Here is a 57671-nt window from a genome sequence, read left to right on the forward strand (position 1 = left end):
GATGGTCAGACCATCGAGCTCGTCAGCGGTCAGGGTGACGGTGCCGTCCGGGTTAACCGTTCCCGCCGAGAGGGTTGCGCCTTCAGGAATATTGGAAATGGTTACCGACAGCACTTCCCCAGCATCAGTGAGGCCTGCATCGATATCAATCGCAATGGCGCTGTCTTCGGCGCCGGATGTAGATGCTGATACTGACAGGGTAGGAGTATCGGCTTGGGTTTCTGAAATAGATGAGGTTGAAGAACCTTCGGCACTGCTTGATGCACTGCCACCGCCGCCGCCAATTGAGCGGTTGGGGGCGGAAGAGCCAGCAGGATTGAAGTTGTTGTTTCCGGTCGCAGATGGGGACTCAGGAGAAAAAAACTGTTCTGCGTTTGGAGCACCTTCATTCACGGGCTGACCTGCCGCTTCAGAAGTCGTAGATCCATTGCTGCCCGGATTAGCCGAAAATGAGGTGGAATCGGTGTCGCCTTCATATGAACCAGGAAAGTTGTTTCCTGATCCAAGCTGGTTCTGAAAATCGTTCGAGGTCAGCTCGATATCAGAAAAGGGCTGGTTCGAGCCGGATTGATCAATGTTTGGGCTAAATGGATCATAGGGATCACGATCGCCGGTATGGACGCTGGCCAAGGCAGATTGCTGTCGCATCAGCGCAAGGGAAAAAGGACTATTTCCAGTTGAAAGTTTGGGAACCAGAAACTGTACTTGTTCGGGGGTATAGGCCATAGCGACGCGTCCCTGTCCTGATCAAAAAAAATTATATCCTGCTCCTGAATATAGGAAGCACAATGATCATTACGTAGTAAGAAGATAAAACATATGCTGCTATGGTTGTGAAATGTTATTGTTTTGTTGGCTGAGCGGTTATCCTGTCGGAGGCATTTTTGCAGCAAGCGCGCCGTATCCTGATTGTTGATGATGATCCAGATATCACCAAACTCCTGGAAGTGTACCTGCTTGATGAGGGGTACGACGTTGAAGTCGCATTTACAGAACAAGAAATGTGGGCCTGCTTATCGGGTAAAAATTTTGATCTGATATTGCTTGATATCTTGCTTCCCGATGGAGATGGATTTGACATTACGCGCCGACTTCGCGAAGTATCAGATACCGCGATTATCCTGATTTCCCGAAAAAATACAGATATAGACCAGATTGTCGGGTTGGAACTTGGCGCAGATGATTATGTGCCCAAGCCATTGGAACCACGTGCACTTTTGGCGCGTATTAAGAGCGTTTTACGGCGTTACAAAAAGGTAACGGTAGAAGTTCCCCATGAGCCAACAGAAACAGACACATCAACGTTAAAAATTGATGGGTGGCAACTCGATACGACGACATATCGGCTTACTCATCATAACGGGACGCAGCACGTACTGTCGGCCAATGAAGCAAATCTTCTTGCTCATCTTGTGCGGAATGAAGGACGTGTTTTGACGCGAAATGATCTTATGGTCGCAATTTCAGGTCGTGAGTGGGAGTATATGGACCGGAGTATCGACATCATGATTGTCAAGTTGCGGAGAAACATTGAAACGGACCCCGGAAATCCATGTCTGATTCAGACAGTAAGAGGTGCGGGGTATATTTTTAAGGCATCGCAGAAAGATAATAATAGTGTCTTGGGTGCGGTAACGGATGACTGATTAAGGGCAAGTGGCATGAGCCCAACAAAGAGACAACAATATTCTAACACCATATAGGCTGTATGGATTAGCTCTTTGATGCACTATTCAGACTAATCATAAAGTTGCTTGTGCTGACGACGCCTGCACATCAAACGGGAGCTTAGAATGGCCAAATATTCGTCCGACGTTGCCCCGATACCAGTTCGTGCACATCGGATTGATGCGCCAAAAATAAGAGTACGGTTTGCTGAGGCCGGGGCAATTATTACCTCATCGGTGATGATTAACCTTTTGGCTCTTGCTCTGCCTCTTGGTATTTTGATGATCTATGATCGGATTATTCCAAATAAATCATTTCCCACACTTGCTGTATTGATCTTTGGAATCTCGGTGATTGTGGGCATCGATCTTGTGCTTCGTCTTGTGCGTTTGTCACTTGAATCGCGTGTGACGGCCAGGCTGGATCACGTTGCGCGAACAAGATATATCGAAGCACTTTTGTCTCAACGTCATCCGACACGTACCAACATGTCGCTGAATGATTTGTTGGGAAAACTTGCGCAAAGCTTGCCTAGGCGCGAACGAAAACTTTTGATGATTAAGAGTGTTGCAGACATCCCGTTTGCATTCGCTTTCCTATGTGTGATTGGCTTGATCACCGGGGAGTTGGTTCTGCTGCCGATTGGTATTTGTCTGATTTTCGGGTTTTGGTCTTTTCTTCTTGCTGTGCAGCATCGTCGGGCGTCAGAGAGGTTGCGGTCTGGAAATACCGACAAGCAGGATTTCGTAGACCGGACCTTTGATAGTTTGGCTCAGATAAAAACATTGGCAGTAGAGACCCCGATTCTGCATCGCCTGTCCCGACTATATGAAAGACAGGCGTTTCGTTTCCGTAAGCAAAAACAGTACTCGATGACGATTGGGAATGTTTACAGTCTTTTTTCCCAATTGATGATTGGTAGTGTAGTCGTCGCAGGGAGTTTCGCCGTTCTGGAAGGCAACTTGTCTCATGGGGGACTTGCCGCCTTTACCCTTTTGGCCGGGCGAGCATTGGAACCCATGCGCAGCGTTTATGAAATTATTGTGGGCGGCAGTAGTGCTGGTGACAGGGCAAAAAGAAAGGCGCTCTTAAACGCGGCGAACAATCAATTTGATGTACTGACAGGGGCGGGGGAAAAACGTTTGTTCAAGAAACCGCCCGCCATTACGGCCTCATGTACGGTTCAAAGCGAAGAAACCGGTGTGGTTCTTGCCGTCAATTTGTCCGTAGCATCAGGAGAAACTGTCGCAATCAGAAGCAATACAAGCAGCGGGAAGTCTGTTCTAGCTTACAGTTTGCTTGGTCTTGTTCCGTATAAAGGGACAGTAAAATTCGATCAGACTCTTCTTGATGCCAGCAATGCAGAAGCAATCCGTAACGAGATTACACTTCTGGGACGTTTGCCGCAGTTACCTCGTGGACAGATGATGAATGTTTTGAGTTGTGGGCAGGAAGATCGGTATGCGGATGTTCGGTACCTATGTCATTTGATCGGGCTTGATGTGCCAGTCAAACGGTTGCCTGATGGGTACAGCACGGTGCTTGGCGACGATCCTACCAAGCTGCCAAATGGGCTATTGCAGCAAATTGCAATTGTCCGGGGGCTGGCTGCGAATAACAAAGTCATCATTGTTGATGATGCGACGTTGTCGCTTGATGCCAGCAGTGAATTGCGGTTCGCCAAAGTTCTCAAAATGCTGCGTAAAACAGCGACAATTATTATCCTGACGGACCGTCCATCCCTGACGTCAATCTGCGACCGTCAACTGGTTCTCGAAGATAAACAGCTTATCGATGCACAACCGGCGAAGGAGGCCTGATATGGCAGTTCAGATGATGCCCCCAGGCCTTACGCCGAGTATCGATAGCTTGGGGAACTTGTTGAACAATGTGCGTTATGACGGGGTCCGCAAGCTGTTTTATCTTGCCGGGGCAAGCATTACGCCAATTGACATGGCAAGCCTGCGGGAGATGGATGGTGATTTCAGGTTCGATGAAATTGCGGAAATCGCCCTAACCTTGTCAATTTCGCCTAAAATTCAGCGGCATCGACTTGAAGACTTGCTGTTGAATGAAAACCTGTTTGCCTTTGAAACGTCAGATGGGGAATTGTATATCTTTATACCTGGCGTGCACGGAGAGATTCAATGTCTTTCCCCGGAGACCGGCCTCGAACATGCGATGCCCGATTTGGGTGCGCGGGGGCGTGCAGTTATCCTGCAGGAAAGTAATGATCCGGGGCGCGCTGATAAGAAGGCTAACCAGACCAAGTTCAATTGGTTGAAAACAGCATTGTCGGGTTCAAAAAATTCCGTTTTTCAGCTTGCGATGATTACATTTGTTGCCAGCTTGCTTGCTCTTGCCATGCCCATGTTTACGCTGGCGGTGTATTCTCAGGTTCTGCCAACGCAAAGCGTTGACGCATTGCTGTATCTGACTGTCGGGCTTGTGATTGCAACTTTTGCCGAGTTCTGCTTGCGCATGTTGCGTAGTCGTATTCTTGCTAACGCGGCGGCACTTCTTGATCTTAAAGTCAGTGTGGCAAGAAATTCCAGATTGATGCGGATGTCAGTTGCCTTGGCGCGACGGTTTAACAGTCGGGATGCGTCGGCAATTATCAAGGATCACGAACGGCTTAGTAATATTGTTACAGGCCCGATCGGGACGGCTATTCTTGAGCTTCCGATCTTTGTTGCGTATTTGGCCGTACTCGGTCTTCTGGGGGGATGGCTTGCGCTTATTCCTGTTGTGCTGCTGGGGGTTGGCAGCATTTTCATCCTGCGTCTTTTGTCATATGCAAATGAACGGACCAAATCGGCCCTGAGAAGGGCTGAGGAGTACGGGGTGATCTGTGATGAATTATCACGCCGGTTATTTGCAATGAAAAGAGAAGGTAGCGGTGCACGTTGGCATCACCGGTTTACCAATGCTTCTGCACGTCTTGCCGAAGCGGAAATGCAACGGCAAAAAACCTTCTCCTATGCCAGGATTGCGACAAGCACGCTGACATCGTTAATTGTTGCAATCTCGCTGGCATTTGGCGCGGTTATGGCAATGAACGAAATCATCGGACCGGGCGAACTTATCGCGGTTGTTGCCGTGGTATGGCGCATGATGTCTCCTGTCCCATCGATTCTTGAGGCTGTGCTGCGTCGTGAAGAAATTACCAATCTGATTGAAAATGCTACCTATCGGGCAGACGATAGCCCTGAGTCAGTGCGCAGTCATGCATTGGGTGGACAGGGTGCAGGGATTGATGGCCGAGTAAGCTTCTCATCCGTGCTGTTTAACTATCAAAGCGGGCAGGCTCCTGCTTTGCGCAACCTGAATTTTGAAATCCAGTCGCGCGAAATGGTCGTTGTTACCGGGGCAAATGGCTCTGGAAAGTCGACTGTCCTTGATCTAATTGCCGGATTGAATTCGCCTCAGCTTGGTACTGTAACCATTGATGGAGTCTTTCCGGCACAGGTTCCTCAGTCTGTGTTGCTTCAGTCTGTTGGATATCTATCGCGTGACACCAATATGTTACCAGTGACCATTCGTGAATTCTTAGCAATGGGGCGTGAACAGTTTTCTGATGCGGAAATTGTTGAGGGCTGCGAACAACATGCTATCCACAACGATATTTGCCGATTGCCAGCAGGTTATGAAACTCGGATTTGTGATATGGCACAGGATAGTTCTTTGCTGCGCCGTATTGGCCTTGCTCGGGTCTTGATGACGCGATCCCGACTGATCCTTATCGATGAGCCGGACGCATCATCGCTTGAGGCCAGAACAGCGTTTTTGTCGGCAATTCGGCAGATACGTGACGACACAACCATCGTCATTGTGACGCATGAACCGGACTATATTTCGGTTGCGGATCGAATTTTGGTGATGAACCAAGGAACGATTGTGCGTGATTGTGCTCCAAAAGACATCGTCCGCCAGAAAGAGGCTACCTCGTCATGACCGAACAGACGTATAAAAAAGCTGTGACTGCGCAGAGCAAAGGCTCCTGGAGCAATAATGCGATTACGGCGAGTCAGTTGTTTGATCGTAAAACGTCGAGCAAGTTGTCTTTGCTGACAACGTTTTCTCTTTTTGCTGTCATGGCAGGTGTGATTACTTGGTCGGCATTTATGCCGATCACGGAAATTTCAGCAAGCTCTGGCGAAGTTGTCCCATCCGGCTCCTTGCAAAATGTTCAGCATCTTGAGGGGGGGATTGTCTCGTCAATTGATGTCCGCGAAGGCCAATATGTGAAACAGGGGGACATTCTTGTTGAGCTCTCTCCGCATATTGCACAATCGGAACTTGATCAGTTGCAAACCCGTTTGGTCGGATTGCAGTTTCGGATCCAGTTTTTGACCGCCGCACGTGGTGACAACATCCCCGATATCGATGATTTTGATAAGGAATATTCCGATATTGCACAGGCTGTCCAATACGAACTCTCAACCAAGCGCGAAACAATTTCTTCGCAGATTGAGGTTCTCAGGCAGCAGGAAAAAGAACGCGAGGCAGAACGCGCAACGCTGAAAAGTCAAGCGGCAGGTGTTGCCGAGCAGATCCGTTTGAAGAATGAGCAGGTAAAAGGCCGCCGGATTTTGGCTGAAAAAGGTTTGTTCCCTCGCATGGATTTGATTGAGGACGAAAGGGAACTGGCCGGCCTTGTCGATAATCGTTCAGTACTTGTGCTTGAAGCATCACGTGTGGGTGAACGTATTGGCGAAGTTCGCCAAAGAATTATCGAGACACGTGCCCGTTATCAGTCCGAAATTGCAACGGAATTAAGCCAGTTGGCATCCGAAGCGGCAGAGACCAGGGTGGCAATTGTCCGTGCACAAGACCGAGTGGACCGCTTGTTGGTGCGTGCACCAGTTTCAGGTCGAGTCAAAGGTTTGGGAATCAAGACAATTGGGGGCGTGGTTGATCCCGGAGCAACCATGATGGAAATTGTTCCCGATGACACCCAGCTTAAGGTTGAGGCCCGTATTTCGACGCAGGATATCGGGCATGTTCATGTCGGGCAGGAAGCAAACATCAAGGTGCTAACCTACGACTATTCTCGTTTTGGCACGATTCCGGGGGAAATTTCCCAAATTTCTCCAACTACTTTCATTGATGAACAAGGGGTTCCTTTCTACAAGGCTGATATTCTTCTTGAAAGTTCTTATGTTGGTGAGAATGCTGACTTGACGATATCGCCGGGGATGACGGTTATTGCCGACATCCTGACCGGTGAGAAAATGCTTCTTGAGGCAATCATGTCGCCTGTTATCAAAAGCTTTGACAGCGCCTTTCGAGAGAGATGATCGTTTAACGGAAGATGGGCAATGTTGCGACGCGCCTATCTTCTTAATGAATTGTATTTCTTGTTTGAGTTTCGGTTTGAACGGTCTTTCTATGCATTCTGCGGGCTGCTCTTAATGGGATAAATGCAATACAGAGTTCCAAGCATCAGGTGACTTCATGGGACGCTTTCGGGAAAAAATCTGATAGTGATCTGACTACCCGTAAGTCATTTAATAGGGGATGGATGTTGTTCCGGAAATATTGGTCAAATCTTGCTTTGTCCCGAAAATTCGCACTGGGCAGTGTCGTGATGATGACATGCCTTACGGTCATTGCAGGTGTAAGTGTAACGTTATTTGTTCACAACCAGATTTTGCGGGAAGTAGAACAAGAGTTGGACCGTGAAGCTTATGCGGGGGCAAGCCGCATGGCCTTGTATCTGGAGACGGTTCACTACAACCTAAAAAACCTTGCAACATCCAGTCTGGTTCTTAATGGGATTGTGAACCCTTATGAAAAGAGCAAGCATCTGATTCCCTTTTTGCAAGGGTTTCGGGCTTCGGATAGCCTGTATACAGATGTTGGTCTTTTTGATTTGAATGGTCATGTTCTTGCGCAATCCAATATTGACCCACAATCGAGCATCTCTGGCGAACCAGGTTTTGCAGATGCAATTGCCGGTGACGTTCGTGCTGTCTATCATGAAGCTGCGGATAATTGGAAATCGTACATAGCGATAAGCTATCCGGTGTTTGATGATAGAACCCAAAGCATCGAAGGTGTTTTGCGGGGACGTATCCATCTTGGCAATTTATCGGATGTTTTGGCGCCAAACGAGGAAACGCCATTCTTTTTCAAATTGTCTAATGCAACAGGAAAAAAAATTGGTGAGTGGTCGTGGCCGACGGATATGGGGCTCCTGACCCGAAGTTCCATTGTTGAATTAAAATCGCCATTAAACCAACTCGTGTTGACGTTCGATGTTGGACGTGTCGAGACAGAGGCTCTTGCTCCGGTTCAAAGACTGGTTGCAAATATTGTGGGGTTTGCGGTTACTTTCATTTTGATTACCGCATTGTTGGCTGTTTTTGTCGGACGAAAACTTAGTAGCCCTTTGCGGATGCTTGAAAGAACCGCGTCGCGGATTGCCACCGAAGGATATTTTGATGTTGAGTTACCCGATTTGGGTAATGATGAAGTAGGACGCCTTTCAAGTAGTTTTCGTGAAATGCTGGGACATATCAATGTTTCCTATAGCGTGCTTGAAGCCCGTGTAACGTCGCGAACGAGAGAACTTGAAGAAGCCCGGTTGCGTTTGCGAGATAGTGCGAACCAGCTTCAGTCCATTCTTGATAATGTGGTTGATACGATTATCACGGTGGATGTCTACGGCAGAATACAATCATGCAATAATGCTGGCGGGGAATTGTTTAAGTGCCCCGTGGAACGGCTGATTGGCAAAAACATTGTCGACTTTATCGATATTCGTGACCTTGAAGTATTTCTGATTCCGACATCGGATCGTTTCAATCATGATCAGCAGCGGATCATGAAAGAAGCCGTTCTTTATCCTGTCTATGGTGCGGATGTACCGATTGAGTACGCCATCGGCGAGTATATGGAAATTGAAGATAAACGGCTTGTGACTTTGCTGATCAGAAACATCACGAAACGCAAAGAGGTGGAAAAGCTCAAAGAAGAGTTTATTTCTTCGGTTAGCCATGAATTGAGAACACCTTTGACCTCAATCACGGGGGCTTTATCCCTTGCGAAGCGCGATGCCGTTGTGCCTCAGTCGGATCGGCTTCAAAAACTTCTTGATGTGGCTTTGGATAACTCCAAAAGGCTCGGAGATTTGGTGAATGATATTCTCGATCTTGAGAAACTTGAGAATGGTAAAATCAGCTTCACTCTTGAAGACCTTGATATTGGAGAACTTGTCCAAAGTTCAATCGATGCATTTACTCCCTATGTGCGAAAGCATGGCAAGAAAGTTAGGATTATTCCGTCAACGCAGTTTTTTGAGGTTCTTGGAGATGAAGGGCGCTTAATGCAGGTGATGAATAACCTGTTGTCCAATGCTGCGAAATATAGCGGTGACAATACGACAATCGATGTCATCGTTGCAGCCGTCGGAAGCGACGTCAGGGTGTCCGTGATTGATCAGGGGTCGGGAATTCCACCGTCTTTACGTGCACACATGTTTAGCCGGTTTTGGCAGGCAGATGGTTCAAATACAAAGAAAGCAAACGGGACAGGTTTGGGACTGGCGATCACCAAATCTTTGATGGAAGGCAACGGAGGGCGGATTGGTTACCGTTCTCGTGCAGGTGTCGGATCAGTTTTTTATATTGATTTGCCAGTTAAGAAAACGGCTGTTCTCAAGAAGGAAGCTGAAAAAGGAGTGGTTGCTGTTGGTCCGAGTAATAACGGAATGATACAGCCCATACTAAAAGGCAAATCAGCAAACTTTGAGCACATCGAACTTATCGAAATATCTCGCCGGGCACAGGCCGTACTTTATCTTGAAAGCGGTGCCTTTATCAGAAAGGTTCAAACTGTTCCCGCTGAGGAAGATGAGGAAAGTTTGGCTACTCGGGTGGAAGAGATATTGATAAATATAAGTAATGGGTCGTTGAAATACGATCTTCACTGGTTGAGTACGAGCAATGAACGAAAATAAGGAATTAAACAAAATTTTTGTCGTTGAAGATGATGTAGATATACAGTTCATCATTGAAATGGCTTTGGTAGAGTTTGGCGGGTTCGAGGTTATTATCTGCCCGGATGGCAAAGCCCTGTTCAATGAATTGGAAAACAGCCAGCCTGATCTGATTCTTCTAGATGTGATGCTTCCCGATGATGATGGGCCTACAATTATTACAAAATTAAAGGCGGATCTAGCCTACGTAGATATACCGGTTATTTTTGCAACTGCCAGAGTTCGTGGCAAAGATGTGCAGTCTTACATGGATTTGGGGGCGATTGGCGTATTATCAAAACCATATGAAATTGAAGAATTATGCTACCAAATACGGGATATGTTCCATCGGTCGTGAACGATGGCTGCGTGATATTGAAATTTATTGTCGGCAGATGAGAAGGCTATTCCTTATCGTTTCAGTCCAGTCGTTGGCGGAGGAGGAATTCGAGCATTTCCTTTGAGGCCGATCAGATAGAACTATTTTGCTATTGATCCTTGCCGAGACGCGTTTCTACCCGTTTTGGTGAAGGGAATAGATGAAAATGCGGACTTTGGCTGACAGGTTCTGTTGCTCCGGATAAATCGCATAAATATCTACGTTCACAAGGTTACATTGCGGGAGAACAAGTCGAAATCGGTCTTCTTTGACACGTCAGGCAAATATTCCATTCGGAACGCATCATGATGCCATGGCCCTTTAGAACCTAGGTTGAATCGACATTTACATCCATAGGATAGCAGCGGCGAGATATACGAAAGACAGATAATAGCAGGCCTTAGGATCATAACGTGTGGCCAGTCTTCGCCAGTGCTTGAGCTTGTTGAACGTCCGCTCGACAACGTTTCTGCGTTTATAGATTTCCTTGTCGTAGTCGCGCTGCTGCTTTCGATTGGATCTTGGTGGAATAACCGCAACAGCCTCCATGGCGGCGATGGCGTCAAGTATTTCCTGACTGTCATACCCTTTATCTGCCAGCACATGCGATGGACGAAAACCATCAATCAGTTCAAGGCCCTTTGTGCAATCATTGCGCTGCCCACCGGTCAGGAGCAAACGCAAAGGACGTCCCAGAGCATCGACACACATGTGGATTTTGCTGCTTAGTCCTCCTCTGGAACGCCCCAAAGCCTCATTTTGTGCCCCCCTTTTCCTGTCGCAGCCTGCTGATGGGCCCGAACAATCGTTGAGTCGATCATGAGATATTCGTTATCCGGCGCCTCGATGAGAGCATTGAAAACCTCTTCCCACACCCCGGCCTTGGCCCAGCGCGTGAAACGCTTATGGACTGTTTTCCATTTGCCATACCGCTCCGGCAAGTCATGCCAGTGCGCACCACTACGCAAAACCCAAAGCACGCCATTTACGAACTGAAGGTTGTTCTTCCCGCTGCGTCCCCGGTCTCCCTGCTTACCGGGAACAATGGCTTCAATTCTGCTCCATTGTTCGGAGCTCAGTTCGTAGCGTTTCATCATCTTCTCCACTGACCGTTAAAACGGTGGGAGTGAATCAAAATTGGTCCGCTTTGGGAATCCCAGCAATTAAATGTCGATTGGCCCTAGGTGTTTAGTCCCGGCATTTGATGGTGTATTTTTATCATCAGAATGGAAGGGTTCATTATGGGACAAATTCTACATGGATGCGCCCGCACGACAGAGGCGGTGCGTCGAGCGATACAAAATAGTCAAGAGAGCCTGAAAACCCTTGCCATGCGTTATGGGATCAATCCCAAGACGGTCGCCAAATGGAAGAAGCGAACCACGGTATCTGACCGTCGGACCGGACCGCATACTCCCAAATCGACCGTCCTGACGCTTGAGGAGGAAGCCATTGTTGTGGCGCTTCGCAAACACACCTTGTTGCCGCTCGATGACTGTCTGTACGCCCTGCAGCCAACGATCCCGCATTTGACCCGCTCGTCTTTACATCGCTGTTTCCAACGCCACGGCATTAGCCGCTTACCCGATGTGGAAGGAGACAAACCGGTAAAGAAAAAGTTCAAATCCTACCCGATCGGTTACTTCCACATCGACATCGCCGAAGTGAGAACAGCCGAGGGAAAGCTGTATCTGACCGTCGCCATAGACCGCACCAGCAAGTTCGTCTTCGTCAAAGTAACGAAGAAAACCAGCCGGGTAACAGCATCGGCATTTCTAGAGGCTCTGATCGAAGTGGTGCCCTACAAAATCCACACCGTGCTGACCGACAACGGCATCCAGTTCACCTTCCCGCCCCGTTATGCTGACGGGCCAACAGCACGGTATACGACCCATATGTTTGATATGCGATGCCAGGAAAATGGCATTGAGCATCGCCTTACCAAGATCAAGCATCCTTGGACCAATGGCCAGGTTGAACGCATAAATCGGACAATCAAAGAAGCGACTGTCAAACGTTATCACTATGACAGTCACGCCCGGTTCGAGGCCCATCTGACCCACTTCGTCAACGCTTACAACTTCGCCCGAAGACTCAAGACGCTCGGTGGCCTGACGCCATATGAACACATCTGCAAAATATGGACAAAAGAACCAGAACGCTTCAAACTCAATCCGATCCATCAAATGCCGGGACTAAACACCTAGGCTTAGAATCAGCAGCTAACATTGCGATTATGGCAAACTAGAAGAGTAACGTCGGCAACGCCAATCTTCCTTCTTTTCCAAGCTAGTTACGGATCTGTCGGTCACCAGTTCCGTGGTGTTTCATCCTACCAGCAAATTTACGATTAGAGAGACTTTTTCAAGGTATTTCGTGAAATGTCGGCTTTTCTGTCAATTTCGCAGTTTTTTGTCACCTTTTGTGACAATCCCTGCCAACTTCTATGGCAATCAGGAATGCTAAGTATTTGATTTAGCAATAACTCGAATGTCAGCTTTTCTGGCATGTGACACGTATGATATTATTATATGATGAATAGCAATCCGCTCGATAACGTGCGGGTTTCTTTCGTGCATTTGCCCTAATTTTTTAGGATGCATACTCGCGGTTCATCATCTCGGTCCTTGTAAATTTTCAGCGGTGTCAATTTCTGTAGGCAGAATGCGTTCCGCCAAGGCCGGTGTGTCCGAATTTTCTTATGCTAAACAACCTGTTACAGTTTCGTTGTTAACAAACAACCGAATAGGTTGTAATTGTTCAAATCTAGCCGGGGAACGCGAACCGGTATAGCGGCGCTGCCGAAGGCGCGTGGTGATCGCGCATCTGGTTGAGGGCGGGCTTCTTGGCATGGGACATGACAAACATTATGTACTGAAGTTCGGTGAATTCGAGCTTGAGATGCCGCACAAGAATCTCAGCCGCGACGGTACACGGTTAAAGCTTGGTGGCCGGGCTGTAAGCTTGCTTGCTGTTCTGGCCGAAGCAGATGGGGCACTGGTTTCACGCGATATGCTGTTAGCACAGGTTTGGCCCGGTCAAACCATTGATGACAGCGCTATTCGCGTTCATTTGTCGGCACTGAGAAAGGCTCTGGGGCCTGTGGATGACGGCAATCATGTGATCGTTAATGAAGCCGGGCGGGGATATCGTCTTGCATTGATAGTCAGCCGAAGTGAGCGGCCAAATTCAAGTCATTTCCCCGAAGATGATCATGTAAATATTAACCTGCCAGCACGAATTGGCGCGATTATCGGGCAGGATTTGACGATTGCGTCTCTGTCAGACGAGTTGATTGCCCGGCGTCTTATTACGGTTGCAGGGCCGGGTGGAATTGGCAAAACCACCATCGGTATTGCTGCGGGACGATCTGCGGCGCAAAAAACGGGTGCCGCAGCATTCTTTGTTGATTTTTCGCCAATCGGTAACGATGGACTTGTCGCGCCCACGATTGCTGTTTCCCTTGGCTTGACGTCATCAACTTCGGACCTGTTCGGGGCATTGATCAAAGAGTTCCGTGGCAAGACGACATTGCTGGTTTTTGATAATTGCGAGCATGTTTTGGAAGAAGTATCGCGGATTGCTGAAAACCTTTTGGTATCATTACCCGATTTGATGATCCTGTGTACAAGTCGCGAACCGCTTGGTGCGCAGGGTGAATGGATACACCGCCTTGCCCCCTTGGAATTGCCGCCTGTTTATGAGGAAACAATATCCGACGACATCGGGCGGTTCCCGTCGGTCCAACTGTTTTGTGAACGCGCAAAATCGGTTCGTAATGATTTCGTCCTTGGCCCCAAAAACTGGACAGCCGTTGTTGATATTTGCCGTCGGCTTGACGGTATGCCGCTTGCAATCGAGTTTGCTGCGGCGCGGATGAATGTCTTGACGGCGGCAGTCATTGCAGAGGGGCTGAAGGAACGGTTCGATCTTTTGTCAAAAGGGCGGCGCACTGCAATACCGCGCCATAAAACCCTGCGTGCGACGCTGGATTGGAGCTACGACCTTTTGGGGGAAAGTGCTCGTCTGGTACTGAACAGATTGTCTGTTTTTCGTAATGCATTTGATGTTGAAGATGCCGGGGCAGTTGCGGTTGGCGGGAAGATCAGTGACGTCGATGTTTTCGATGAACTGGTCGATCTGGTTGAAAAATCAATGCTGATCCCGCAGTCGCGAAACGGGGAAATGTATTACCGCTTGTTGGAAACAACCCGCCAGTATGCAATGGAAAAACTGGTTACCTCGGGCGAGGCAAATGCAGTTCGAAAGAAACATGCCACATATGTCACATCGTTGTTTTCAGACACGAAAGACGTTTGGGAAGGTAAGGCATCTCGTGCGAGCATTGACGTCAAAAGCCATTATATTGATGACATTCTTTCGGCGATTGATTGGGCTATTGGCGAAGATGGCGATATCGAGCTGGGCCAAGGGGTGCTTGCCGCAAGTTCGTCGCTTTGGTTCCATCTATCCCTTCCTGGTGAATTCCTTGCGCATACTCGTCGTTTTCTTTCGGCGATCGAATATGATGGCGGGGATGATCGATCTTTTGAGCTGTTGGCGGCCTATGGTCATGCTCTTTGGCATAAAGAAGGCCCCGGTGATGAAATGCGCGATGCCTTTGAAAAGGCGTTGGCAATAGCACAGCGTCGTCGTGATGAACCCCTTGTTTTACGCGCTATCTGGGGGATCTGGGCGCAACAGATTCTGTCTGGTAATTATGACCAAAGTCTTTTGACCGCGAATGATTTTTTTGGACGTCTTCGTCCAGATGACGGTGTGGCCAATCGGGCGACCGGGCTGCATATGAAGGCGCTTTCAACACATTTTTGCGGCGACCATGAAACCGCATTAATCCTTCTTGTGCAGGTAATCGAGGCAGATAAAGCCCCCATTCGTGTCGATCACGCAAATCATGCACAGGTTGATGGCAAGGTCGCCGTGATGAGTTTGCTGATGCGGATCAAATGGCTGACAGGTGCACTTGAAGAAGCCATGAAAATTGCAGTTGATTGCGCCGAGGATGCCTTTGGTCTCGACCATACCCTTTCCATTTGTTACGGCCTTGGTGTCGGATGTATTCCGGTTGCAATTGCCAACAAGGAATATGATCTGGCCCGGAAATGGATTATTGCCCTTCGAGCGCAGACAAATTCCAAGGGACTTGATCATTGGGGAAACTTTGCCGATGGCTATGAGGCCGCAATCGAAGGCCGGTGTGATTTTCCGGTAACGTCGAGTAAAATGCAGAGTGAAATGTTTAAAATTGCATGCAGTTCTTGTCAGGTTAATCCTGATCAAGTGTCTGATGTGAAATGGTTTTGTTCTTCCGTTATGGCGTCTTAACAACTCTTAACAACGCATAACTCACACTTCCCAATCGGTACAGGCAATCTGTCTTCATCAAAACGCGAACGGCGAAAGATGGAGATACACAAAATGGTGCCTGATCATATAGCTGCACAGATTGGCAAATCCCAATTCACGTTGCCTGTGCCTTTCCGTACAAGCGATATACGCGTCAGCGGTGACGTTACAGATCGTTATGGTGCTGACTGGAAAGAATTTGCGGCTCGTTATCGCGGGAATGAAAAAAAGTTTAATGCCGGGCCGGATCTGTCAGGCTGGCGACTGCGGAAAATAAAGACCTACATCGAAGAAAATCTTGAAGAGCGGATATCAACGCAGACCATGGCAGGTCTGGTTAATCTGAGTCCGGGATATTTCTGTCCGGCATTCAAGAACACCATTGGCCTGACACCGCAGGCATACATCATGCAAAGGCGCCTGATGCGGGCGCGAAAATTGCTGTCGTCTGATCTGCGAATGGCGATCAACGAGATTGCATTTTCGTGTGGATTTACCGATCAGGCCCATCTGAATAACCGGTTCAAGACTGCGTTTGGTGTTTCGCCGGGGATGTGGCGCAAGTTGCGCGGTCACGCAAATGACCAACTTCAGGTTGAGAACCACCATAGCATGGCGAGCGCGTCATGATCCCCACAGATGATTATCCGGCCAAGCCGATGCATATGATGGCTGCAAGCAAGCATCGTCAGCTTGATCCGACAATCAGGTCATTTTTGGATCGAGTCGAGGAAAGCAGCAACGATATCCGTGCAATTGATCTTGAGAAATTTGTCCTTTGTGTTCCAAGCGCGGAAAGTTACCGCCAAATCGAAACGCAAGAGACCCCTTGTGTGAACTGGCGTGTCATTCATCCGGCAGGTTTGGTTGAGGCGCGAAACGCGTTCATTTTCTATCTGTGCCGGAATCAGCAAGATGGCGTTGATGGCTGGGCAACGCACGGTATGGCCGCATTGAAAATGGCACAAGCCAGCCAATTTAGTCTGGTATTTGCCGAAATCCGTCAGGGTGCGGATAAGAAGGAAACCCTTCGTGCCGTTCGTGGGGTTCTCGAAACTCTGCATCGTCAGGCGGCAGGGTTTGGGCTTGATACCGAAAGTTGGGCAATGATTGCTGATGGCGACAGTAGCCTTGCGGCGATCGAGTGTCTTGTTGTCTCGGCAAATGATCCGTTTCCCCGGCCGCTCAGTCTTGTCCTGCTAACGCCAGTCGTTGGAGCGGCGATTAAAGACGAAATGTCCTATTGCCTGACATGTCCGACTTTGACGAGGTTTTCAGCCGACTTTAATCCGTCATTGGAGCAATTAAGGCTGTTGCCACCGTCACTGATTGTGCTGGCCGGTGTCGACCCCTTTCGGGCAGCAGGCGAGGCATTTGCGCAGCGATTGGTTACCGCGGATGTCGAAACGGTTGCGGTCTGCGTGCTGGGCGCCATTCATGATTTTTGCTGGGTTGCTCCCTTGTTTGGTAGCCCGGTCACGGCAACGGCACACAGCCTTGTCACCAATGTGCTTTCTGCGGCCTTCGCAATGGTCAGGCCGACCTGACCAAGCATAGATATCGTCAAGGAACTGCTGAAACCACCCCTGCTTTCAATCGGTACTCAAGGGCGGGGTGCACATATCCACCGATCTTATTTGCCCAAATCAAGACGATCATTTTTCACCAGGAGAAAAATAATGACCCGTTCCAATTTTATCGAAACCACCGACGGTACCCGGATCTTTTTCAAAGATTGGGGCCCCAAGGATGCCCAACCGATCGTGTTCAGCCACGGTTGGCCGCTAAATGGTGATGCCTTTGAAGATCAGATGCTGTTTCTAGCCCAAAAGGGTTATCGGGTTATTGCCCATGACCGACGTGGCCATGGTCGTTCATCACAGCCGGGTTTTGGGAATGATATGGATCATTATTCGGATGATCTTGCGGCTGTGACCAAGGCATTGGACTTGAAAAATGCCGTTCATGTTGGTCATTCGACCGGTGGCGGCGAAGTTGCTCGTTATATCGGGCGGCATGGCACCCAACGCGTTGCCAAAGCCGTCTTGATTGGCGCGGTAACACCAATCATGGTCAAAACAGATTGGAATCCGAACGGTGTTCCAATGGAAGTTTTTGACGGTATTCGCGAAGGTGTTCAAAAGAACCGCGCACAGCTTTACAAGGATTTTCCGGCGGCTTTCTATGGCTTTAATCGCCCGGAAACAGAAGAATCCGAGGGGCTTGCCGATACATTTTGGTTGCAGGGTATGCAGGGCAGTATTTTGACCCAGTATGAATGCATTAAGGCATTCTCGGAAACAGATCTTCGCGAAGATCTGAAAAAAATGACCATCCCTACCCTGGTTATTCACGGAGATGACGATCAGATTGTCCCGCTTGAAACCACGGGAAAGGCCGCGATGAAATTGCTGCCGAAAGGTGAACTGAAAGTCATTGCGGGGGCGCCGCACGGACTTTGTTCCACGCACAAGGATGACATCAATGAATTGCTTTTGGCCTTTATCAAGGGCTGATATCTGAAAGCATGATTATGGGGCCGGTACTTTTAAGTATCGGCCTTTTTTTATGGTCGTTTGTCGGTGGGGTTTGAGATGCTTAATGTGAGTTAACCTATTAAAATAAAACATTTTTTCAGATATTGAACTCGTTATAGAAACATGAAAATCATACAATTTACGATGTGAGGCTCATACAATACCGGGGGCAAGATTCAGGGCAATGTTGATTTGCAACAACCGAGAGGCCAGCGCCTTTCGCCAGATAAAATCAACAGGAGACTTTAAAATGAACCGCCCGGAACTTCTTACCAAAGACAACTGCCAGATTATTTTCATCGATCATCAGCCGCAGATGGCTTTTGGTGTTCAGTCGATTGACCGTCAGGTTTTGAAGAACAACACTGTGGCGCTGGCAAAAGCTGCCAAAGCCTTCAATATTCCGACCACGATCACCACAGTCGAAACCGAAAGCTTTTCTGGTCATACCTATCCGGAGTTGCTGGCTGTTTTCCCTGAAAACCCGATCCTTGAACGCACATCGATGAATTCATGGGATGACCTTAAAGTTCGCGAAGCACTTGCCAAAAATGGCAAAAAGAAAGTCATTGTTTCCGGTCTCTGGACCGAGGTTTGCAATAATGGTTTTGCTTTTGCCGCCATGGCCGAAGGCGATTATGAAATTTACATGGTGGCGGATGCATCTGGTGGCACCTCGAAAGAGGCGCATGACTATTCGATGCAGCGCATGGTGCAGGCCGGTGTCGTTCCGATGACCTGGCAGCAGGTGATGCTTGAATGGCAGCGCGACTGGGCACATCGCGATACCTATGACGCGGTCATGGCTATCGTCAAGGAACACTCCGGAGCTTATGGCATGGGTGTCGATTATGCTTACACCATGGTTCATAAAGCACCGGAACGGGTTGAGCATGGCGAAACACTGGCGCCGAAACCTGCAAACTGATTGCTGATAACCGGGCGTCTGTGTTTAAGCCGGCGCCCCGTTTCAGTGTCCTTCGCCCGCATTCCTTCGCGATACTCTATTTCCCCGCCCGGACGGGAAAGGACGGATTTGCCACCGTTCCTGCCCCTCTGTGGATTTGATTGGAGCCCGGTCATGACAGGCACTTCATCCCCCGACATCATTTTCCATAATGCCAAAGTCTCGACACTTGATCCCGATGTTGGCGAGGTCGAAGCCATTGCGATTACCGATGGCGTCATTGCTGCGGTTGGCCGCAATGACGAGATCATGCCGTTGGCAGACAGCGGCACAAAGATCATCGATCTAGGTGGTAAGCGCGTAATTCCCGGACTGAATGACAGTCACACGCATTTGATCCGTGGTGGCCTTAATTACAATATGGAATTACGTTGGGAAAACGTGCCTTCGGTCGCAGATGCGCTCGCGATGCTCAAGGATCAGGCCGACCGAACACCGGCACCGCAATGGGTGCGAGTTGTCGGCGGCTGGTCGGAATTTCAGTTTGCCGAGCGCCGCATGCCGACCCTTGATGAAATCAACAAGGCAGCACCCGATACCCCGGTTTTCATCCTGCATCTTTATGGCCGTGCGCTTTTGAACCGGGCGGCAATCAATGTGCTGGGCATTAATCGCCGGACGCCCAACCCCCTGGGTGGCGAGATCGAGCATGACAGCAACGGTGACCCGACTGGTTTGTTGATCGCAAAGCCGTCGGCCTTGATCCTTTATTCCACGTTGGCCCAAGGGCCGAAATTACCGTTAGAAGATCAGATTAATTCAACTCGTCATTTCATGCGTGAAATGAACCGTCTTGGGGTCACCAGCGTAATTGATGCCGGTGGCGGTGGGCAGAATTACCCCGAAGATTATGACGTTATCCGTAAATTGCATGACGAAGATCAACTGACCATTCGTATCGCCTATAATTTGTTTGCCCAGAAGGCAGGTCAGGAACTGTCCGATTACGAACACTGGATGACCATTACGAAACCGGATGCCGGTGACAGTTGGCTTAAAATGAACGGGGCGGGGGAAAACCTTGCGTGGTCGGCAGCCGACTTTGAGAACTTCCTTGAACCGCGCCCGGATCTGGCGCCGGTTATGGAAAAGGAATTGGAACCGGTTGTCGAACTTCTGGCGACCAATCGTTGGCCGTTCCGAATTCATGCGACATATGATGAAACGATTGATCGTTTCCTTGGCGTGTTTGAGCGCGTCAATGGACGCCAGCCGTTTGAAACCCGTTTTATCATTGATCATGCCGAAACCATCAGTGCGCGTAATATCGACCGTATCAAGGCACTTGGGGGCGGTATCGCCATTCAACATCGCATGGCTTATCAGGGCGAATATTTTGTCAATCGCTATGGCCGCGAGGCAGCAAAAGACACCCCACCAATCAAGAAAATGCTTGAAGCCGGAGTGCCGGTTGGTGCCGGAACCGATGCGACCCGTGTTGCGTCCTATGATCCATGGGTTGCGCTTTACTGGCTGACCACGGGGAAAACCACCGGTGGACTTGCCCTTTATGACGAAGACAAACTTGTTAGCCGTGAACAGGCCTTGCGTCTTTGGACTGAGGGTTCTGCCTGGTTCTCGGGCGAGCAGGGGAGCAAGGGTACGCTGGCTGTTGGTAAATATGCCGATCTGGCGGTCCTTTCAGCTGATTTTATGACCGTTCCGGCTGAGGATATCCGTCAAATCCAGTCTGTTATGACCGTGGTTGGCGGCAAGATCGTGTTTGCTCAGGGTAAATTCCAGGACCTTTCGCCCGCCTTGCCGCCTGCAAGCCCGTCCTGGAGCCCGGTAAATCACGAGGCAAGTCCGGCCATGCGTCAGAATGCACCGATCCAGACGCATGAACGTGCCTGCCATGATGCATGTGGCAACCATTGCGGTATGCATGGGCATGATCATCAGATCGCCTGGGCGCGCCCGATCCCTACCGCCGACAAGAAAGCCTTTTGGGGCGCTCTTGGTTGCTCCTGCTTTGCGGTATAAGGCTATGAAAAATATGGTAGATTCAAAACAGACAGAAGGCATGCTCATCACGCCTTCTTCCCCGTGGGAACCCTTCCGGTCTCGTGCTTTTGCAATCCTATGGGTTGTGACGGTTATTTCCAATATCGGAACCTGGATGAATGATGTTGGTGCGGGCTGGCTGATGGCATCGCTTGATCCGTCTCCGGTTGCGGTATCACTTGTTCAGGCGGCAACGACATTGCCTGTGTTCCTGTTCGCACTGTTGGCTGGTGCGCTGGCAGATATGTTTGACCGGCGGAAGCTATTGATTGTTGTGAATGTGGTCATGGCGGCGACGGCCACTGCATTTGCATTGCTTGTTTATCTGGATGCTGCAACGCCGACTGTTCTAATTGGCGTGACATTCATTCTGGGTACCTGTGCGGCCTTTGTTGCCCCGGCATGGCAGGCAATTGTGCCATCGCTTGTTCCCAGGCACGCATTGCAGTCTGCTATTGCACTGAATTCAACGGGCATCAATGTTAGTCGCGCAATAGGTCCGGCGCTTGCCGGGGTGTTGATTTTTTCGGTCGGGATTTATGCGCCGTTTGCGCTTAATGCCATCAGCTTTATTGGCATTATCCTGGCGCTTTTTTTGTGGAAAATGACGCCGGAAAGTGGTTCGGCCTTGCCACGCGAACATGTTATCCCGGCAATCGTCGCTGGGGTACGTTATGCCCTTCATAGCGCACCGCTTAAGGCGACCCTTATCCGGGCGGTGTCTTTTTTCCTGTTTGCCTCAGCTTATTGGGCATTGTTGCCGCTAATTGCCAAAACCTCGCTTGGTGGAGATGCCAGAAGTTATGGGATTTTGGTCGGTGCGGTTGGTGTTGGTGCTGTTTTGGGGGCGCTTCTATTACCCAAACTTCGTCGTCGTTTCGGACCAGACATCATTGCGATGGCGGGAACGTTTGGCACGGCATGTGTGTTGGTCGTGTTTGCAATTGTCCCTAATCTTATGGCGGCGGCGGCGGGATCTCTGCTGGCTGGTGCGTCATGGATAGGGGTTCTTTCGACTTTGAATTCTTCGGTGCAAACCGCGTTGCCATCGTGGGTGCGTGCGCGGGGGTTGTCTGTCTTCATCACCGTATTCTTCGGGGCAATGTCACTGGGCAGTATCGTTTGGGGGCAGGTTGCACAAACTGTTGGAATTCCCGCAGCATTGATCATTGCCGCTGTCGGGGCGCTTATCCTGATCCCGATCACATGGCGGATGAAACTGGGTCAGGGCGAGAAGCTTGATCTTGCGCCTTCTGCCCACTGGCCGTCACCGGTTGTGGTTCATGAGAACGCGCATGAACGCAGCCCGGTCATGACCATGATCGCTTATCAGGTGCCATTGGAAAACCATCAGCGGTTTCTTGAACTGACCAAGGTTCTGTCACATGCAAGAAAGCGGTCCGGCGCCTATAGCTGGGGCATCATGCAGGATGCAGAGCATCCGGACCGGTTCAGCGAGTATTTCCTTGAGACATCGTGGCTTAATCATTTGCGGCATCACGAACGTGTCTCGGGGGCGGACCGCATCATTCAGGATGAAATTCGTGGATTGCTTGCGCCCGATATCACGCCGGTCGTAACCCATCTGCTTGGGGTGAAAATGCCGCCAAAGTCCAAAGCCGGTTTATGGAAAGGGTCGGATAAATGAAGGCGCTTCTTGGAGTCCTGATTGCATTTTCCATCGGGGTTGTGTGTCGTCTGGCGGCATTGCCGCTTCCGGCGCCGCCGGTGATTGTCGGGGCACTTTTGGTGGTGGCGATGACGACAGGATACATCTTGATTGATCGCTTTTGTGCGCATCGTGAATGCAAGACGCGGGCAATGTGTGGTGGTCCGACGGGCCGTTCATCCGGGGTAGGAGAAAAGCAATGATTTCCGATATTTTTCTTGGTTTGGGCATGGGGCTTTTCATTGGTGCAGGGTGCAGATGGTTTGACGTTCCCTTGCCTGCTCCGCCCAAACTTGTCGGGGCACTTTTGGTGGTGGCTATGACCACGGGATTTCTTGTGACGGATTATGTCCTTGGCACGGATATGCTCGCGATGGCCGAGATCGTAAAATGACGCAAACCTATAATCATGGAACTTTCTTGCTCGCCCGGATTTTGCTTGTTGCGGTGTTTATTTTTAGCGGCGCGACAAAGCTGATGGACTGGTCCGGCGGGATTGGCGAAATGGAGGCCCTTGGCCTTCCGTTCCCGGCTCTATGCCTTGCGTCAACGATCGCGGTTCAAATTCTGGCAAGTCTTTCCCTGATCGCGGGCGTGTTCGTGCGGGTTTCGGCTGTTTTTCTGGCCGGGTTCACAATTCTGGCAACCCTGATTGCGCATGATTTCTGGAACTTCTCGGGGATCGATCAGCTACTTCAGGCCACGACAGTTCTTGAACATGCCTCAATCATTGCGGGTTTCTTGCTTGTTGTTTTGTTGCATAAGAACTTATGCCGGGATTAGGGGAAGAGGTGCCGACAGCTTCGAAAAATGCCTTTTTTACAATTTCAAAACCGCGAATTTTGTCCTGAGTTTAGGAGTGCTTATGCCCAGCCAAAGCGGCTTTTAATTCTTGGGGCGCCGTTTCCCGGATGAGTTCATTCGGGAAACGGTGCCGATACGTGATATTTTTCATGCCGGAAGGCTTGTCATTTTTCCAGATAGTTACCCGTTAATGTGAGAATGTCAGATTAGGTAACTCATTTCAGAAATTGGTCAGATTTTGCCAGTTCACGAAGGATTTCCTTCCATTGCTCAAGCATCTTGCGGGCTGCATTTTGTTCGCTGTCGAAGCTTTTATGGACGGCCAGACCACGTAGCATACATAGATTAATCTGGATGAAAGTACGCGTACGTTCACTGTCCTGAGCGACGCCAAGAATCTCGGCAATGATATTGTCGCGCTTGGTCGTCCATCGAGACATTGCATTACGCAGGTTTCGACCAAGATCATCATCAAGTCGTGCCGCAAGCATCAGTTCAAGTGATGCCATATATTTGTCTGGTGCGAACAATTTGTCCCATAGGACATCAATCAGCTCATCTGCCTTCAAGCTGGGGTGACCCTGCGTGATATCAAATGGCCATTCATATTCCCAAGAATTGATCAGATATTCAAATGCAGCAACAATCAGTTCGTTGCGCGTTGGGAACTGATGGGTGATGGCGCCGCGTGAGACATTCGCCCGATTGGCGATATCCTGAGTCGAAATTCTCTCATACCCTATTTCAGTAAGGGCCTGCAGCGTTGCCTGACATACGCGTTTACGCGTATCGCTGGAGCGCTCAGCCTGTGTTCTGCGCTTTCGGGCCAGTTGCATTTCTGCTGTTGCTTGGGGCGGCCCTGAATCCTTGTTTTTCAATGCCATTAAGACGTAACTCTCCTGCGCTCGGTGTTTGTGACAACTTATTTCAACCGGCATAAATCCCACAAGCTCATTTATAGTGGTTGACATTTACAAGCAGGACAGTCTGTATGTTTTTTGAAAATAACAACTGGATAACGGTGATCCGTTAAACCGGTGAGGAAATTTGTCAGACCAGGATGGCTATCTCACGATCTGAATCAGGAGACTTCAATGCTCAATAAAAAAACAATCACCCCGTTCATAGCAGCCCTAATGGCTGCCGGGAGTGCTTTGCCTTTGCATGCAGAAACCAATTTTATTGCTAATTCTTTCTATGATGCAGAGCACCCGCTGAGTAAATTTGGTTATGTTGAATGGGCCGACACCGTACGCGAAATTTCGGGTGGGGACCTTAATCCCGAAGTTTATACCGGTACGGTGCTTCTTGCACCACGGGCCAGCCTTCAGGGGGCACGCGATAATATTGCCAATGTTGCAAATATTGCTGCAGTTTATACGCCGTCAGAATTGCCGGTTGCGAATGCTGTGCAGGAGTTGGGATTTAACTATTCGGATCCTTTGACTGCGATATTCGCTGTCGCTGATTTCAGCATTCATAACGAGGTTCAGCAAAAGGAATGGGCGGATAACGGGATCGTTTATCTTGGGGCCTATGCTACTCCTCCATATATTCTGTTCTGCAGCAAGCCGGTGCGTACGCTTGAGGAAATCAAAGGGAAACGTATCAGAACAGCAGGATCGAGCGTTTCTAAATGGGTCGAAGAAGTCGGTGGAATTCCAGTTAACGTTCCGTCGAGCGAAATGTATACCGGACTTGAACGCGGCACTCTTGATTGTGCAACAAATGCTGCGAATGACCTGATTGACCGCTCCCTGTGGGAGGTCGCGCCTTACACTACCGAGCTTTCAACGGGCATGTATTGGTCCGGTCCTGAATGGGGCTTTAATGCCGGGTTCTGGTCTGGTCTGACCACAACCCAGCGCAAGCAACTGATGGATGCGACGGCACATGCCATGTCGAGCATGGTCGTAAACTATCTTGCCCGTTCTAACGCTGCTCTTGACGAAGCAAAAGCAAAGGGCAACGAAATCTATCAGCCGTCTGCGGAATTGATGGCCTCGGTTGAAGCTTTCCGCGAAAAAGTGCTCGGTGATATCTACACGGTCGCCGAAGACAAATATGGCGTAGCCGATGGTATGTCCCTGATTGATGATTTCCGGTTCACCTATGCCAAGTGGGAAGGCCTGCTTGAAAATGTGGATCGTACCGATATTGATGCCCTGGATGCTATTGCGCGTAAGGAAATTTACGGAACCCTTGATCCCGCAACCTACGGCGTCAATTAAGGCAGAAGTGCCGTGTCCTTTTGGATGCGGCACTTGCCTTGGCAGACCAATGATCCCGATGTCCCGTTCAGGGGGCTATGGCATTGGCTGATTTCGAATTTCAATCTCGGCATGAAGCGGAGCGGTCCCGATGCCCCTCAATCCCAATCATGATTTGGACGATGCCACATTGGCAGAGCCAAACCTGATGTATCGATTTGTAACCTGGTTGAATACGGCGTTTCTTGTGATATCGGCGATTTTTGTCGTGCTGATGATGCTTCATGTGACAGCCGATGTGCTGCTGCGATCTGTATCAAATGCCGGGATCATCGGGACGCTTGAGGTCGTTTCCTATTACTACATGGTTTGCGCTATTTTTCTGGCATTTGGGTATGTCGAAATGCACAACGAGCACATCCGTGTGGATCTGTTCGTTCAGCAAATGCCGCGTTCTGCGCAAGTCGTACTTTACATTTTGGCTTGCCTTGCGGGGTTTGTGTTTTTCGGCCTTTTGGCTTGGCAGAGCATGATTGACGCCCTGCGGGCGACGGCCTCCCAAGAAACCATTATGTCTAATTTTTTGTTTTATGTCTGGCCAAGCCGCTGGGCGTTGCCGATCGGTTTTATCGGATGCCTTTTGGCGATCCTGTGCAATCTGTTGAAATCGGTGACCCGCTGGCGGGCGCTGTAAGAGGGCGAAATGAGTAATCTTGATATTGGTATCGTTGGTACTCTTGTTGCGCTCGGTCTGATTGCGCTGCGTGTCCCGATCGGGGTCAGCCTTGGTCTTGTGTCGATTGGCGGGATTGCTGCGATGTTCAACGTGAATGTTGCATTTGGCATGATTTCAGCCACTCCGTTTGAATATGTCGGCCAATGGGAACTGACTGCGGCTCCGATGTTCCTTTTGATGGGGTTCATTTGTTCCTCGACGAATATGACCAAAGGACTGTTTGAAGCGCTCAGGTTATATCTGGCGCGTCTGCCTGGTGGTCTTGCGATTGCAAGTGTGGGGGCCTGTGCCTTTTTTGCTGCAGCCGCGGGTTCAAGTGTTGCCACTGCATCGGCAATGTCGCGCATCGCCGTGCCAGAAATGTTGCGCAATAACTATGACAAGGGACTTGCGACCGGGACGATTGCGGCGTCAGGAACATTGGGGTCTTTGATCCCGCCAAGTGTTCTTTTGATCCTGTATGGCGTGTATGCGAAGGTTTCAGTTGGTCAGCTTTTCATGGCTGGATTTATTCCCGGTGTGCTTTCTGCGCTTGTTTACATGGCTATGATCATGACCCGTGTGAAGCTGAAACCGTCACTGGCGGGGACTGTGACAGAGTACCCGACGAAGGAAGAAAAGCGTGCGGCACTCAAGACGATCTGGCCGTTGCCTGTTCTAATCTTTTCTGTATTGGGCGGGATTTTCTCGGGCGTGTTTTCGCCGACCGAGGCCGGGGCGATTGGTGCTTTCGTTGCTGCTGTGATTGCTGCTTTACGCGGTTCTTTGACCTGGATTGCAATCAAGTCTGCCTTGCGTGATACCATTGTTGCGGCAACGGGAATTTTTGTCATTTTAATCGGGTCGGTCTTCTTTACCCGGTTCTTGGCTCTTAGTGGCCTTCCAGCCGCATTTTCCGACGCAATCCTTGGTATCAGTTCTGAGCCATGGTGGATTTTCCTTGCGGTGACAGTGATCTATGTCGTGCTGGGGATGCTGATCGATTCAATTGGTCTTTTACTGCTGACCTTGCCTCTGATCCTGCCGCTGGTACATGGGGCAGGACTGGATCCGGTCTGGTTCGGGATTATTCTGATCAAGCTTCTTGAAATCGGACTTGTGACGCCGCCGGTTGGCTTAAACGTTTATATGATCAAGGGTGCCTTGGGGAACCTCGTCACGTTGCCGGAAGTTTTCCGGGGCGTTGGATGGTTTATCGCCATGGATTTCCTCACACTTATTATCCTTATGCTGATACCGGGCTTGTCGCTTTGGCTGCCAACGCTGGCCTATCGGTGATCCCATTCCCTAGAGAACTCAAAAGTTCCCCGGGGGATGGGTGAAACCAGTATTTGAGGAGCCAATCATTTCATCGATCATGAAAACCCGACCGAAACAGGATTGTCCGGTGACCGTTCGTATTGTTCGCAAGCAAGTTGAAAAAAGTGCCGAAACCCGCCGCCGCATTATGGAAGCGACAGTGCGTCTGCTGTTGCGGCAGGGCTATTCACGCCTGACGACCTCTGCAATTTCAAAAGAGGCTGAAGTCTCGCGCGGGGCCATGACCCATCATTATGACAGCAAGGAAGATGTCGTCATTGCGGCCATCGAATATCAACTGAAACAGTCAATCGAAACCACCCGAAAATATGTTGATCAGAATGCGGACAGGGATTTATCGGTTGACGATATTATAGATTATCTGTGGCGATTGATGGCGGATGGTCTGTTTTATATGACGCTTGAATACCTGCCGGAAATGCGCCACAACGCCCCTTTTAAAACTCGCCTTGTGCCTGTCATTCAGGGTTTCCACAGTTCCCTGAATGAGATTTGGGCGGTGATCTCTCGTCGCTACAATGCTGATCCCAAACATGCAGAAGTCGTTTTGAACGCAACCATGTGTCTGTTCCGCGGGATGGTGGCACAGACGATTGTACGTTCTGATCCCGAATATTTCGATGAACTCCTGTCTTTGTGGCGTCAACTGCTCCGTCAGATGTTCGCAACTGGATTGGAGGTTGGTAATTCTCCCCGCGTCACCAAAAAGAAGAAAGCTCATGTCTCTTAAACTGATTAAAAATGCCCGTATCGTTGATGGATCGCTGGCCGAGCCAACCGAACCGCAAAATATCCTGATTGAAGATGAGCGCGTCTGTGAAGTGTCTGCAGATGCGATGTCGCCAGATGCCGATGTCATTGATCTGCGTGGCAAGACCATTATGCCGGGTTTGATTGATTGCCATGTGCATGTCATCGCAACGACGACCAACCTTGGCAAAAATGCCGATCTTCCAAATTCTCTGGTTGCATTGCGTTCGGCAAAGATCATGGAACGGATGTTGATGCGTGGTTTCACGACCGTGCGTGATCTGGGGGGTGCCGATTACGGTCTGGTCGAAGCGATTGAAGAAGACTTCTTACCGGCGCCACGTCTTGTAATCTGTGGCAAGGCGCTGTCGCAAACCGGTGGTCATACGGACTACCGTGGGCGTCATAGTCTGCGTTCGGTCGACTATTATCAGAACCAGATCGGGGCGCTTGGCGTTGTTGTGAACGGCATCGACGAAGTGCGCCGCGCGGCACGTGATCAGATCAAGGGCGGTGCCGATTTTATCAAAGTGATGGCAAATGGCGGGGTTTCTTCGCCGACAGATCCGATTGCCGTGCTGGCCTTTTCAAATGAAGAGCTTAAGGCCGCAGTTGAAGAAGCCAAAAACGCACAGCTTTATGTTTCAGGGCATTTATACACTGACGAAGCCATTCGACGTGCACTTGAGTGCGGTGTTGAATCGATCGAGCACGCAAACCTGATGAAACCTGAAACAGCCAAGCTTATTTACGAAGCTGGTGCTGTCGTTATTCCGACCAATGTCACGTATGACCTGCTTGCACGCGAAGGTGCGCGTTTTGGCCTGCCTGCGGAATCCGTTGCCAAAATTGAAGATGTCCGTGGTGCCGGGCTGGCATGTCTTACGCACCTTCACAAAGCAGGTGTTGTCATGGGCTATGGTTCGGACCTGCTAGGCGAAATGCATGATCACCAATCCGAAGAATTCCTGCTGCGCGGGCGTTACCTGCCAGCCAAGGATGTTATTCGTTCTGCCACCATTGATGCAGCAAAAGTTCTGCGCAAGGAAGGCCAAATCGGTGTTATCGCGCCGGGCGCCTTTGCCGATATGATTGTTGTTGATGGCAACCCGCTTGAAGATTTGTCGTTGTTGACCCGTCAGGGCGCGCATATGCCGCTCATCATGAAGGGCGGCAGGGTATTCAAAAATATCGGCTCTTTGTAAGGCCGGTTACGTGATCGCTTAACTTAACCATAAAGGAAAGTGCTATGAAGAATATTACCCTGCCGGTCCTTGCTGTCGTATTTGGGATCGGTGCCACCAGTGCCCGGGCGGACGTTAACCTGGATATGTCGAGTGAATATCCCGTTACCTCCATTCATGGGCAGACCGCTGATTTTTTTGTAAAAACGCTTAAGGAAGAGACTGGCGGCGAGGTGAATGTCACAGTTCATCACGGTGGCGCGCTGGGCTATAAGTCGGTCGATCATTATGATGCCGTTGGGGATGGCGCGGTGCAGCTTGCATCTTCCTTCTCCGGCGCATGGTCTGGCATTAATCCTATTTTTCTGGTCTCTTCATTGCCTTTCCTTGCGACATCTATCGAAGATACGAAAAAACTTTATGAAGCAACCCGTCCGTATTACGAGCAGGTGCTTGAAGACGACAATCAGCTCTTTCTCTATGCGGCACCTTGGCCTGCATCGGGCTTTTGGGCCCATAAGCCGATTGATAGTGCCGAGGCTCTTAAAGGGCTGAAAATCCGTACATTCGATGCGCCGGGCACTAAAACCCTGCAGAATGCAGGGGCGTCTCCGGTTCAACTGAGCTGGGGCGACATTATCCCGCAGCTGACGACAAACGGCATCGATGGTGTTCTGACCTCTGCTGATGGGGGTGTCGGGTCGCAGTTTTGGGAATATCTGTCGAACTTCACGGAAGTAAATTATGCATTGCCGTTGCAGGTTACGCATATGAACCGTGATGCGTTTGACGATCTTAGTGATTCAGAACAAAAGGCGGTTCTTGATGCCGCGAAAAAGGCCGAAGCCTATGGCTGGGAGGCGTTGGAAGATCGGGTCAAGGGCAACTATGCGAAATTGGCTGAGAATGACGTAACCGTCACAACGAATATATCCCCGGGTCTGCTCTCTGTCTTGAAAACGTCTTCTGCACCAGAAGTCGAAAAGTGGAAAGAGCGGGTTGGTGATGATGCACTTACACTGCTCGATACGTATCAAAAGTTGCTTGAACAGTAAGTCTGAAAGCGCAGGGACCTTGTGTCAGGCATGGTTCGACCATGTCTGACATTTTGAACGTGGATGATATGATGTCCTTCTTCGTTAAGTTTGTTGAGAGATTGTCTTGGTTAGGCGCATACCTTGCGGCGATTACGTTGGTCGGGATGGTGTCTTTCATTCTGCTTGAAATCGTATTGCGCACTGTCTTTGACAGTTCGACCTTCGTCATGGACGAAATGGTCGGCTACGGTGTTGCCGCGACCACTTTTCTTGCATTGCCTTATGCGCTGGGCGAGGGAAATATCATTCGTGTTGAATTGTTATTCAGCCATGTATCGGCCAGAAAGCGCAAACTGCTTGAAATGTTCAGTTGTTTGGTCGGGCTTGTTGTTACCTGTGTCCTGATTTCATTTGTCTGGATACGGGTGGCGCGAGCATGGTCACGAAATTCAGTAAGCAGCAGCATTGCAGAAATTCCGATGTGGATTCCCCAGGGGATTATCCTAGCTGGATTATGTCTGCTGTTTCTTCAGTTGATTGCATTGCTGATCCGGCAATTTACCAAGGAACCAAAGCCGGATGTCGAAGTGCGATAGTTCTTTATCGTTTCGGCATTGAACAGGTTACCGGAGAATAAATTTTACCATGGACGCACTTCTTTCTGCGGGACTTGTCCTTGCTCTGATTTTTCTGTTTCTTGGAATGGGAGTTTGGATATTCGTCGGGCTGCTGTTTGTCAGCGGTGCCTCGCTCGCGCTTGTTGCAGGCATGGATATTCAGCGAATTGGCACGATTGCGGCCAATATCGTTTATCGGTATTCGTCAACTTGGGAACTTGCCGCCATTCCGATGTTCATCTGGATGGGAGAGATCATTTTTCGGACAGACATTTCCGATCGTATCTTCCGCGGTTTGACGCCCTTTGTGAACTGGTTGCCCGGGCGCTTGCTTCATACCAACGTTCTGGGCTGTACAATGTTTGCGGCTGTTAGTGGATCGAGTGCGGCGACAGCGGCCACAGTGGGCAAAATCACAACGAGCGAACTTTCAAGGCGAGGATACGACCAAGCGCTGTCATTGGGATCGCTTGCCGGTGCGGGCAGTTTCGGTCTTTTAATCCCGCCATCGATTGTCATGATTGTTTACGGGATTCTGGCTGAAGTTTCGATCAGCCGTCTCTTTGCTGCCGGTGTGCTGCCGGGCATTATGATTGCTTTTTTGTTCTCGGCTTACATTGTGTTCCGGGCTGTCATGAAGCCGGAGATTGCGCCAAAGGCGGATACGCAATTTGATTTGCGCCAGTTTGGTGCCGCATTTGTCGATTTACTTCCTATCATTTCACTGATGGTGATTGTGTTAGGGGCCATTTATTCCGGTATTGCAACCCCGTCTGAGGCTGCTGCTGTTGGTGTCTTTGGTGCGATTGTCATCACTGTGTTTTTGCGTCAGTTCTCATTTTCGATGCTTGTGCGGACATTGCTTGGTGCCGTGGTCAGCAGTGCAATGATTTGCTCGATCCTGGTTGCTGCGGCCTTTCTGTCGACGGCGATGGGGTATCTGCATATTCCAACCGAAATAGCTCATGCGATTGGTGAACTGCAACTTTCACCTGAAATGCTCATTGTTGTTCTGACCTTATTCTATCTTGTGCTGGGGCTTTTCCTTGATGGTGTTTCGATCATCGTCATGAGCCTGCCAATCACTTTGCCGCTTGCGCTTCAGGCGGGGATTGATCCGGTGTGGTTTGGCATCTTCCTGATTGTTACCGTTGAACTTGGTCAGATCACGCCACCGGTCGGTTTCAATCTTTTTATCCTGCAAAGTCTGACGGGGCAGCCCGTCGGACGCGTGGCACTTTATGCTCTACCATTTTTCATCCTGATGCTTGGTGCGATAGCACTACTTGTCTGGTTTCCTGAAATTGCTCTTTGGTTGCCCGGGGTTCTTTATGACTGATATTGTTTTTGGCCGATTGGCCGCTGCCTATGCGTCCTCGGCGCAGCCTCAATCTTCGTATGATTTTGTTGCCGAACTTTTGACCGATAGGTTCGGTCCACGCCTGATGACATTCTTTGCCTGGAGTCAGGGCAATGATCTTTGTGAACGGGTCTGGTCAAACAATCCGGAAAAATATCCAGTTTCAATTGGAAAAAAGATGGGGCCGACTGATTGGGGGAAGACAGTCTTGCATGAAAAAATGCCGTGGTTTGGTGAAGATGAAACCGCCATGCGCGGGGCATTTCCCGATTATGAGCTGATCAAAAGCGTTGGGTGTGCTTCGTGCCTCAGCGCACCGGTTGTTGCGAGTGGCCAGTCTATCGGTGCCATTAGTATCTTGCACGAAGAAGGCGTCTACAAGTCATCTGATTTGGATGATCTCACGGCGCTTTCCGCATTGCTTGTCGTGCCGCTTCTTTTGCGTCGTCCCGGTTCCTAAATATAGGGGCGTCTGTATTTCACATTCTGCCTGTGTCTGGGAAAAGAAGTGTCACTTTCCGATCACCCAGTGACATATTTTTAATATGATATGACTATATGATAATTCTGATTGCGCGATAAAGTACAGGGTGCCTTTTGGCATGTTTTTCATCGTTGGGGATATAGGGCTCATTTTTGGGTGAGGTATATCTACCGCGACACAAGGGCTCTTGTCGGAGGTGCTTTCACAGGTTTTCCGCGATGAGGATTTCTATTCGGATGCGTTCTTGTGAGGCTAATGTCTCGCGGTTTTCGCACTGGGCCCTGAGGGTTCGGACCGCGCTGCGCACAATGTGTCCTGGATCCTGATTAATTAGTGCATCAAGTGTATTTGCGCGCAGTGCCTGCTCTGTCGAGGGCGTGCGTTCGTGGGCAATTGTGACGATTTTTTCTTTACCGCGCAGGCTTTGGGCGAAGCCAATTGCGACGCGTGCTTCGGAACCCATGATGTAAAGTCCAACAATGTCTTTGTGGGCCGCAAAGGCATTCGTCAGGACAAGGTTTGTCCGTTCCGGGGTGCCATGGGTTTCAAGTGTTGGCAGTGCGTGGAATTGAGGATAGCCACGGCTCATTATCCGATCAAAGCCAAGGCGACGCTCCAGGCTGTCACGGGACTGCATTGTCTCAGCCAAAACCAGGATCGAACCCGCGGTGTTGCCAAGGAAGCGCGCCATGAGGCGCCCGGCCGTTGCCCCCGCGGCGATGTTGTCTATCCCGACAAAAGACTGGCTGTCTTCTTCCTGCTGGTTGGATATGAAGGCCACAGTCTGGATGCCCCGTTCTCGCATGCGATAGAGCGCATCGCGAATTTGTGGGGTTTCAGGGGCCATGATGGCGATACCATCATAGTCATTGGCTGACAGGCGAGACAGTGCTTTGGCCGCTTGATGCGGATCATGTTCATTGATGCGAACAACTTTTGTTTCGATCATTTCCGCCCGGCTGGCCTGGCCGAATTCGCAAATGTGCTTGATGATCACGTCGAGGAATTCGTCGCCTGAGCGCGGCAGCACGAAACCAAACCGGTATCCCTTTTGGCGGGCCAAAGTGGCTGCGACCTGATTTCTTTGAAACCCGATGCGTTCAATTGCCGCGTTGACGGCGTCGACGGTTTTCTGTCTGACCCCGGAGCGTCCATTGAGTACGCGATCTACCGTTGCAAGGCTGACGCCGGCCGCTTTGGCAAGGTCTTTGGTGGTCGGTCTCATCTGTTTTCAGGCCCAAACCGGTTTCATTTTTCAGTGTTAGCTTCAACTATTTAGCGTGTGATCGCAAGAGGTATGAGGTGCGTAACTCATAAATTGGTCTTTTTGAGGTGCGTACCTCAAAAACTTGTGGTAGAAGTGCTGCTGTCGCTGAGAAGCTGCGACGTTCCAAAGGGAGGAAAAAACAAAATGAAATCGACATATATGATGACGGCAGTGGCGTCGGTACTCGTTGCCGGTTCGCTTCCGACAGCGGCTGCTGCAGAAGATCTTACGCTATGTTGGGCTGCATGGGATCCGGCAAATGCGTTGGTTGAGCTGTCCAAAGACTTTGAAGTCCAAAGTGGCCACAAAATGAGTTTTGAATTTGTGCCGTGGACGTCATTCGCGGACCGCATGCTCAATGAGCTTAATTCCGGTGGTCAGTTGTGTGATCTGATGATTGGTGACAGCCAGTGGATCGGCGGCGGTGCAGAGAACGGTCACTATGTGAAGCTGAATGAGTTCTTTGATGCCAACGACATCGATATGGCTGATTTCATTCCGGCCACTGTGACCGGATACGCCGAATGGCCAAAGAACACGCCGAACTATTATGCATTGCCAGCTTTTGGTGATGTGGTCGGCTGGACGTACCGCAAGGACTGGTTTGAGCGCCCGGAAATCCAGGAAGCTTTCCAAGCGAAATATGGCCGCAAACTTGGTGAGCCAGCGACACTTGAAGAATTAAAAGACATCGCACAGTTCTTCCAGGGCCGCGAAATTGACGGCACGACTGTCTATGGGGCTGCGATCTATACCGAGCGTGGTTCTGAAGGCATTACCATGGGAGTGACGAACGCACTCTACAACTATGGCTTCCAGTACGAAAATCCAGACAAACCCTATGATCTTGAAGGCTTTGTAAATTCCAAAGGTGCCGTATCAGGCCTTGAGTTTTACAAGGAGCTTTATGAGACCGCAACACCGCCGGGGTCATCGAACTGGTACATGAGCGAAGACATCGATGCTTATAAGTCGGGTCAGGTAGCTCTTCAGATGAACTTTGCCTTTATCTGGCCAGGTGTCGAGGCAGATCCAAATGTGGGGGGAGGTAAATCGGGATATTTTGTTAACCCGAAAGGCCCGGCAGGGCACTTCGCCCAGCTTGGCGGGCAAGGAATTTCGGTTGTTGCCTATTCCGAGAAGCAGGACGCCGCACTGGAATATATCAAGTGGTTTGCTCAGCCTGAAATCCAGTCGCGTTGGTGGGAACTTGGTGGTTACTCTGCGTTGCGCGCTGTGGTCGAGGATCCGGGTTTTGCGGATAGTCAGCCTTATGCGCAGACCTTCCTCGACAGCATGGCCATTGTGAAGGACTTCTGGGCCGAGCCCGCCTATGCCGATCTGCTTTTGTCGATGCAAGAGCGTGTCCACAACTTTGTCGTTGCTGGTGAAGGCACCGCAGAGGAAGCGCTGGATAGTCTGGTCAAAGACTGGACCGAGGTCTTCGAAGACGAAGGCAAGCTCTAGGTCTCCTCCCTGTCTGAGGTGACTGGTTCTGGACCGGCCCCGGTTATGCAGTAATGGATGCCGGGGCCATACTTCCGACCATGTGAAGACCGTGCAGCAGCGGCTGCATGGCTAAGGGCATCCATATGAATAATATTCCGATCGAGAAGATCGCCAAGGCCACGCCTGATACCGTGGCCCAGCATATTCGCGGCCTGTCGGACCGAAGCATTGCGTGGATTTTCGTGGCACCAACGATTTTTCTGCTGCTGGCGGTTAACATTTTTCCACTGATCTGGACGATCTGGCTCAGCTTTACCAACCATCGGGTCAATCGTCCCAATCGGGATGTCGAATGGGTCGGTTTGCGCAACTATGAACGTATCCTGTCTGATCCTGATATTTGGAACACGATGCAGGCGACGGCGCATTTCCTGATCTGGACCATTATTTTGCAGGTTCTGATCGGTTTTATGCTTGCCTTCCTGATTAACAAGAAATTCAGAGGTAACGATCTTTGGACGACGATCATCGTCTTTCCGATGATGTTGTCTCCGGCAGTTGTCGGGAATTTCTGGACCTTTTTGTATCAACCGCAAATCGGCCTGTTCAACTATGTGGTCGCCTTTTTTACCGGCGCGGACCCTGCAAGCTTTTCGATGATTGGGGATGTGCATCTTGCGCCATGGGCGATTGTCATTGCGGATACCTGGATGTGGACGCCCTTTGTGATGTTGATCTGCCTGGCGGGACTGCGGTCCATTCCAAACAGCATTTACGAGGCCGCAGAGTGTGACCGTGCTTCCAAGTGGCGGCAATTCTGGACGATCACTATTCCCATGGTTTTACCGTTCCTGATGCTGGCGGTTTTGTTCCGGGGGATTGAGAACTTCAAGATGTTCGATCTTGTGGTTCAGCTTACTGGTGGGGGCCCCGGAAACACGACGACACTGACGTCAATCGACTTAAAGCGCGAAGCTTTTGAAAAGTGGCGGACCGGATATTCTTCTGCTTATGCAGTGATTTTGTTCGTGACTGTTTTCGGCCTTGCATCGATCTACGTCAAAGCGCTGAACAAGGTAAAAGAAAGATGAGTTTTTCTGTTACAGAACCGAACAAGGGGACCAAGTGGTTCGCCGGGGTCCTTGTTGTCGGCTATGCGTTAATAACCATTGCCCCGTTGCTGTGGATCATCGCGACAGGGTTCAAATCCCCTGCTGACTCTATTTCCTACCCCCCGAAAGTGGTTTTTGATCCGACGCTGGAAGGATATGTGAATCTCTTTACCGATCGGACCCGTGCGACGGCAGACATGCTGGAGGCCGAGGGTGAGCCACAGACTTGGTACGAGCGGATCGTGCGTGAACAAGGCACGGTTATCATCGGTCCGTCTCGCTATGGCGAGCGGTTTCTGAACTCGATTATCATCGGATTTGGCTCGACCGCATTATGTATGGTCCTTGGCACGGCGGCCGCTTACGCCTTTAGCCGTTTTCGCGTGCCACTCAAGGACGATCTGCTGTTCTTTATTCTGTCGACCCGGATGATGCCGCCGATTGCCGTGGCCATTCCGATCTTCCTGATGTTTCGCAATCTTGGCCTGAATGACACGCATCTGGGGATGATCCTGCTTTATACGGCAGTGAACCTGTCATTATCGGTCTGGCTGCTGAAGGGGTTCATCGACGAGATTCCGGTCGAATATGAAGAAGCGGCATTGATTGATGGCTATACGCGGTTTCAGGCTTTCTACAAGGTAGTGTTGCCACAGGCGGCGACGGGGATTGCGTCTACCGCGATCTTCTGTCTGATCTTTGCCTGGAACGAATATGCGTTTGCTGTCCTGCTGACCTCTGGCACGGCCCAGACGGCCCCCCCCCTTCATCCCGACGATCATCGGCGTGGGCGGTAAGGATTGGCCTGCTGTTGCTGCCGGTGCCACGATTTTCCTCGTTCCCGTCATGGTCTTTACGATCCTGCTGCGCAAGCATTTGCTTCGCGGGATCACATTCGGAGCGGTACGCAAATGAGCGATTTCATGAACGGATTGCTGCGGCTGCGCCGTGGTCCATGGGAAATGGTGGCTTCAATCCTTATTGCCTTGGGTGTTGTCATGCTGATGCAGCCCGTTGCGATCACGCTTTACACCTATTCCTTTATCATCACGCTGACCGGAACAGTAATGTTCATTGTCGTCAGCCACTTCCCGGAGTGAACCCATGGCACAGATTAGAATTGAAAACGTGCGCAAGGAATTCGGGGCGTTCACCGCGGTTCAATCCTCGACTTTTACGATTGAGGATGGTGAGTTTTTCATGCTGTTGGGGCCATCAGGCTGCGGCAAGACGACGACCCTTCGGATGATGGCGGGGCTTGAGCTGCCGACCAGTGGGCAGATTTATATTGATGGCGAAGAAGTTGGCCAAAAACCCGCCAGTCAGCGTGATATCGCTTTTGTTTTTCAGATGTTTGCGCTCTATCCGCATATGAATGTCCGCGGAAACATCAGCTATCCGCTGAAAAGCCAGAGGATGAAGGCATCTGAGGTGAAAAAGAAGGTCGATGAGGTGGCCGAGATTCTTGGCATCACCGATATCCTTGATCGACCTGTGGGTGGTTTGTCCGGCGGTGATCGCCAGCGCGTGGCCCTGGGGCGTGCAATCGTGCGCGACCCGAAGGCCTTCTTTATGGATGAACCGCTTGGTGCGCTTGATGCCGAGTTCCGCGAACATATGTCCGAAGAACTCCGCGCATTGCACGACAGGATGGGGGCGACGACTGTTTACGTTACCCATGACCAACTTGAAGCGATGCAGATGGGGGACAAAATCGTCGTGATGAACCACGGTGTTGTCGAACAGTTCGGTGTTCCGCAAGACATCTATGACTGGCCCGCGACAAAGTTCGTGGCGCAATTCATTGGTTCTCCGCCGATGAACTTCCTTGATTTCAACGGGATGATTGGTATTGGCGGAACTGAAGTGCGGGTGAACGATGTTGTGATGCCTGTTCCCAGAAGTATTGAAGGCGCAAATGGCCCGATAACTTTTGGGGTTCGTCCGGAACATGTAAAACTTGAAGACAGCGCGCCTTATCGCGGCCGGGTGATCGCGACAGAGTATCTTGGTACCACCCAGATCGTTACTTTTGACACGCCGAATGGCCTTCTTAAGGCCAGAGTTGCAAGTCATGAAGTGGTCAATACCGGGCAATCGATTGGTCTTCGGTTTGATCCACGGACGATCACATTGTTTGACGCTGAAAAAGGGGGCGCTTTGCGCTCTGAGGCAAATGAGGGAGTGCTGAACCATGGCTGAGGTAAGCTTGACAGGTGTCACCAAAAGCTTTGGGCCGGACGTCGCGCTTGATGATGTGACGATGACGATACCCGATGGCTCATTTGTTGTTCTTCTGGGGCCGACCGGTGCGGGTAAAACGACAACCTTGAGGATGGTTTCCGGACTTGATGCGCCAGATCGCGGTCAGATCAGTATTGACGGGCGTGACATGGCCGGGCTTACACCGGCCCAAAGAAATGTTGCGATGGTTTTTCAGCAATATTCGCTTTATCCGCATATGACGGTGCGTCAGAATCTGGAGTTTCCGCTGAAATCGCCGATCCTGAAAACATCGCCGGATCAGGTCAAACGCAAGGTTGGCGAGATTGCAGATATCCTCCAAATTACCCATAAACTGGATAACAAGGCGACTGAGTTATCGGGGGGAGAGATGCAGCGCGTGTCCATCGGGCGTGCGCTGGTGCGCAAACCGTCGGTCTATTTGATGGATGAACCGCTTAGTTCTTTGGATGCCAAGCTTCGCGCGGATCTTAGGGTCGAGTTGAAATCTATTCAGGCCGATTCTGGTGCAACGCTGCTTTACGTCACACATGATCAGATCGAGGCCATGACCATGGCGACCCATGTGGGGGTTCTGGACAGGGGGCGTTTGGTTCAGTTCGGTTCACCGCGCGAGATTTACGAAGACCCGGTGAGCATTTATGCCGCCAGTCGTCTGGGGCAGCCCCGGATTAACGTGTTGCCCGCCAATGTTTTCGCGGGCGCACCGACAGGGGCCGAACAAATTGGATTGCGGCCCGAGCAGATCATTCAGGGCGAGGGCGAGGATAGTTTTGTACAAAGGGTTGAGCATCTGGGCGATCAGACGCGCCTGCACCTGACCTTTAAGTCACATGACATCATCACTGTCACAAATGCACATACCGAGCTGAGAACGGGCGATATCGTCAAGATTCGCCCCAATAAACCACTCTACTTCGGCGCCAACGGCGCTCGGGTGGCCTGAGGGAGAACAACATGGCTCAATTTATAAACGATAAAGAAGCAACTGTAACCGAGGCCATCGATGGCGTGATCAAAGCTTCCGGTGGCAGGTTGGCAAGGCTTGATGGATATCCGCACATCCGTGTTGTGGTTCGCAACGATTGGGACAAATCCAAAGTCGCGATTGTATCTGGTGGCGGCTCGGGACACGAACCGGCACATGCCGGGTTCGTCGGCGCAGGTATGCTGACGGCTGCCGTGTGCGGTGATGTCTTTGCCTCACCATCGGTCGATGCCGTTCTTGCGGGTATTCTATCCGTGACCGGCGCGGCGGGCTGCCTGCTGATCGTAAAGAACTATACTGGTGATCGACTGAATTTCGGGCTGGCGGCGGAAAGGGCGCGCGCCTTTGGACTGAAGGTTAATATCGTGATTGTGGATGACGATATTGCGCTGCCGGATCTTCCTCAACCGCGCGGGGTTGCAGGCACGCTTTTTGTTCACAAGATCGCTGGCGCCATGGCCGAAAGCGGTGCTTCGCTTGAGGATGTCACGGCAACCGCCGAGCGGGTGATTGAGGGCACAAAGTCCATTGGTATGTCGCTTGATACCTGTACGGTGCCAGGATCACCCAAAGAAAACCGCATTGGTGAAGGCAAGGCCGAACTGGGCCTTGGTATCCACGGGGAAGCGGGTGTGCAGCAGATCGACTATCACAACGCCGAACAAGCCATGGCGGCGGTCACCGCCAAGCTTGCCGCCGTGATGGACAGCAAACCTCATGTGGTGTTGCTTAATAATCTTGGCGGTACATCGGTACTCGAGATGGCGATCCTGACAAATGATCTGATAAAATCCTCTATTGGCAAGAACCTGAAAATGATCGTCGGGCCAGCGGCGATGATGACTTCGCTTGATATGCGCGGCTTTTCGGTCTCGGTATATCCGCTTAGCGCAGAGGACCACGCCTGGCTGTCAGCGCCTTGCGCGCCATCGGCCTGGCCGGGGTGCGTGCCGATCAAGCCGGTTAGCGTCATCGAACTCCCCGATGGATTGACCCCGATCCAGCCGATCGCGTCTGAACATACACAAACGGCGGCCTTTTTGACCAAATGCTGCCAAATCCTGATCGACGCCGAGGTCGATCTGAATAGGCTCGACGCAAAGTCGGGTGACGGAGATACGGGGTCGACGTTGGCAGGTGCTGCGCGCGCCCTGATCGGAGCACTGGATCGCCTTCCTTTGGCCGATCACACGCAGCTTTTGCGCGCAATCGGACAAGAGTTAAGCCAGACGATGGGGGGATCCTCTGGGGTTCTGCTGGCAATTTTCTTTAGCGCAGCTGGGGATGCTGCCTCAAGCGGTCGTGCCATGGTTGCCGCCCTTAAAGAGGGGCTTGAGCGCATGCAGCAGATTGGTGGGGCCCAATTGGGGGACCGGACAATGGTGGATGCATTGAAGCCCGCGCTGGACGCGCTTGAGGTGAAAGGCATAGCCGAAGCTGCAAGTGCTGCACGCAAAGGGGCCATTCATACCTCGACCATTGTCAAGGCCAAGGTGGGGCGGGCATCCTATATCAACGCTGAACAGCTTGAAGGCCATATCGACCCGGGGGCAGAGGCCGTTGCCCGATTGTTCGAAAAGCTGATCGTTTAGGCCGATAAAGGTCCTGAAACCAAGATGCCGCCAGCCCAGTGCTGGCGGTGTTGGGCCTTTTTTGATAGCGCGCCGCTAAATTCTAAGCAAGTAACTAAAACCACAAACCCAGCCGGTAGGCAGTTTTAGGGTTTTGTTACGCTTCGGTTGTAGTCTGGCATCTAACACTACTTTTCCTCGATATGTCACTGAGAGCTTGGCTTCTGACCATATGCTGTTCGTGCGCCGGGCAGATGAACCTTGAATTTGTACGCCTGACGGCGATCCGAGTTATGGGTGACCTCAAGACAATTAGAGGGACCAGATGCGTTTGGCGTTGTGCCGGCTGAATGCGGTGCGTTCTGTTTCTGATGCGCTGGCAATCAGTGCCTGTGTTGCGGCCATCCATTGGTCGAGAGAAGAATTCAGCGTGCAAACCGGGCTGTCAGACCCCCAGACCACGCGGTCCCAGCCAAAGGTTTCAATAATATGTTCGACATAGGGGCGTAGCGTATCAAGCGTCCAGTCGGGGGTCGTATATGCGGAAATGCCAGAGATCTTTGCGTTTACGTGCGGGCGTTTGGCAAGGGTTCTGATTGATTTTGCCCAATCGTCATAACCGCCACCTGCGATATCCGGGACGCCACAATGGTCAAGAACGAAGATTGTGTTGGGGCATGCGTCTGCAAGGTCAATTGCCAGATCGAGCTGACGCTGACTAACGCAGATGTCAAATGGCAGGCCCTTTTTACCGATTTGCTGGACATTTTCCCGAAAATGGTCGCTTTGCGATACGTCGTCGGGGACGACGTGTAGTACTCGCCGGATGCCTTTGATTACTTTGGGGTCAAGGTGATCGAGGAAGGCTGTGAAGCCTTTTTCCTCGGGGCGAGCAGATGATATCGCCCCACGGATCAAGCTTCCCGGGCGCGCCATAAGTTCCGCGACGAAGGCGTTTTCCGTCTCGATATCGTTAGGTGCACAATCAACTTCCATATGCAGGGTGCCCTCTATCCCAACGCGTTTGGCTGTGGTTTCATACTCTTGGTATGTCCAGTCTCGGTTGAGTTCGGGGGCGTCTTTTAACCACGGATAGGAGATGCGGTTCCGTTCAACGAGGTGCAGATGAGTATCGATGAACATGGGTTTTCCCTCCTCTTCCGTGTCGTTTTCGTTGGTGTTGCGGTCAGGTTCGAGTGCCCGGCTTGAACAAGTTCACCTTTATTCGCGTCTTAGGTGATTTCATTGGGGAGTTCAACTTGACTCTCCAGCGAAGTCAAGTTTAAATATAAAAGATGATTCCGAATATAAAAACTGCACTAAAAAACAGCAGGAGCCTCAGTCGGTCGGAAAAGACCGTTCCATTAGGGAGGATACAATGAAAACGTTTTTGAGCGGTGCATCCTGTGCCGTACTTGCCACAGCAGCCGTAACCACGATTGTTGCCGTAACGGGCATCGCGCAAGCGGGTGAATTCGATGGGATTACCATCGAAGCCAAATTAATCGGTGGCCAGCAATATGAGGCGCTTTATGCCCGCATTCCCGAATGGGAAGCTGCGACAGGTGCAAAAGTCGACATCATATCGAAGAAGAACCATTTCGAACTGGACAAGGAATTTAAATCCGACATCGCAGCCAGAACGACTGACTGGTGCGTTGGTTCGAACCATTCGTCTTTCGCGTCCCAGTATGCATCGCTCTATACCGATCTCAACGGGTTTATAGGCAAGGATGTCGTGGACGAATTTGTGCAGGCCAATATCAAGGCCGCAACGTTCGACGGGAAACTTGTCATGTTGCCGCGTGCGCAGTTTGACGTATCCGCACTTTATTATCAGAAAGATCTTTATGAGGATGCCGCACGCGCAAAGGCCTTTGAGGCCAAATACGGATATCCGCTTGCGGTTCCGGAAACTTGGGCGCAGGTGAAAGATCAGGCGATCTTCTTTGCGGATCCGCCGAATTTCTACGGAACCCAATATGCCGGTAAAGATGAAGCCATTGTTGGCCGTTATTACGAAATGGTCGTGGCCGAAGGCGGCCAGCTTTTCAATGATGATTTTTCGCCAGCCTTTAATTCCGACGCAGGCAAGCGTGCGCTTCAGTGGTTCGTTGATCTTTATGATGCGGGGGCAGTCCCGGCAGGGACGACGAACTATTTATGGGATGATCTTGGAAACGGGTTTGCTTCCGGGACGATTGCACTCAACCTTGATTGGCCGGGCTGGGCTGGGTTCTTTAATGACCCGACAGCCTCGAAGGTTGCGGGAAATGTCGGTGTTGCACCGGCACCTAAAGGTTCAGCAGGTATTCGTACCGGCTGGTCAGGATTCCACGGTTTTTCTGTGACCGAGGATTGCGCCCATAAAGAGGCTGCGGCCTCTCTCGTCGAGTTTTTGACCAACGAAAACAGTCAGAAGCTTGAAAGTTCGGCCGGGCCGTTGCCGTCCCGGACCGCTGTTTGGGATTATATCTCGGAGCAGGCCAAAGACGATCCTTACCGCGCCGAGGTTCTGGCAGCATTCAAGGAAACGGCTGCGACCGCATTTGCGGTGCCGCCAACGTCCCTTTGGATTGAAGCGACGAACCTTATCTATCCAGAGCTTCAGGCCGCCATTCTTGGTGACAAAACGGTTGATGAGGCGCTTGCCGATGCCGCAGAGGCCGTCGACGATCTGATGCAGGAAGAAGGCGTCTACTAAGTCGTATCAAAAAAAACGGGCGGCGATCACCCATTACGCCGCCCGACCATCCTTTGACCCAAATGCACGGGCCATCCGTGCCGATTCATGGGACATCCTGATGAAGCGATTGAAGCTCCCGCCGTGGTTGGTACTTTTGTTACCAGCCATACTGATCCTGTCGGCCGTCGTGCTGATCCCGCTTGTTTTGTCACTATATTCGAGTTTCACGTCTTACCGGCTCACCCGGCCAGACAGCATTTTTAACTGGGTGGGATTATTCAACTACGAAAAAGCCGTGACGGATGCAAAGTTCTGGGCGGCGTTCGGGCGGACTGTTCTTTTGCTGACGGTGGCCCTTAATCTTGAGATGCTTCTTGGTCTGGGACTTGCGCTTATGGTGTCAAAAGTCACGCATGGTCAGCGTCTTTTGCGCACGATGATGATGTTCCCGATGATGTTTTCGCCAATTCTGGTTGGCTTTCAGTTCAAGTTTATCTTCAACGACAACGTCGGTCTTGTGAACAACGCGCTTCAGTCGCTCGGTATCACTGACAGGGCGATCCCCTGGCTGGTTGACGCCGACCTTGCAATGTTCTCGATTATCTTTGCCGAAGTCTGGACCGCGACTTCGGTATTCGGAATTCTCATTCTTGCGGGGCTTTATGCGATCCCGAGGGACCCGCTTGAAGCAGCAAAGGTCGACGGTTGCACGTCTTGGCAATCGTTCAGATATGTCACGCTGCCGTTCTTGATGCCTTTTATCTATATCGCGATGGCGATTCGGTCGCTTGATGTGGCACGGGCCTATGACATCGTACAGGTCATGACCAATGGTGGGCCTGCGCGGCGTACGGAACTGTTGTGGACGCTGATTGGGCGGACTGGTTACGTCGATGCCCGTATGGGCTATGCAAATGCGATGGGATACATATCCATCTTTCTTGCGATTTTCTTCACCGTCTATTTCTTTAAAAAATTGACGAAATCCCGCAAAGAACTTGGGATGGGGGCGTAAATCATGGCGAGAAATTTTAATCACCGTATCCGTCGTTACACCTTTAAGGCGATGCATTTTTTCGGTCTTTTCCTGGCAATGATGGTGCTATGCGTGCCGGGGTTCTGGATCGTTTTGAACTCTTTTCGCCCGACTGTGGAAATAATGGCCAAACCGCCGGTCTGGATTCCGAACGAGCTAAATCTGGATCATTACCGTGCGATGTTTGGCGGGATCGGAGAGGGCGGCGTGCCTGTTCTGACCTATTTCACGAATTCGTTGGTGATTTCGGTTACATCGACGGTCATTGCGATTTTGATCGGTATGGCGGGGGGATATGCCTTTGCACGCTATAAATTCAAATTTAAGGGCGGGATATTTGTTGGTTTGATGATTACGCGTGCGGTGCCGGGCGTCGCGTTATCATTGCCATTATTCATCATCTTTGCCCGTGTCGGTATCATCGACACGCATATTGGGATGATTATTGCCTATGTGGCACTGAACGTGCCCTTCACGGTGTGGCTTATCGACGGTTTTTTCCGTCAGATCCCCCCCGAGCTGGCCGAAGCCGCCGAGATCGATGGTTGTACCCGTTGGCAAGCTTTTTGGCGCGTCGAGTTTCCTGTAGCGCGCTCTGGAATAGCCTCGGCTGGTATCTTTGCCTTTCTTACTTCCTGGAACGAATACGCGTTGGCTTCTCAGCTGACCCGCTCCACGACGTCGAAGACGATGCCTGTCGGCCTTCTCGATTTCACTTCGGAATTTACCCTCAATTGGGGGGGGATGTGCGCGCTTGCGGTGTTGATGATTATCCCCGCGCTGATCCTCACGTTCCTCGTGCAGAAACACCTCATTGCCGGCCTTACCTTCGGCGGCGTGAAAGGATAACAAAATGGCTCAGGTCCATCTTCGCAATGTGGTTAAGAAATATGGCGTGCTTGAAGTTGTGCATGCCATCAACCTTGATATCGCCGACAGTGAATTTGTCGTGCTGGTTGGTCCATCAGGTTGTGGCAAGTCCACGACACTGCGCATGGTCGCAGGGCTTGAAGCGATTTCTGGCGGGGAAGTTCATATTGGGGGGCGTGTGGTTAACGATCTTCCCCCGCGAGAACGGAACATCTCGATGGTGTTCCAGAACTATGCGCTCTATCCGCATATGAGTGTACGTGAAAATCTTGGGTTTTCGCTTAAGATTTCCAAGCGTTCGCAGGCTGATATTGACAAGGCAGTGGATGAGGCCGCCGAAATTTTGTCGCTGACACCGCTTTTGGATCGCAAGCCGGGTGCTTTGTCGGGTGGACAGCGCCAGCGTGTCGCCATGGGGCGTGCGATTGTGCGTCATCCGGAAGTCTTCCTTTTTGACGAACCACTTTCAAACCTTGATGCGAAACTGCGTACCCAGATGCGGGTCGAGATCAAGAAGCTGCATCAAAAACTGAAATCGACAATTATCTATGTCACCCATGACCAGGTCGAGGCGATGACGCTTGCCGACCGGATTGTGATCATGCGGGATGGCCATATTGAACAGATCGGAACACCTCTTGATGTGTTTGAAAACCCGGTGAATACCTTTGTGGCGACGTTTATTGGTTCGCCGCCGATGAACCTTCTTGATGGCGTCGTGAAAGAGGGGCAGATCGAGTTCGGAGACGGGACATGTTTGGCCGTTCCCCCCGCTTATTCCACATATGATGGGCAGGCTGTCACGTTCGGCGTGCGCGCGGATAATATTATGCCGGTTGGGCATGCTCTGCCACGTGGTGAACATATGGCCGAGGTGGAGATGACGGTTGACCTGACAGAGCCACTTGGCACTGAAACGCTGCTTTTCACTGTGCTTGCAGGGACAGAAGTGCAGGCCAAAATGCTGAACCCGCGCCCGGTTCGAAGCGGAGAGCGCATGACCTTTCAGATCATGCTCGACAAGTGTCATCTGTTTGATGCCGATACTGGCGCTACACTTAAGAAGTGAGATTGCACGATGGCAAGAATTACATCTGCAAATGCATTTATGGTGGACCTTGAGCCCAAGGTCGTCCGCACAGATGCGATCCAGTCGTTCAAATCGCAAGAAACGATTTTTGTTGTCTTGCGGGATGCGGATGGCGCTCGGGGTATGGGATATAGCTATACCATTGGCGATGGGGGCGCGTCGATCCTTGCGCTTTTGAAGGAAACACTGTTGCCGCGATTGATGGGGCAGGAGGCGGACCGGATTGAGGCGATTTGGCAGGATCTTTTGTTCTGTTCACACGCGACAGCCGTTGGGCCGATCATGTCGCTTGCGCTTGCGGCAATTGATACTGCCCTTTGGGATATGCGCGGCTGCAAGACCGGTCTTGCACTTCATGTTCTGGCCGGTGGGGCAAAGACCTCGGTGCCGATGTATACGACCGAAGGTGGCTGGCTCCATCTACCGCCCGAGGCACTGGCTGAGGATGCAAAGGCCGCGAAGGCAACCGGATTTTTGGGATCAAAGGTCAAGATCGGAACGCCATCAATCGCAGGTGATACCGCGCGCCTTGAGACGGTGCGCATGGCACTGGGTGATGAATATGAAATCATGACTGACGCCAACCAATCGATGACAGCTGCAGAGGCGTTGCGGCGTGTTCCGATGCTTGAGCGGCTAGGTATTGCATGGTTCGAGGAACCTTTGCCATCCGACGATATCGCGGGGCATAGACGCCTTCAGGCGCAATCGCGTGTGCCGGTTGCGGTTGGCGAGAGCCTTTATAGCCCGGGCCAGTTTGCTGATTATGTTGCCGCCGATGCCTGCGGGATTGTGCAGGCCGATGTGGCACGGGTGGGTGGAATCACGCCATGGCTTAAAATCGCGCATATGGCCGAAGCGCATAACATTGCAATTTGTCCGCATTTCTTGATGGAGTTGCATGTGAGCCTTGTCTGTGCCGTGCCGAACGCGCCGTGGCTCGAATATATCCCACAGCTTGAAGATATTGCGTCGCCGATGGCACGCGATGGCGGGCGGGCGCTTGCGCCAGAGCAGCCGGGGCTTGGCATTGACTGGGATCACGACAAGCTTGCCGCATTGACAGTTGCAGGCAGTGCTTTTGAGATAAGGGAGAGGGCGCAATGATCCGTCATGGACAACTGATCGGAATTGGTGCCGAGGCCATCGCCGAATACAAGCGTATCCATGCTGATGTTTGGCCCGGGGTCCTTGCCAAGATTTCAGCATGTAATATCCGCAACTATTCGATCTTCCTAAAAGAACCGGAAAACCTGCTTTTTGCCTATTTCGAATATGTCGGTACTGATTTTGCTGCTGATATGGCGAAGATGGCGGCGGATCCTGAGACGAAGCGTTGGTGGACGGTGTGTCAGCCGATGCAGCGTCCGCTTGAGAGCCGCACAGAGGGAGAATGGTGGGCGGAGATGGAGGAGGTGTTTCACCATGATTGATCTGCGCCAAACCGTTGATATGCCAAAGACGCCGACCCCAGTTGTGATTTTCGGCGCGGGTTCCATTGTTACGGATGCACATCTTCCGGCCTATCGCGATCTGGGAGTACCCGCTGTGGGGATCTTTGATCCGGATATACAAAAAGCCGAAAAGGTCGCGATAAAATGGGGCACACGAGCGTTCAATACGCTTGAGGAAGCTGTGGCGCAGGATGGGACGATTTATGATCTTGCTGTGCCGCCTTCGGCCATTGCTGACTTGCTTGAAGTGTTACCTGACGGTGCTATTGCGATTATCCAAAAACCGTTGGGCTCTGATTTGGCTGAGGCCGACCGTATTATATCGGTTGTGCGGCGCAAGGGTATCAAGGCTGCGGTCAATTTTCAGCTTCGCTTTGCACCGATGGCGTTGGCACTTAAGGACGCGGTTGGTCAGGGACTTCTGGGCGAACTTGTTGATTTTGACGCTTGGTTGGCACTTGATACGCCATGGCATTTATGGAAATTCCTTGCCGATCTGCCGCGCGTCGAGATTCTTTTGCATTCGATTCATTACCTTGATTTCGTGCGGGACCTATTCGGAAATCCGAAAGGCGTCCATGCGCGCACTGTTGGTCATCCTGGCTCAAGCGTTTCGAACACGCGTAGTGCCATGATCCTCGACTACGGTGATCAGATACGTTGCAATCTTTCCATTAATCATAACCACGCTTTCGGTCGGAAATTCCAAGCCTGCGAGTTTCGCATTTGCGGAACAAAGGGGGCTGCTTATCTGAAACTTGGCGTCAATCTTGACTACCCGAAAGGCGAACCAGATGAGCTGTGGCTGAACACGGATGGGGAATGGCGACAGATTCCCCTTGTCGGTGATTGGTTTATTGCGGCGTTTCATGGTCGTTTCGCTCAGGTTCAGCGCTTTGCTTCTGGCCTTGATGCGGTGCTTGAAGGTTCTGCCGAAGACGCATGGCATACGATGGCATTGGTCGAGGCAGCTTATGAAAGTTCTGCGGCCCCCATGCATCCGATCAAGGAGGCCCCCAGTGCTTGAACAAGTCAAATATTACGAAGATTACGAGATTGGAGAGGCGCGCAAGACTGTCGGACGGACGATCACGGAAACCGATTTCGTCGTTCATGCCGGGCATTCCGGGGATTTTTTTCCCCATCACCTTGATGCAGAGTTTTGCAAGACGCTTCCATTTGGCCAACGCATTGCGCATGGAACCATGGTGTTTACCATCGGTGTTGGATTAACCGCGACAATCATTAATCCGGTGGCCTTTTCCTATGGCTACGACCGCATGCGGTTTATCAAGCCGGTATTCATTGGCGATACGATTAGATCGCATGTCGAAATCCGTGCAAAAGAAGTGATGGAAAAACGGCCCGGCTATGGACGGGTGACGGAACGTTTGACGGTTACCAACCAGAAGGATGAAGTCGTACTTGTCGCCGATCACATCTATATGGTGGAGATGAGGTCATGACCGCGCCGTTTCTTCTTTTGCATCCGAATGACAATGTGCTTGTTGCCCGTACTTTAGCGCCCGAGGGGACCAAGGTGGAGCTTGCAAGTGGGGCTATCAAGCTTGCGGGGGCGATCCCGCTTGCGCACAAGATCGCGTGTCGTGACATCGCCGTGGGTGAGCGCATTCTGAAATACGGAATGCCGATTGGGATCGCGACCGAAGACATACCTGCAGGTAGCCATGTCCATATCCATAATATCCGCTCGGCCTATACGCCGACCTATGCGCTTGACGATGCGAACGGTCTGAGTGAAGGGGGGACACAATGACAGAAGAATTCACAGGCTATCTTCGTTCAGATGGTCGCAAGGGCATTCGGAACTCGATTGTCGTTGCCTATCTTGTGGAATGCGCACATTTCGTTGCCTCGAAAATTGTTGCAGGTTTCGATGGTGAAGACGTTCAACTCATCGGATTTCCCGGCTGTTTTCCCAACGAATATGCGGCCCGTGTGATGGCACAGCTTTGTACGCATCCGAATGTGGGGGCGGTGCTTTTTGTGTCTCTTGGCTGTGAAAGTTTTGACAAGGTGCGTGCTTCGCATGCCGTTTCGGGTTCAGGGCGTCCGGTCGAAACGCTTGTGATCCAAAAGGCCGGAGGCACGGCAAAAACCGTCGAGACGGGACGTGCATGGGTGCGTTCAGCCCTTGGTGAAGTGGCAAAAGTTGACCGCGTTCCAATGGGAGTCGACGAACTGGTGATTGGCACGATTTGCGGTGGTTCGGATGGGACTTCGGGCATTTCCGGTAATCCGGCGGCGGGTAAGGCTTTTGACCTTTTGATTGCCGAAGGGGCCGCCTGTATTTTTGAAGAAACGGGTGAACTGATCAGCTGCGAAGAGATTATGGCAGAACGTGCCGTGACACCGGAACTTGGTAACGAATTGCGGGCCGCAGTGCAGAAGGCGGAGCGCTATTACGCAACATTAGGTTATGGATCCTTTGCGGCGGGTAATGCTGCCGGAGGTCTTTCGACAATTGAGGAAAAGAGCCTTGGTGCTTACGTTAAATCTGGTGACAGTCAGATTTCTGGCCTTATCAAACCTGGTGATGTCCCGCCCAGAGGGGGGCTTTATCTGATGGATGTGGTGCCCGATGGCGAGGTGCGCTTTGGCTTTCCTAATATTTCAGATAATGCCGAAATCGTCGAGATGATCGCAAGTGGTGCGCATCTGACCCTTTTCGTTACAGGTCGCGGGTCTGTCGTGGGTTCGGCGATCTCGCCAGTGATTAAAATCTGCGCCAACCCCGATACCTATCGTGCGCTTGAGGGCGATATGGATGTTAATGCCGGGGACATCATTGAAGGTCGACGTTCAATCGATGACGTTGGGCGCGAAATCCGCGATCTGGTCATTTCTGTTGCTAAGGGTGCGGAAACCAAATCCGAAGCTTTGGGGCATAGGGAATTCATTCTGACATACAAAACATTCGACCCAATCGGGCCTTCGTGCCTGCCGGTGGTTTGAGGAGGAAATATGAGAAGACTTGAAGGAAAACTCTGTTTGGTGACAGCCGCGGGTCAGGGCATCGGGCGCGCATCGGCCGAACGCCTGGCCGCCGAGGGTGGGCGCGTGATCGCGACCGACGTCAATGAAGCTGCTCTGGCCGAGCTAGATGCAATCGAGGGCATCGAGGCAAAGAAGCTTGATGTCACAGATAAATCAGCAATCACGGCGCTGATTGCCGAAGTGGGGCCTGTAGATGTGTTGTTTAACTGTGCGGGCATTGTGCACAGCGGCACGATCCTTGAGGCGACAGAAGACGAATGGGACTTTGCATTCGAACTGAACGTGAAGTCACAGTTTCGTCTGATCCGTGCCGTGCTTCCGGGGATGCTTGAAAAAGGCAAGGGATCAATCATCAACATGTCCTCGGTTGCAGGGCCTGTAACCGGGCCGGTAAATCGTCTGGTTTATTCTGCATCGAAGGCCGCTGTTGCTGGCATGACACGTGCGATTGCAAATGATCATGTCACGCAGGGTGTGCGCTGTAATGCCATTGCGCCAGGAACCGTGGATAGTCCGAGCCTGCATGAACGGTTGCGGGCAACGGGGGATTATGACGGTGCGCTGAAAGCCTTTATCGCCCGTCAACCGATGGGCCGGATTGGCAAACCCGAAGAGATCGCGGCATTGGTGGCTTATCTTGCCTCGGACGAGAGCGGGTTTACGACTGGTGTCGTTCATGTTGTCGATGGTGGCTGGACCGCCTGATCAGAATTTCACGAAAGGAATAAAAATAGCATGAAATTCGCACGTTATGGAGAACGCGGGGCCGAAAAGCCGGCACTTGTCGATGCCAATGGCAACCTGCGTGATCTATCTGGGCATGCCGATGATATCGCCGGAGATGTTCTTACCCGTCTTGACACATTTAAATCAATCGATCCTGAGACGCTTCCGCTTGTTGAAGGTAATCCGCGGATTGGTGCTTGCGTTGGGCAGACCGGAAAATTCATCTGCATTGGCCTGAACTATGCCGATCACGCCGCGGAATCGGGTATGGAGGTGCCGCCTGAGCCGGTTATTTTTGCAAAATATACGTCGGCAATCTGTGGCCCAAACGATCCGATTATCATTCCGCGTGGGTCGGAAAAGACGGATTGGGAAGTGGAATTGGGCTTCGTTATCGGGAAAAAGGCGAAATACGTCTCTGAGGCGAATGCGATGGATCATGTCGCAGGTTTCTGTTTGATCAATGACGTCTCAGAACGTTCCTATCAGATAGAGCGTGCGGGCCAGTGGTCGAAGGGCAAGTCTTCGGACAATTTTGGTCCTACGGGGCCTTGGCTGGTGACACCTGATGAGGTTGGTGATTTTGATAAGCTTGGCATGTGGCTTGAGGTAAATGGTGAGCGTGTTCAGGATGGGTCGACGGCAACGATGGTCTATCGTGTGCCGCATTTGATTTCATATTTGTCACAATTCTTCACGTTGCATCCGGGCGATATCATTTCGACAGGGACGCCTCCGGGGGTTGGTCTTGGTTTCAATCCGCCGCGCTACCTTAAGGCGGGGGATGTGGTCGAGCTTGGGATCGATGGCCTCGGCACCCAACGGCAGGTTTGTGTAAACGACGACTGATCCTCTTTCGTCTGGAAACAAAAAAGCGCGGCTCATCACAAGGCCGCGCTTTTTTGATGTACTGATGCATTACCAGCCGGTTTCAAGAAGTTCGTTCGCATCGCCAAGTTCGGGGGCTGCGCGTGAGGACGCGGGCCGAATGCCGTCAATCCGCAGCGGGAGTTTGGTTGTTTTCATTTCGACGTCACCCCGTCGGATATCCTGTACCATGTCGAGAGTTTGTAAAATCCCGCTGTCGATAACCCCATCCCAATCCATCACTGGTGCTGCCCAGATGTCATTGGCGACGAATTTTTCCATCCAGTTGGCGCTTGGCAATGTTTTCAACTGTGTGGCAAGTGCGGCTTTTATCTTATCGCGTTGCTTGAAGGCATCCAGACCTGCAATATCGGATACAAGATCGGTAATTTCAGCAAGCAGGTCGAGTTTCCCCATCGCAATGGCGATATAGCCGTCGGCAGTTTCGTATACGCCATAGGGGGCAGCCAGATAGGCGTGGGCGGGATTATTCTTTGAGCGTTTTGGTGTCCGATGCCCATCGTTGAACCAAGTCGTAAGAAGTTCGAACTGAAGATCGGCAAGAACTTCGATCAGCGAGGTTTCGACATAGCCACCAATCTCTTTGGTTGCACGGCGATAGAGCAGGGCCAGTACACCATGCGCCAGTGCTGAACCGGCCAGCACATCAGCCACCGGAAGTCCCATTGCGACCGGCCCATCGTCCTGCCCCCCGGAAAGCCACATGACACCAGACCGTGCCTGGGCCAAAAGATCCTGTCCGGGCAGATCAACCCATGGACCTTCGGCGCCATAGCCTGTCACTGTGCCATAAACGACGGTGGGGTTGATCTTCTTAACGGCCTCATAGCCAAATCCAAGCCGTTCCATTACTCCCGGACGAAAGTTCTGCAAGATTACATCCGCTTCAGCGACGAGCTGTTGAAGCCGGGCTTTATCCTCGTCGGATTTAAGATCAACCGCAACAGATCGCTTATTGCGGTTGATCGCATGGAATATCGTGCTTTCTCCGCCGATCTTGGTATCGGTAAGGTAAAGATATCGGGATAAATCACCAAGTCCTGTGCGCTCGACCTTGACCACATCCGCGCCAAGGTCGGCTAATTTCAAGGCGCAATACGGTCCTGCAAGGAATTGAGAGAAATCGAGGACTTTCAGTCCCTCAAGCGGCAAAAGTTCAGTCATGCGCAGAAGCTTTCTTCAAAACGTTGCTGAAGGGCGGAAATGGCTGCGTCTGGACCTGTTTTTCCGGTGAGTGCGTCAAGCAGGACCTGAGAGCCTTCTTCTTGAAATGCCATATAGCCTGCGTGGCGCGGGCGGAGCCAAGCGGCCTCGTGGGTCATACGGGTATTGTTGTAAAGCTCACCGACGGGGGCATTCACCAATGGGTCACTCCAAGCGACAGCGTTTGCGGGTTGACCATTGTTCTCGGAATACAGCCCGCGTTGGATGTTCGCCGAAGCAACCCAAAGTGCGAATTTAGTACAAATTTCGGGATGTTTTGTTTCGGACGAAACCGCAATCCCCGTACCGCCAAGCGCCGATCCAAACGGGCCTGATGTGCCCAGAGATGGCATGTCATGGAAGGCGATGCGATGAGGCCGGTATCCTATGCGGCCATAGGGTGCGTAAAGGTAAACAAGTGGGCATAAGGCGAATTGATCCCCCTCAGCAAGGGCATCAAGGGCGGCGATCGGATCCATATCAAAACAGGCCGGATCGACCAGCGCGGCCAATGTCTGCATGGTGGAAATTACGTTGCGTGCGGCATTGAAATCAATCTGCGACTGTTGTGTCACGGGGAAGGGCGCACCTTGGTTTGCCAGCAATGTGAAAAACGACATCAGCACATGAGGAGAACGCAGAGGCCATACCACGCGCCCATTTTTTGCTTGGGCGATGACGTCATTAAACCGGGTGACGGGTTCGGTAAGAAGATCAGGTCGTAATGCTTGGACCTGACAGGCTGCGTCCACGGGCAAAGCCCATTGATGACCTTTGTAAAAATAGCTCGGGTAGCTTTTCCCAACTGTTTCGGCAAACAGTTGGGCCAGCGTATCTTCAGGGGCAAGGCGGTCAATTGGAAGCAGACAGTTCTTTTCCACCACAGCACCGACATGGGGATGGTCAATTATTATGAGGTCGTAGATGCTGGCGAGTTCCTCAACGGGCGTGCTTTCAAACCCCTGAAGTGATCGCTTGTCCCAGACAATATCTACGTCCGGATAGAGCTCGCGAAATGACGTGCTTGCGGCGACCAATGGGTCGTATCCGCGCGGATCTGACCATGTCATACCTCTGAGCTGTATTTGACCGATCATAAATATGTTTCCTCCTTTCATCACCTTAATCGTGATAATTTATAAATAAAAGAAAATTTTATATTTGATATAGTGTTGTTGAGGTCGCGGGTTAGGTTGCTATGAAATGCTTGGCCCGCATATAATGTTCACGCTGAAAAAGTGGTTTTAAAACCCTTGAGAGGAAACATGAACGGCAAGGTCGAAGTACAAACGTACGAAGAAAAATACCGCGCACCGGCATTGTCAAAAGGGCTCGATATTCTTGAGCTTCTTGCCTCTGAGTCAGATGGATTGTCGCAGATTGCGATTGCCAAGGAGCTTGGCCGCAATACTTCGGAAATTTTCCGTATGCTCATGGTGCTTTGTCAGCGTGGCTATGTAGAGCAGCGTGAAGATGATGACCGGTATTTTCTGACGACCAAGATGTTTGAAGTTGCGCATCGGCATCCGCCGATCCGTCGCCTTACCTCCATCTCGGGGGAGGTAATGCAGCGTCTTGCGAATGAGGTGAATCAGTCAATGCACCTTGCCATCATTCATTCGGGAAAAGTGCTTGTCATTGCACAGGTGGATTGCCCTGATAATAATATCACCGCTGTCCGACTTGGGGCCCAGATCAATATTTATGAGACGGCATCAGGCCGCGTGCTTGCTGCATGGATGGACCCTGCTGCGCGGGATGCTTTGCTCCAAGAGGCAGGGCTCGAAGACGAAGAAAAATACCAAGCTTTTCTGGCTGATCTGCCAAAGGTACGCGAGGCTGGTTTTTGTGAGTCTCAATCATTGACCATTGGCGGTGTTTTGAACTTGTCTGCGCCGATTTTTGATTTTTCTGGCAAGGTTGTTGCCGCCTTGACGATCCCATTCATTCAACGTCTTTCGGGGACGTCGATCGTTTCGGTCGATGAATGTCGCGAGCGTTTGGTCGCATTAAGCGCCGACATTTCACGCAGGCTTGGCGCGGGTGCGGGAAATTGAGAAAAGTGACCGTGCAAGTTAATTGGCATTAGAGGTGTTCGAATATTTTTAGGCTGCATGAAGGGCTGGCCGCTTAGGGGCGGAACCTGTTAATATTCAAATTTTTCAATGGCTTGACGTCGAATATTAGAGGTTTCAATCTATGAAGGATGGTTTTGTCTTTCCGATGAATAATACCGTCCGTTGGCTTTCTATCTGACACCTAGCCAGACCGCCGACATTAAGGGGGCCTTCATGCTCGGCGCATCGTTGCCAAAAAAGGGGCGCATGTATGCACCCCTTTTGCAGTGTTTTAACTGATTTTTTTGAAGTCAGTGACTTATCATCCAGGGGCGCGCAGATGGGAACGTCTTGCTGCCGTCCGGGCGATAGATCGCCTTGGACTTCTTTTTGTTTCCACCACAACAGGAACAGCCCGGGCCATGGCCGTTGCCCTGTTGTTTACTGCTTTTTGGTTCGTGTGACGCCCGTTCGTTGGTAAAGGACGCGTGACGTCGTCCTGCATCCATCATGGCATAGTTTGGCACAGTCAGGATTGCGCGTGGCGCCATTTGACCACAATCGGGACAGGTGCAGGGCTCGGCCGATTGCGCCATTGGGCGGGTTTCGGTAAATGCCCCGCAGGACGTGCATTCATAATCGTAATAAGGCATGGCTGTTTTCCTTGTGCCAAGGGCAATACTGACTGTGGCCTATGTGATCAGAGATCAGGTGCCAGTGGCACATCGATCTTGCCATCGAGATATTTGATCGGACCATCTGACCCCGGCATGATATCGAACTCGAAAATGTCGGTCGGCAACCAGAGTGTCGCGCAGGCATTTGGAATATCGACGACACCCGATATATGGCCCTGTACCGGGGCCGTGCCCAGAATGGCGTAGGCTTGTGCGCCGGTGTATCCGAACTTCTTAAGATATTCGATGGCGTTCAGGCAT

The 57671-nt window shown here is 51.2% G+C and carries 55 protein-coding genes (1 of these 55 running past the window's edge); 46 read left to right on the plus strand and 9 right to left on the minus strand.

Annotated features, from left to right (window positions below; all coding sequences use genetic code 11):
• The coding region (locus tag TALK_RS03040) for a hypothetical protein (protein ID WP_139833703.1) at window positions 1-726 on the minus strand (726 nt) is incomplete at its 3' end.
• Between the two features lie 158 nt (window positions 727-884).
• Between TALK_RS03040 and TALK_RS03045 the strand changes: the two genes are divergently transcribed.
• From TALK_RS03045 to TALK_RS03070, 6 genes are all read left to right on the plus strand, one after another.
• The gene (locus TALK_RS03045; protein ID WP_085615773.1) at window positions 885-1646 is read left to right on the plus strand and encodes a response regulator; all 762 of its coding nucleotides are present in this window, start codon (window positions 885-887) and stop codon (window positions 1644-1646) included.
• A gap of 147 nt (window positions 1647-1793) precedes the next feature.
• Window positions 1794-3488, plus strand: coding sequence for an ATP-binding cassette domain-containing protein (locus tag TALK_RS03050; RefSeq protein WP_085615775.1), 1695 nt, complete (start codon window positions 1794-1796; stop codon window positions 3486-3488).
• Between the two features lies 1 nt (window position 3489).
• The gene (locus tag TALK_RS03055; protein ID WP_169714926.1) at window positions 3490-5622 is read left to right on the plus strand and encodes an ATP-binding cassette domain-containing protein; all 2133 of its coding nucleotides are present in this window, start codon (window positions 3490-3492) and stop codon (window positions 5620-5622) included.
• Window positions 5619-6968: an HlyD family type I secretion periplasmic adaptor subunit gene (locus TALK_RS03060; RefSeq protein ID WP_085615779.1), complete on the plus strand. Its 1350-nt coding sequence runs from the start codon at window positions 5619-5621 to the stop codon at window positions 6966-6968. Before TALK_RS03055 ends, TALK_RS03060 begins: the two co-directional genes overlap by 4 nt.
• Before the next feature lie 224 nt (window positions 6969-7192).
• Window positions 7193-9631: a sensor histidine kinase gene (locus TALK_RS03065; protein WP_085615781.1), complete on the plus strand. Its 2439-nt coding sequence runs from the start codon at window positions 7193-7195 to the stop codon at window positions 9629-9631.
• Window positions 9618-10007 (plus strand): response regulator, encoded by a 390-nt coding sequence (locus TALK_RS03070; RefSeq protein WP_085615783.1) that lies wholly within the window; start codon window positions 9618-9620, stop codon window positions 10005-10007. The genes TALK_RS03065 and TALK_RS03070 overlap by 14 nt, the downstream gene beginning before the upstream one ends.
• Window positions 10008-10373: 366 nt before the next feature.
• Here TALK_RS03070 and TALK_RS03075 read toward each other — a convergent pair.
• Window positions 10374-11122 (minus strand): IS5 family transposase gene (locus TALK_RS03075; protein ID WP_139833723.1). Its coding sequence is split into 2 segments (ribosomal slippage): window positions 10374-10792 and window positions 10792-11122, totalling 750 coding nucleotides; the frame shifts between segments, so codons are not numbered across the junction.
• Window positions 11123-11269: 147 nt separating this feature from the next.
• Here TALK_RS03075 and TALK_RS03080 point away from each other — a divergent pair.
• The 11 genes from TALK_RS03080 to TALK_RS03130 all read left to right on the plus strand — a co-directional run bounded on the left by TALK_RS03080 (window position 11270) and on the right by TALK_RS03130 (window position 23355).
• Window positions 11270-12235 (plus strand): IS481 family transposase, encoded by a 966-nt coding sequence (locus TALK_RS03080; RefSeq protein ID WP_085616525.1) that lies wholly within the window; start codon window positions 11270-11272, stop codon window positions 12233-12235.
• Between the two features lie 607 nt (window positions 12236-12842).
• Window positions 12843-15374 carry an ATP-binding protein gene (locus TALK_RS03085; protein WP_085615785.1) on the plus strand — a complete coding sequence of 844 codons (2532 nt, stop codon included), beginning with the start codon at window positions 12843-12845 and terminating at the stop codon, window positions 15372-15374.
• Window positions 15375-15467: 93 nt separating this feature from the next.
• Complete coding sequence (locus tag TALK_RS03090; protein WP_169714927.1) at window positions 15468-16025, plus strand: helix-turn-helix domain-containing protein; 558 nt, start codon at window positions 15468-15470, stop codon at window positions 16023-16025.
• Entirely contained in the window at window positions 16022-16942 is a 921-nt protein-coding gene (locus TALK_RS03095; protein WP_085615789.1) for an alpha/beta hydrolase fold domain-containing protein, read from the plus strand. Before TALK_RS03090 ends, TALK_RS03095 begins: the two co-directional genes overlap by 4 nt.
• A 132-nt stretch (window positions 16943-17074) precedes the next feature.
• Complete coding sequence (locus TALK_RS03100) at window positions 17075-17911, plus strand: alpha/beta fold hydrolase (RefSeq protein ID WP_085615791.1); 837 nt, start codon at window positions 17075-17077, stop codon at window positions 17909-17911.
• Between the two features lie 271 nt (window positions 17912-18182).
• Window positions 18183-18860: a hydrolase gene (locus tag TALK_RS03105; RefSeq protein ID WP_085615793.1), complete on the plus strand. Its 678-nt coding sequence runs from the start codon at window positions 18183-18185 to the stop codon at window positions 18858-18860.
• Window positions 18861-19013: 153 nt separating this feature from the next.
• A complete protein-coding gene (locus TALK_RS03110) occupies window positions 19014-20882 on the plus strand; it encodes an amidohydrolase (protein WP_085615795.1) in 1869 nt (622 codons plus the stop codon).
• Window positions 20883-20922: 40 nt separating this feature from the next.
• Window positions 20923-22551: an MFS transporter gene (locus TALK_RS03115; protein ID WP_139833724.1), complete on the plus strand. Its 1629-nt coding sequence runs from the start codon at window positions 20923-20925 to the stop codon at window positions 22549-22551.
• Window positions 22548-22775, plus strand: coding sequence for a XapX domain-containing protein (locus TALK_RS03120; RefSeq protein WP_085615797.1), 228 nt, complete (start codon window positions 22548-22550; stop codon window positions 22773-22775). Before TALK_RS03115 ends, TALK_RS03120 begins: the two co-directional genes overlap by 4 nt.
• Window positions 22772-22966: a DUF1427 family protein gene (locus TALK_RS03125; RefSeq protein WP_085615799.1), complete on the plus strand. Its 195-nt coding sequence runs from the start codon at window positions 22772-22774 to the stop codon at window positions 22964-22966. Before TALK_RS03120 ends, TALK_RS03125 begins: the two co-directional genes overlap by 4 nt.
• Window positions 22963-23355, plus strand: coding sequence for a DoxX family protein (locus TALK_RS03130; protein ID WP_085615801.1), 393 nt, complete (start codon window positions 22963-22965; stop codon window positions 23353-23355). The genes TALK_RS03125 and TALK_RS03130 overlap by 4 nt, the downstream gene beginning before the upstream one ends.
• Window positions 23356-23591: 236 nt before the next feature.
• Here the strand turns inward: TALK_RS03130 and TALK_RS03135 are convergent, their stop codons facing one another.
• Window positions 23592-24260, minus strand: coding sequence for a TetR/AcrR family transcriptional regulator (locus TALK_RS03135; protein ID WP_169714928.1), 669 nt, complete (start codon window positions 24258-24260; stop codon window positions 23592-23594).
• Between the two features lie 210 nt (window positions 24261-24470).
• On the opposite strand from TALK_RS03135, the gene TALK_RS03140 reads away from it, so the two are divergent.
• From TALK_RS03140 to TALK_RS03180, 9 genes are all read left to right on the plus strand, one after another.
• Window positions 24471-25607: a C4-dicarboxylate TRAP transporter substrate-binding protein gene (locus tag TALK_RS03140; protein ID WP_085615805.1), complete on the plus strand. Its 1137-nt coding sequence runs from the start codon at window positions 24471-24473 to the stop codon at window positions 25605-25607.
• A 130-nt stretch (window positions 25608-25737) separates the two neighbouring features.
• On the plus strand, window positions 25738-26280 hold the full coding sequence (locus TALK_RS03145; RefSeq protein WP_211274762.1) for a TRAP transporter small permease: 543 nt from the start codon (window positions 25738-25740) through the stop codon (window positions 26278-26280).
• Window positions 26281-26289: 9 nt separating this feature from the next.
• On the plus strand, window positions 26290-27600 hold the full coding sequence (locus TALK_RS03150) for a TRAP transporter large permease (RefSeq protein ID WP_085615807.1): 1311 nt from the start codon (window positions 26290-26292) through the stop codon (window positions 27598-27600).
• Between the two features lie 40 nt (window positions 27601-27640).
• A complete protein-coding gene (locus TALK_RS03155; protein WP_139833704.1) occupies window positions 27641-28372 on the plus strand; it encodes a TetR/AcrR family transcriptional regulator in 732 nt (243 codons plus the stop codon).
• A complete protein-coding gene (locus tag TALK_RS03160) occupies window positions 28362-29597 on the plus strand; it encodes a metal-dependent hydrolase family protein (protein ID WP_085615811.1) in 1236 nt (411 codons plus the stop codon). The genes TALK_RS03155 and TALK_RS03160 overlap by 11 nt, the downstream gene beginning before the upstream one ends.
• Window positions 29598-29641: 44 nt before the next feature.
• Window positions 29642-30631, plus strand: a complete 990-nt coding sequence (locus tag TALK_RS03165) for a TRAP transporter substrate-binding protein (RefSeq protein WP_085615813.1) — start codon at window positions 29642-29644, stop codon at window positions 30629-30631.
• A gap of 41 nt (window positions 30632-30672) precedes the next feature.
• Window positions 30673-31209 carry a TRAP transporter small permease subunit gene (locus TALK_RS03170; RefSeq protein WP_085615815.1) on the plus strand — a complete coding sequence of 179 codons (537 nt, stop codon included), beginning with the start codon at window positions 30673-30675 and terminating at the stop codon, window positions 31207-31209.
• A gap of 49 nt (window positions 31210-31258) precedes the next feature.
• Complete coding sequence (locus TALK_RS03175) at window positions 31259-32569, plus strand: TRAP transporter large permease (protein WP_085615817.1); 1311 nt, start codon at window positions 31259-31261, stop codon at window positions 32567-32569.
• A complete protein-coding gene (locus tag TALK_RS03180; protein WP_085615818.1) occupies window positions 32562-33050 on the plus strand; it encodes a GAF domain-containing protein in 489 nt (162 codons plus the stop codon). Before TALK_RS03175 ends, TALK_RS03180 begins: the two co-directional genes overlap by 8 nt.
• 226 nt (window positions 33051-33276) lie before the next feature.
• On the opposite strand, the gene TALK_RS03185 is transcribed toward TALK_RS03180, so the two are convergent.
• Window positions 33277-34299, minus strand: a complete 1023-nt coding sequence (locus TALK_RS03185; RefSeq protein ID WP_085615820.1) for a LacI family DNA-binding transcriptional regulator — start codon at window positions 34297-34299, stop codon at window positions 33277-33279.
• A 186-nt stretch (window positions 34300-34485) separates the two neighbouring features.
• Between TALK_RS03185 and TALK_RS03190 the strand changes: the two genes are divergently transcribed.
• From TALK_RS03190 to TALK_RS03220, 7 genes are all read left to right on the plus strand, one after another.
• Window positions 34486-35808: an ABC transporter substrate-binding protein gene (locus tag TALK_RS03190; protein WP_085615821.1), complete on the plus strand. Its 1323-nt coding sequence runs from the start codon at window positions 34486-34488 to the stop codon at window positions 35806-35808.
• A 125-nt stretch (window positions 35809-35933) separates the two neighbouring features.
• Entirely contained in the window at window positions 35934-36881 is a 948-nt protein-coding gene (locus TALK_RS03195) for a carbohydrate ABC transporter permease (protein WP_085615823.1), read from the plus strand.
• Window positions 36878-37699, plus strand: a complete 822-nt coding sequence (locus TALK_RS03200; protein ID WP_211274763.1) for a carbohydrate ABC transporter permease — start codon at window positions 36878-36880, stop codon at window positions 37697-37699. Before TALK_RS03195 ends, TALK_RS03200 begins: the two co-directional genes overlap by 4 nt.
• Before the next feature lie 114 nt (window positions 37700-37813).
• The gene (locus tag TALK_RS03205; RefSeq protein ID WP_085615825.1) at window positions 37814-38002 is read left to right on the plus strand and encodes a hypothetical protein; all 189 of its coding nucleotides are present in this window, start codon (window positions 37814-37816) and stop codon (window positions 38000-38002) included.
• 4 nt (window positions 38003-38006) lie between these two features.
• Window positions 38007-39104, plus strand: coding sequence for an ABC transporter ATP-binding protein (locus TALK_RS03210; protein WP_085615826.1), 1098 nt, complete (start codon window positions 38007-38009; stop codon window positions 39102-39104).
• On the plus strand, window positions 39097-40092 hold the full coding sequence (locus TALK_RS03215) for an ABC transporter ATP-binding protein (protein ID WP_085615828.1): 996 nt from the start codon (window positions 39097-39099) through the stop codon (window positions 40090-40092). Before TALK_RS03210 ends, TALK_RS03215 begins: the two co-directional genes overlap by 8 nt.
• Window positions 40093-40103: 11 nt before the next feature.
• Window positions 40104-41726 carry a dihydroxyacetone kinase subunit DhaK gene (locus TALK_RS03220; protein WP_085615830.1) on the plus strand — a complete coding sequence of 541 codons (1623 nt, stop codon included), beginning with the start codon at window positions 40104-40106 and terminating at the stop codon, window positions 41724-41726.
• A 291-nt stretch (window positions 41727-42017) separates the two neighbouring features.
• Here TALK_RS03220 and TALK_RS03225 read toward each other — a convergent pair whose 3' ends face one another.
• Window positions 42018-42848 (minus strand): amidohydrolase family protein, encoded by an 831-nt coding sequence (locus tag TALK_RS03225; RefSeq protein ID WP_085615832.1) that lies wholly within the window; start codon window positions 42846-42848, stop codon window positions 42018-42020.
• A 235-nt stretch (window positions 42849-43083) separates the two neighbouring features.
• On the opposite strand from TALK_RS03225, the gene TALK_RS03230 reads away from it, so the two are divergent.
• The 12 genes from TALK_RS03230 (at window position 43084) to TALK_RS03285 (ending at window position 53434) form a co-directional block, all read left to right on the plus strand.
• Entirely contained in the window at window positions 43084-44409 is a 1326-nt protein-coding gene (locus TALK_RS03230) for an ABC transporter substrate-binding protein (RefSeq protein WP_085615834.1), read from the plus strand.
• 100 nt (window positions 44410-44509) lie between these two features.
• On the plus strand, window positions 44510-45406 hold the full coding sequence (locus tag TALK_RS03235; protein ID WP_085615836.1) for a carbohydrate ABC transporter permease: 897 nt from the start codon (window positions 44510-44512) through the stop codon (window positions 45404-45406).
• Window positions 45407-45409: 3 nt separating this feature from the next.
• Window positions 45410-46276, plus strand: coding sequence for a carbohydrate ABC transporter permease (locus tag TALK_RS03240; RefSeq protein ID WP_085615838.1), 867 nt, complete (start codon window positions 45410-45412; stop codon window positions 46274-46276).
• A gap of 4 nt (window positions 46277-46280) precedes the next feature.
• Window positions 46281-47366 (plus strand): ABC transporter ATP-binding protein, encoded by a 1086-nt coding sequence (locus TALK_RS03245; RefSeq protein ID WP_085615840.1) that lies wholly within the window; start codon window positions 46281-46283, stop codon window positions 47364-47366.
• A 9-nt stretch (window positions 47367-47375) separates the two neighbouring features.
• Window positions 47376-48494 (plus strand): mandelate racemase/muconate lactonizing enzyme family protein, encoded by a 1119-nt coding sequence (locus tag TALK_RS03250; RefSeq protein ID WP_085615841.1) that lies wholly within the window; start codon window positions 47376-47378, stop codon window positions 48492-48494.
• Window positions 48491-48820, plus strand: coding sequence for an L-rhamnose mutarotase (locus TALK_RS03255; RefSeq protein WP_085615842.1), 330 nt, complete (start codon window positions 48491-48493; stop codon window positions 48818-48820). The genes TALK_RS03250 and TALK_RS03255 overlap by 4 nt, the downstream gene beginning before the upstream one ends.
• On the plus strand, window positions 48813-49868 hold the full coding sequence (locus tag TALK_RS03260; protein WP_085615844.1) for a Gfo/Idh/MocA family protein: 1056 nt from the start codon (window positions 48813-48815) through the stop codon (window positions 49866-49868). The genes TALK_RS03255 and TALK_RS03260 overlap by 8 nt, the downstream gene beginning before the upstream one ends.
• Window positions 49861-50307, plus strand: a complete 447-nt coding sequence (locus tag TALK_RS03265; RefSeq protein ID WP_211274764.1) for a MaoC family dehydratase — start codon at window positions 49861-49863, stop codon at window positions 50305-50307. Before TALK_RS03260 ends, TALK_RS03265 begins: the two co-directional genes overlap by 8 nt.
• Entirely contained in the window at window positions 50304-50618 is a 315-nt protein-coding gene (locus tag TALK_RS03270) for a UxaA family hydrolase (protein WP_085615848.1), read from the plus strand. Before TALK_RS03265 ends, TALK_RS03270 begins: the two co-directional genes overlap by 4 nt.
• Entirely contained in the window at window positions 50615-51817 is a 1203-nt protein-coding gene (locus tag TALK_RS03275) for a UxaA family hydrolase (RefSeq protein ID WP_085615850.1), read from the plus strand. Before TALK_RS03270 ends, TALK_RS03275 begins: the two co-directional genes overlap by 4 nt.
• A 9-nt stretch (window positions 51818-51826) precedes the next feature.
• On the plus strand, window positions 51827-52564 hold the full coding sequence (locus TALK_RS03280) for an SDR family oxidoreductase (RefSeq protein ID WP_085615852.1): 738 nt from the start codon (window positions 51827-51829) through the stop codon (window positions 52562-52564).
• 30 nt (window positions 52565-52594) lie between these two features.
• Complete coding sequence (locus tag TALK_RS03285; protein WP_085615854.1) at window positions 52595-53434, plus strand: fumarylacetoacetate hydrolase family protein; 840 nt, start codon at window positions 52595-52597, stop codon at window positions 53432-53434.
• Between the two features lie 69 nt (window positions 53435-53503).
• On the opposite strand, the gene TALK_RS03290 is transcribed toward TALK_RS03285, so the two are convergent.
• Together TALK_RS03290 and TALK_RS03295 are read right to left on the minus strand one after the other, a co-directional pair.
• Window positions 53504-54637 carry a CaiB/BaiF CoA transferase family protein gene (locus TALK_RS03290; protein WP_085615856.1) on the minus strand — a complete coding sequence of 378 codons (1134 nt, stop codon included), beginning with the start codon at window positions 54635-54637 and terminating at the stop codon, window positions 53504-53506.
• Window positions 54634-55773, minus strand: a complete 1140-nt coding sequence (locus TALK_RS03295; RefSeq protein ID WP_085615858.1) for an extracellular solute-binding protein — start codon at window positions 55771-55773, stop codon at window positions 54634-54636. Before TALK_RS03295 ends, TALK_RS03290 begins: the two co-directional genes overlap by 4 nt.
• Window positions 55774-55941: 168 nt before the next feature.
• Between TALK_RS03295 and TALK_RS03300 the strand changes: the two genes are divergently transcribed.
• Window positions 55942-56733, plus strand: a complete 792-nt coding sequence (locus TALK_RS03300) for an IclR family transcriptional regulator (RefSeq protein ID WP_085615860.1) — start codon at window positions 55942-55944, stop codon at window positions 56731-56733.
• A 311-nt stretch (window positions 56734-57044) separates the two neighbouring features.
• Here the strand turns inward: TALK_RS03300 and TALK_RS03305 are convergent, their stop codons facing one another.
• Both TALK_RS03305 and fmdA read right to left on the minus strand, forming a co-directional pair.
• The gene (locus tag TALK_RS03305) at window positions 57045-57386 is read right to left on the minus strand and encodes an FmdB family zinc ribbon protein (protein ID WP_085615861.1); all 342 of its coding nucleotides are present in this window, start codon (window positions 57384-57386) and stop codon (window positions 57045-57047) included.
• A gap of 47 nt (window positions 57387-57433) precedes the next feature.
• Window positions 57434-57671 carry the 3' end of a formamidase gene (gene fmdA, locus TALK_RS03310; RefSeq protein WP_085615863.1) on the minus strand. Its footprint extends 995 nt past the window's final position, so the window shows 238 of its 1233 coding nt (coding positions 996-1233); the start codon falls outside the window, past its right edge; its stop codon occupies window positions 57434-57436.

This window comes from Thalassospira alkalitolerans (genome assembly GCF_002115745.1).
In the GTDB taxonomy this organism is placed as follows: Bacteria; Pseudomonadota; Alphaproteobacteria; order Rhodospirillales; family Thalassospiraceae; genus Thalassospira; species Thalassospira alkalitolerans.

Excerpts from the sequence above, each read along its gene's own strand:
- TALK_RS03050 (WP_085615775.1), top strand. The coding sequence starts at position 1,794 with ATGGCCAAATATTCGTCCGACGTTGCCCCGATACCAGTTCGTGCACAT.
- TALK_RS03055 (WP_169714926.1), top strand. The coding sequence starts at position 3,490 with ATGGCAGTTCAGATGATGCCCCCAGGCCTTACGCCGAGTATCGATAGC.
- TALK_RS03060 (WP_085615779.1), top strand. The coding sequence starts at position 5,619 with ATGACCGAACAGACGTATAAAAAAGCTGTGACTGCGCAGAGCAAAGGC.
- TALK_RS03065 (WP_085615781.1), top strand. The coding sequence starts at position 7,193 with ATGTTGTTCCGGAAATATTGGTCAAATCTTGCTTTGTCCCGAAAATTC.
- TALK_RS03070 (WP_085615783.1), top strand. The coding sequence starts at position 9,618 with ATGAACGAAAATAAGGAATTAAACAAAATTTTTGTCGTTGAAGATGAT.
- TALK_RS03080 (WP_085616525.1), top strand. The coding sequence starts at position 11,270 with ATGGGACAAATTCTACATGGATGCGCCCGCACGACAGAGGCGGTGCGT.
- TALK_RS03090 (WP_169714927.1), top strand. The coding sequence starts at position 15,468 with ATGGTGCCTGATCATATAGCTGCACAGATTGGCAAATCCCAATTCACG.
- TALK_RS03095 (WP_085615789.1), top strand. The coding sequence starts at position 16,022 with ATGATCCCCACAGATGATTATCCGGCCAAGCCGATGCATATGATGGCT.
- TALK_RS03100 (WP_085615791.1), top strand. The coding sequence starts at position 17,075 with ATGACCCGTTCCAATTTTATCGAAACCACCGACGGTACCCGGATCTTT.
- TALK_RS03105 (WP_085615793.1), top strand. The coding sequence starts at position 18,183 with ATGAACCGCCCGGAACTTCTTACCAAAGACAACTGCCAGATTATTTTC.
- TALK_RS03110 (WP_085615795.1), top strand. The coding sequence starts at position 19,014 with ATGACAGGCACTTCATCCCCCGACATCATTTTCCATAATGCCAAAGTC.
- TALK_RS03115 (WP_139833724.1), top strand. The coding sequence starts at position 20,923 with ATGCTCATCACGCCTTCTTCCCCGTGGGAACCCTTCCGGTCTCGTGCT.
- TALK_RS03120 (WP_085615797.1), top strand. The coding sequence starts at position 22,548 with ATGAAGGCGCTTCTTGGAGTCCTGATTGCATTTTCCATCGGGGTTGTG.
- TALK_RS03125 (WP_085615799.1), top strand. The coding sequence starts at position 22,772 with ATGATTTCCGATATTTTTCTTGGTTTGGGCATGGGGCTTTTCATTGGT.
- TALK_RS03130 (WP_085615801.1), top strand. The coding sequence starts at position 22,963 with ATGACGCAAACCTATAATCATGGAACTTTCTTGCTCGCCCGGATTTTG.
- TALK_RS03135 (WP_169714928.1), bottom strand. The coding sequence starts at position 24,260 with ATGGCATTGAAAAACAAGGATTCAGGGCCGCCCCAAGCAACAGCAGAA.
- TALK_RS03140 (WP_085615805.1), top strand. The coding sequence starts at position 24,471 with ATGCTCAATAAAAAAACAATCACCCCGTTCATAGCAGCCCTAATGGCT.
- TALK_RS03145 (WP_211274762.1), top strand. The coding sequence starts at position 25,738 with ATGCCCCTCAATCCCAATCATGATTTGGACGATGCCACATTGGCAGAG.
- TALK_RS03150 (WP_085615807.1), top strand. The coding sequence starts at position 26,290 with ATGAGTAATCTTGATATTGGTATCGTTGGTACTCTTGTTGCGCTCGGT.
- TALK_RS03160 (WP_085615811.1), top strand. The coding sequence starts at position 28,362 with ATGTCTCTTAAACTGATTAAAAATGCCCGTATCGTTGATGGATCGCTG.
- TALK_RS03165 (WP_085615813.1), top strand. The coding sequence starts at position 29,642 with ATGAAGAATATTACCCTGCCGGTCCTTGCTGTCGTATTTGGGATCGGT.
- TALK_RS03170 (WP_085615815.1), top strand. The coding sequence starts at position 30,673 with ATGTCTGACATTTTGAACGTGGATGATATGATGTCCTTCTTCGTTAAG.
- TALK_RS03175 (WP_085615817.1), top strand. The coding sequence starts at position 31,259 with ATGGACGCACTTCTTTCTGCGGGACTTGTCCTTGCTCTGATTTTTCTG.
- TALK_RS03180 (WP_085615818.1), top strand. The coding sequence starts at position 32,562 with ATGACTGATATTGTTTTTGGCCGATTGGCCGCTGCCTATGCGTCCTCG.
- TALK_RS03185 (WP_085615820.1), bottom strand. The coding sequence starts at position 34,299 with ATGAGACCGACCACCAAAGACCTTGCCAAAGCGGCCGGCGTCAGCCTT.
- TALK_RS03190 (WP_085615821.1), top strand. The coding sequence starts at position 34,486 with ATGAAATCGACATATATGATGACGGCAGTGGCGTCGGTACTCGTTGCC.
- TALK_RS03195 (WP_085615823.1), top strand. The coding sequence starts at position 35,934 with ATGAATAATATTCCGATCGAGAAGATCGCCAAGGCCACGCCTGATACC.
- TALK_RS03200 (WP_211274763.1), top strand. The coding sequence starts at position 36,878 with ATGAGTTTTTCTGTTACAGAACCGAACAAGGGGACCAAGTGGTTCGCC.
- TALK_RS03205 (WP_085615825.1), top strand. The coding sequence starts at position 37,814 with ATGAGCGATTTCATGAACGGATTGCTGCGGCTGCGCCGTGGTCCATGG.
- TALK_RS03210 (WP_085615826.1), top strand. The coding sequence starts at position 38,007 with ATGGCACAGATTAGAATTGAAAACGTGCGCAAGGAATTCGGGGCGTTC.
- TALK_RS03215 (WP_085615828.1), top strand. The coding sequence starts at position 39,097 with ATGGCTGAGGTAAGCTTGACAGGTGTCACCAAAAGCTTTGGGCCGGAC.
- TALK_RS03220 (WP_085615830.1), top strand. The coding sequence starts at position 40,104 with ATGGCTCAATTTATAAACGATAAAGAAGCAACTGTAACCGAGGCCATC.
- TALK_RS03225 (WP_085615832.1), bottom strand. The coding sequence starts at position 42,848 with ATGTTCATCGATACTCATCTGCACCTCGTTGAACGGAACCGCATCTCC.
- TALK_RS03230 (WP_085615834.1), top strand. The coding sequence starts at position 43,084 with ATGAAAACGTTTTTGAGCGGTGCATCCTGTGCCGTACTTGCCACAGCA.
- TALK_RS03235 (WP_085615836.1), top strand. The coding sequence starts at position 44,510 with ATGAAGCGATTGAAGCTCCCGCCGTGGTTGGTACTTTTGTTACCAGCC.
- TALK_RS03240 (WP_085615838.1), top strand. The coding sequence starts at position 45,410 with ATGGCGAGAAATTTTAATCACCGTATCCGTCGTTACACCTTTAAGGCG.
- TALK_RS03245 (WP_085615840.1), top strand. The coding sequence starts at position 46,281 with ATGGCTCAGGTCCATCTTCGCAATGTGGTTAAGAAATATGGCGTGCTT.
- TALK_RS03250 (WP_085615841.1), top strand. The coding sequence starts at position 47,376 with ATGGCAAGAATTACATCTGCAAATGCATTTATGGTGGACCTTGAGCCC.
- TALK_RS03255 (WP_085615842.1), top strand. The coding sequence starts at position 48,491 with ATGATCCGTCATGGACAACTGATCGGAATTGGTGCCGAGGCCATCGCC.
- TALK_RS03260 (WP_085615844.1), top strand. The coding sequence starts at position 48,813 with ATGATTGATCTGCGCCAAACCGTTGATATGCCAAAGACGCCGACCCCA.
- TALK_RS03270 (WP_085615848.1), top strand. The coding sequence starts at position 50,304 with ATGACCGCGCCGTTTCTTCTTTTGCATCCGAATGACAATGTGCTTGTT.
- TALK_RS03275 (WP_085615850.1), top strand. The coding sequence starts at position 50,615 with ATGACAGAAGAATTCACAGGCTATCTTCGTTCAGATGGTCGCAAGGGC.
- TALK_RS03280 (WP_085615852.1), top strand. The coding sequence starts at position 51,827 with ATGAGAAGACTTGAAGGAAAACTCTGTTTGGTGACAGCCGCGGGTCAG.
- TALK_RS03285 (WP_085615854.1), top strand. The coding sequence starts at position 52,595 with ATGAAATTCGCACGTTATGGAGAACGCGGGGCCGAAAAGCCGGCACTT.
- TALK_RS03290 (WP_085615856.1), bottom strand. The coding sequence starts at position 54,637 with ATGACTGAACTTTTGCCGCTTGAGGGACTGAAAGTCCTCGATTTCTCT.
- TALK_RS03295 (WP_085615858.1), bottom strand. The coding sequence starts at position 55,773 with ATGATCGGTCAAATACAGCTCAGAGGTATGACATGGTCAGATCCGCGC.
- TALK_RS03300 (WP_085615860.1), top strand. The coding sequence starts at position 55,942 with ATGAACGGCAAGGTCGAAGTACAAACGTACGAAGAAAAATACCGCGCA.
- TALK_RS03305 (WP_085615861.1), bottom strand. The coding sequence starts at position 57,386 with ATGCCTTATTACGATTATGAATGCACGTCCTGCGGGGCATTTACCGAA.